Consider the following 42263-nt stretch of genomic DNA (forward strand, 5'->3'; position numbering starts at 1 on the left):
CGCCCAGCCCCCTCGCCCGGCCGCCGGTCATGGCACGCGGGTCCCCGGCGACGGGCACGTCTGTCAACGCGGGTAACCGCTCCCAGCGGGGAGCAAACAATCGTGCGAAGGACGGGGAGTCGCTTGTGCCGGGGCGGGATGTGCTCCGGGGACGGGACTGTCAGAAGTTGCCGCACGTCGGGCTCATGAAACGCTGGCAGGGTGAGCAAGACAGCTTTGATCGTCATCGACATGATCAACACGTACGACCACGAGGACGCCGAACTGCTGATTCCCTCGGTGGAGCCTGTGGTGCCCGTCGTGGCCGACCTGTTGGAGCGCGCACGGCGCCACGACGTAACCGTCATCTACGTCAATGACAACTTCGGCGAGTGGCGCTCACACCATGGCGAGCTTCTGGACCACGCCCTCAGCGGACCTCACGCACGGCTGGTGGACCCGTTGAAGCCGGACCCGGACTCCTTGTTCGTGCTCAAGGCCCGCCATTCGATCTTCTACGAGACTCCCCTGACCTATCTGCTCCACCAGCAGGGCATCGAGCGGCTCGTGCTGTGCGGCCAGGTCACCGAGCAGTGCGTGCTCTACTCCGCCCTGGACGCCCACATCCGGCACTTCGACGTCGTCGTCCTCAAGGACGCCGTGGCCCACATCCACGAGGACCTCGCGGCAGCGGCGCTCCGCATGATGGAGCGGAACATGGGCGCGCGGATCTGCGAGAGCCGGGAGATCTGGACCTGAGTTCCGAGCACCGATGAGTTCCGGAGCCCGCCGGAGTCTGCCTCTTCGTAAGGGAACGGCTGTGGAACGAATGCTGTGAGGTACCCATGACCAACGACGCACTGCCGCCCGTCGTCGACGCGGCGACCTGGGAGCACCGGCTCGCCGCGCTGCGGACCCGGGAGAAGGCCGCGACGCGGGAGCTCGACGCCATCGCCGCCGAGCGGCGTCACCTGCCGATGGTGCGGATGCCGGACTACGTCCTGGAGGGCGAGGACGGCCCCGTTCGGCTGGCGGACGTCTTCGAAGGCAAGAGGCAACTGATCGTCTACAACCACATGTGGTTCGCCGGCAAGGAATGGCAGTGCTCCGGCTGTACGGGGTTCACCTCGCAGTACACCCGCCTGGACTTCCTGGACAACTACGACGCGCGGTTCGTCATCGTCACCCAGGGGCCGATCAAGGAGGCGCTGGCCTACAAGGAGCGGGTCGGCAACCGGATGACCTGGTACTCGACCGCCAACAGTCCGTTCGGAGCCGACGTCGGCGCACCGCCCGACGGGGGCTTCGCCGTCAACGTCTTCCTGCGTGACGGCGACACCGTCTACCGCACGTGGCACACGGACGGCCGGGGTACGGAGCAGCTCAGTCACTCCTTCGCCCTGATCGACGTCCTCCCGTACGGACGTCAGGAAGAGTGGCAGGACTCCCCCGAGGGCTGGCCGCAGTCGCCCACCTACAGCCGGTGGTCGTCGTCCGAGGACATCGCCGCGCTGTACGGGCCGGAGTCCGGGGGCCGCTGAGGCGGGGACGGCCTGCCGGGGGGCGGGCGGGCCGTGCAGAGCGGGCCCGTGCGGGACGGGTCCGTGCGGGGCGGGCCCGCTCGGAGGCTGCTCGCGGGCGAGCCGTGCGGAGGCGGGCGGCTCGCGGGCGAGCCGTGCGGAGGCGGGCCGACTCTGAGGCGAGCCGTACGCAGGCGTGCCCACGCCGAGGCGGCCCGTGCGGGGCAGCTCGCGCGGGGGGCGGGCCGATGCCGAGGCGGGCCGTGCGAAGGCGGGTGACGAAGGCTGGCGTAACCTTCCTGCGGGTCGGGCGTTGTGCAGGGCACGCGCGCGGACGGTCCCCCTCCGTCGACGCGTGCGGAGACGAGGGGCCCGAACCCCGCCCGGCATCGGGCCCCTCCCACCGCCCGCCGAACTTCACCCGCCTCAGTCCTGGGCCTCGCAGAGTTCCCGGGTGCGGCGCAGCAGGGCCTCCCGTACGGATTCCGGGCCGAGGACGCGCAGCGGGGTGCCCAGGCCGAGGAGATAGCGGGCGAGGCCGTCCGGGTCAGGGCCGCCTATGTCGACCAGGGTCGATTCGGGGCCGTCGAAGCGGTGGGTGCCCACGGTCGCGGGGACGAGTCGTAGCGCCGCTTCCATGGGCAGGGGCAGGCGGACGGTCGCGGAGAGGGGGTAGGGGCCGTTGGCGGTGTTGCGGGAGACCAGCCATGCGGCGTCGGGCGGGTCGGTGAGGTCGGCCGGCCGGCCGGTGGGCCGGAGGTGGTCGACGCGGTCCGCGCGGAAGGTCCGCCACTGGTCCCGGGACACGTCGCGCGCGACGAAGTACCAGCGGCGGCCGGTGCGGACGAGACGGTAGGGGTCGACGTCCCGGAGCGTGGCCCGTCCCTCGGCGTCGACGTAGGACAGCCGGGCGCGCTCGCCCTTCCGGCAGGCGAGGGCGAGTTCGAGCAACAGGCCGGTTCTGATCCGCGGCCCGTCGGCCGCGGGGAGGCTGACGAAGGCGTCGTCGAGGTCGCCCAGCCGCTCGGCGATCCGCGCGGGCAGCACTTGGCGCAACTTGAGCAGGGCCGACAGCGCGGCCTGGTCGCTCCCCAGCGCGTCGCTCAGCGCCGCCTCCCGCAGTCCGACCGCGACGGCGAGCGCCTCCTCGTCGTCGAGGATCAGCGGTGGCACCCGTGAGCCGGCGCGCAGCCGGTAACCGCCCCAGGGGCCGGGGTCGGAATCCACGCTGTAGCCGAGTTCCCGCAGGCGGGAGACGTCCCGGCGCACTGTTCGGTCCGTGACCTGGATGCGCTCGGCGAGTTCGGCGCAGGTCCACGACGGCCGGGAGGACAGCAGCGACAGCAGCCGCAGGAGGCGGGCGGAGGAGCTGATCACAGGGGAAGTTTTCCACACCGCGCCATGACCAGGACCGAATCTGTCCGGGTCGCGGCCTAGCGTTCCCTCCATGAGCACTGACACCGGTTCCGCACCTGAATTCCGCTATGCCGCCGTCACCTTCGACTGCGCCGACACGGCCGAGATGGCACGCTTCTACGGCGAGCTGCTCGGCATGTCGGCCCTGTTCACCAGCGACGACTTCACCCTGATCGGCAAGGAGGGAGCGACCCCCCTCGGCTTCAACCGCCTGACCGACTACCGCCCGCCCACCTGGCCCGACCCCGCCCAGGAGAAGCAGGCGCACATCGAGCTCGGCGTCGATGACCTGGACATCGCCGAGAAGCGCCTCTTCGAACTCGGTGCGACCAAACCCGAGTTCCAGCCCCAGCCCGAGCGCTGGCGCGTTCTGCTGGACCCCGCGGGCCACCCGTTCTGCATCACGACCTTGGTCTGAGGGGGCAGTCCAGAGGCCCGGGAATCCAGTCGGATGCTCGGGCTGCTCGGGCCAGGTGGGGCACCGGTTGCTGCGGGCTCCACTAGCAGGCTCCCGGGGCCCTCGCGACGACTGCTCGGCGAGCCAGTCTCCCTCGGGCCGGGCTCCCAGAGCCGTCGTGAGCCCGTCCCGCTCGCTGACCTGGAGCGGCAACGCACGCCCGGCTGGGACCGTCCCGTGACGCGCACGATGCAGCGATTCCCCTCCGGATCGGCGAGGTGGATCCAATCCATTGGTACCGCCGACTCACCAACAGGCGCGTTGCTCAGTAGCATCGCCCTTCATGATCGCACTGGTCGTCACCATCGGACTTGCGTTCGTCGGCTATGTCGCCACCTATCTCAACGGCCTTCGCCTGGCACAGCGCCAAGAACGTCTGGCACGCCTGAACCGCCAGCTCAGCGACTTCTACGGACCCCTGTTGGCCCTCACGGAGGCCAACAGCCGCAGCTTCCAGGCGTTCAAGGAACGCAACGCTCGTCCTGACGGCAGGTCACCGTTCGTTCATGAGACACCGCCCACGGAGGAGGAACTGGCCGAGTGGAGGCTGTGGGTCATGACCGTGTTCCTCCCGAACATCCAGGCCATGCGCGATCTCGTCGTCAGGCATGCAGATCTCTTGATGGAGCCTGAGATGCCGCCGATGTTGCTTCAGCTGTGTGCCCATGTCTCCGGCTACGAGATCACAGCGGTCAGATGGACACAGGGGAGCTACGACGAGCACCTTTCGGTGGTGCCGTTCCCCAGCGAGGATCTCGCCGCGTACGCACGGCAGGGATTCGCCGATCTGAAGAGGGAACAGACTCGTCTGTTGGGGCAACGCGGCGTCCAATGACCGAATGCGAGGACGGCTGAGCGCGCTCGGGGGTCGCGCGCGCTTGCGGGGGTGCCGCCATGGGGAGGCGCAGTTCGAAGAGGGCGCCTCCGGACTGTGCTTCCCGCGCGGTGAGCGTGCCGCCGGGCGCCGTGCCACGTCGCGGGCGATGGCCAGGCCGAGACCGGCGCCGCCGTCGTCGTGGGCGCGGGCGTCGTCCAGTCGTACGAACCGCTCGAAGATCCTGTCGCGTTCGGCGGACGGCACACCGTTGCCGTCGTCCGCGACCGTGAGGACCATCCGGTCGCCCTGGCGCTGTACGCGCGCGACGACTTCGGCGGGCGCGTGCCGTTGGGTTTTGTCCAGGAGGTTGGCGATCAATCGACTCAACTGGTCTCGTGAGTCTGTCACTTGTCGTCCTTCGCCGATGTAAAGGAAAACGGGTGTGCGGTCGGCGGGGCGGCGCGTCTGCCCTCCTCGCGGACCAACTCCGCCAGGTCGACCCGCCTCTGCCCGTGGCGGAGGCGATAGGGCTGCGGAGTTCGTGGGAGGCGTCGGCGACGAACCGGCGTTGCCGGTCGACGGCGGCTTTCAGCGCGGTGGGCGTCTCGGGCCTCAGCGTCGGGCCAGCGCCAGCACGCTCAGGCCGAACATCAGGACTCCCAGGGGGAGGTGGACCGACGGGACGTGTGCGATGCCGAGGACGACCTGGACCGAGGCGAGTACGAGGAAGCCGAAGGCGTGCCAGACGGGTCGGGGTGAGCCGCCGCCAGGCTTCCAGGCCAGCACGGCCGCGAGGACGTACAGCATGGATGCCCCGTACATCACTCGCGCTCCGACGCTGTGCAGCGTCTCTCCGTAGGACGCGGTCAGCAGCAGCCCGGCGGAGACCGCCTGGAGGAAGATGGTCAGGGTCTGCAGGGCGATCGCTATGCGCAGGAACGAGGTGGTGTGCCGTGCGTTCGCCGTCGTCGCCTGGGTGGCCATGTGACAGTCCCCTTTTCCGCCCCTCGGGCAGTTGATCGATAAGGTCTCACCAGTCCGACGACGCGGGACTGCGAAAGGTAAGGCGAGGGGCGGCCGGAAGCATGGGCAGTGGCGGGACCCGCACCGACGGGATTGCCGGCGAGCGCCGGCAACTGATCAATGTCGCCTACCGGTTGCTCGGTTCGGTGAGCGAGGCCGAGGACGCGGTGCAGGACGCCTACACGCGCTGGTACGGGCTGTCGCAGAGCCGGCGGAAGGAGATCTGCTCCCCCGGTGCCTGGCTGACGACGGTGACCAGCCGCATCTGTCTGGACCTGCTGGGTTCGGCGCGCGCTCGCCGTGAACGCTATGTCGGCGCGTGGCTGCCCGAGCCGCTGCCCGACCGTACCGAGTGGGGCCCCACGGGCGGCGCTGGTGCCACGGGGTCCGCGGATCCCGCGGACCAGATAGTTCTGGACGAGTCGGTGTCCATGGCCTTCCTCGTCGTCCTGGAGTCGATGACACCCGCCGAGCGGGTGGCGTTCGTCCTGCACGACGTCTTCCGGTACCCGTTCGCCGAGATCGCCGACGTCGTGGGCCGGACCCCCGGCGCGTGCAAGCAGCTGGCGGCCTCCGCCCGACGCCGGGTGGACGTCTCGCAGGCTCCGGTGACGGCGATCGGCCGGGCTGCCCTGGTCAGGCGCATCAAGGAGGCGTGGGAGACCAAGGACATCGCGACCCTCGTCGGTCTCCTCGACCCGGCGGCCGTGATGACCGCCGACGGCGGCGGCGTGGTCGGCGCGGTCCTGCGTCCGGTCGAGGGCGGCGCGCGCATCGCCCAGTACATGGTCGCCATCGCCGACAGGGCGCCGGGGCTCGAACTCCTGGAGCGGTCGGTCAACGGCGTGCCGGGGCTGGTGGCCCAGCGGGACGGCGTCGTGATGACCGTGGCGTCGTTCGATGTCTCGGACGGGCGTGTCACCCGGGTCTGGGCGGTCCGCAATCCGGAGAAGCTGCGGCCGTGGGCGGGACGGCGGTACTGAGGACCGGCAGAGCCGTCAGAGTGGGTCGATGCGGGCCTTGAGCAGGCAGAACACATTGCCCTCGGGGTCGGTGAGAACGTGCCAGGGCTCCTCGCCGGTCTGACCGATGTCGGTCGGTCGCGCCCCGAGCCTCAGGAGGCGTTCCAGCTCGGCGTGCTGATCGCGGTCGGTGGCGTTGAGGTCGATGTGCAGCCGGGGCTTTCCCTCCTCCGGTTCTTCCCTGCGGCTGAGGAAGATCGTCGGCTGCGGGCCGCCGGCCCCTTCGCGCGGCCCGATCTCGACGCTGCCGTCCTCCTCGCCATCGAGCACGACGAAGTCGAGGACCTCGCACCAGAAGTGCGCCAGCGCCTCGGGGTCGCGGCAGCCGAGCACGAGTTCACTGATTCGAGAGGCCATGGAGAAAACCTACTTCGAGCGCGGGGCCTGAGTGGAGGGCCGGCCGGCCGTGGTCCATCCAGTGGTGGCTGATGGAGCACGGCCGGCCGGTCGGCCGGGTCGGCCGGGGTGAGTCCGTCAGCGGACCCGGATGAACAGCACGTCGTAGCCGCTGTTCGTGCTGCGGGTCTTGACGTAGACACCGTCCGACCCGCCATTGGGATTGCCCGTGTTGCCTTCGACGGTGGTGAAGCTCGAACCGCCGCTCACGGTTCGCACGATGCCTATGTGCTCGTGGCCGCCGGTGTAGTCGTTGCCGCCGTTCCAGTCGAAGGCCACGATGTCGCCGGGCTGCGGGTTCGTCGTCACCGAGAGGTGGTAGTTGCCGGCCCGCGCCTGCTTCACCCAGCCCGAGACGTAGGTGTTGCGGTAGGAGCTGGCACCGGTCTGCTTGGCCACCCAGCTCACGAAGGTCGCGCACCAGGCGTAGTTGCTGGTGGACAGTGACAGGCCCACCGCCGATCCGTAGCTGTTGGCCCGGGCGCTGCCCTCGACCGTGCCGACCTCGGCCGCGGCCACATCGAGGATCTTGCCGTAGCCGCCGCCGGGCGGGGGCGAGGACGGCGGGGTGACCGCGCCGTACAGGGCGGCCTTGGTGTTCGGACCCACCTGGCCGTCGACCGACAGGCCCTTCTCGGCCTGGAAGTCCCGCACCGCGCTGTCGGTCGCCGGTCCGAAGTCGCCGTCGACGGCGAGGTCGGCTCCGTGATGGTTGAGCAGGCTCTGGAGCTCGGTGACACAACCGCTGCGCTGGCCCTTGACGATGTTGCTGGGGCACGAGCCGGAGTTCAGGTTGATCGGTGCGGGTGCGCCGTTGCCGCCGCCCGTGCTGATGTTCGAGTACAGGGCGGTCTTGGTGTTCGGGCCGACTTCCCCGTCGACGGACAGACCGGCCGACGACTGGAACGATTTCACGGCCGTCAGGGTCAGCGGACCGAACTGGCCGTCCACGTCGAGGTGTTGTCCCTTGCCGTTGAGCAGGGCCTGCAGCGTCGCGACGCAACCGCCGCTCTGCCCCTCCACGATGTTCGCCGGGCAGGACGCCGATCGCAGGTCCAGGGCGGTGGACGGCGACTCGTCGGTGTTGTACAGCTCGCGCTTGGTGTTCGTTCCGACCTGGCCGTCCACCGATAGGCCGTGGCCGGACTGGAAGTTGCGGACCGCGCTCTCCGTCGCCGGTCCGAAGTCACCGTCCACGTCGACCGGGTAGCCGAAGTGGCGCAGCAGTCGCTGGAGTTCGGTGACGCAGCCGCCCTTGTTGCCCTGGACGAGGTTCGCCGGGCACGAGGAGGACGTGAGATTGATCGGCGCCGGGGCCGAACCGCCGGTCGCGTACAGCTTCGCCTTGGTCTGGGGGCCCACTTGTCCGTCCACGGCGATCGCGACGGAGGACTGGTACTCGCGCACCGCGTAGAGCGTGTTCGCCCCGAAGTCGCCGTCCACCACGAGGCCGGCGCCGTGGGCGTTGAGCAGCTTCTGCAACTCCGTGACACAACCGCTCGTCTGGCCCTGCTGGATCACGTCGGGGCAGGACGAGGAGGTCAGCTTGATCGCCGCGGGTGCGGCCGCCGCCGGGCTCGCGCCGAGCAGTGTGCCCGCCGAGAGGAGCGCGGCCGTGGCGGCGAAGACGCCGGTTCTGACTCTCCACCCCGGTCTCGTGCTCATGGCGCCCCGCCGCCGGGGTCTCTCTTTGTCAGCGTGAAAGCTAAATGGAATCTTTCCCATGATGACGAAATGTCTCCTTTGCTGGAACTTCGGATCGCGGTCGAAGAGCGGAGAAGCGGAGAAATCGAGATGCTGGCCAGGTCGGCACGGGCTACAGACAACTCGCATACGCAGCAAGCAAGTTGAGCGGAGAATTACCCGTGCAAGACGGTGACAGTTCAACCTCTCGCACACAATGTCGAGCGACATAACTGGCTTGTTTGAATCGCTACTCATGGCCAGAAAAACGCCCCTATAGCAGCCTTTTCTCTATTGGCTCTATTCGGTGCTCTGTCTCATCGCGCACCGGTCCGGGGCGGGCGCGGGCCGCGGGCCACGCACCCACCGCCGAGGCACGGCTGGACCGCCCGGGGACATGACCGTCGGCGCGACGACAGGCCGATCAGCGCGTGTCGTTCGGCTCCGACTGGCGTAGCGCAGGACGAGAGGGTATGCCTACCAGGAGAGTTGATCCGGTGAAAGGTGGGACATTGGCCCCGGTCATGAGGCGGCGGCCGTACGTTTCAAAGGGTTTGCGGCAGCCGCACGGCCCGGACTCACGTCGGTCACGGCAACAGCGGTCCCCGTCCGAGCTGCGCGCCCAGGGGCGGTACGGGCCCGAACTGCGGGACGTCCTGCCCGCCTTCGTCGGCCTGGGCCTGTGCGTGGTCGGCGCCGTGCTGCTGCTCGCGTGGTTCCACCGCGCCCTCGGCGTCGGCGGGCTGGTGCTCGGTGTCCTGCTGCTCACCGTGGTCGGCGCTGTGGTCCGTGTACTGCGGCGGCCGATCGTCCGCCGGCGGAACGGTCGCTACACCCCGGCCGAGATCGCCGTGCTCGACGACCGGGCGCTGAAGCTGGCGACCTCGCGCATGCTGCGGCGTGACGGTTGGCAGGTGACCGACGTCAGCATGCGGGACCGGCCGCGGCTGTATGCGCGGGACGCCCGTGGCCGCCGGCTGGACGTGGCCTTCCGGCCTGTGGCCACGGCGGCCGAGGAGCAGAACACCCCGGCACCCACACTGCGCTGGGAGGCGGTCCGTTCCGGTACCGAGCGTGTCATCCGGGTCGTGATCCACCCCGGCGCCCTCAGCCGCGCGGACCTGCACCGGGCGTCCCACCACGGCGACGTCCACCTCGTCGACGGCCGTCTGCTGCGCCGCTGGGCGAACGGCGCCACGCTGGAGCAGCTCGGTCTGCTGTAGCGGTGGTCCGTCCGGGCGGTACACCGCCCCGGACGGAAGAGTCACGGACCGGGCGGAATTGCGATCATGACGTCGCCATGAATCACTCATCGCATGATCAGAAATGCGATGCGCACGCTGTGCGCCGCCACCCTCGTGGCCGTTCCCCTCGCCCTGACCGCGACGCCCGCACAGGCCCTGACGTCCTGTACGGTCAACGGCCGGCCCGTGTCCGGTAGCACCGTCAACGGTACTGCCGGCTCCGACTACATCAGCTGCGGCGCCCTCGCCCAGGGCGACAGCGTCAACGGCTTGGGCGGGAGCGACTACATCGTCATCAACGGCATCGTCGCCGGCACCGTCGACGGCGGCGCCGGCAACGACTTCATCATGGCCAACGCCGGTACCACGGTGACCGGCAGGATCCTCGGCGGCCCCGACGGCGACTCGATTTTCGTCGGACCCAACGCCGGCACCGTCGACGGCGGAAGCGGGTCGGACTTCTGCCGAGTCGCTTCCGGAAATCCCCCCGTCAACTGCTGACCAGCGGTCCGGTCCGTGCTCTGCAGGCCGGTCGCGCGTGGTGGGTCCCCGTGAACCGGCACACCGCGTCACTCAGGAGAGACGCGGAACTCGAATTCGGGACGGTCCCACGGCACGGCGGGCGGATTCGCGAACGCGGTTCCGGTCCGCACCGCACCGACGCGGTGGTAGAAGCCCTCGGCGGGAACATGCGACACGACCTTGAGACGGTCGAGCCCGGCGGCACGGGCCTCGGATTTCATGTGCGCGACGAGCAGCCGTCCGATACCCCGTCCTTGCACTTCGTCGGCGACGAACAGCAGGTCGAGCTCCGGCGGAGCGAGGACGAGCGAGTAGAACCCGAGAATCCGGCCCACGGGCTCATCGGCGCCGACGGCCACGAAGGCGCGGTGGGCCTCGATGTAGTCAGCACCGACCCGGTAGCCCGCGACCGCGGACGCGTACTCACCCTCATAGGCGCTTGAGCCACGCACGAGCCGTGTGAGCCGTTTGGCATCCCTTGCGACCGCTCGCCGTATCGTGATCGGCCGACTGGTCGGTGAGGTGCGGGAACTCATCGGGAGAGTATGTCGCACCGGGAAACGCCTTCGTGCGGCGGGTCGGCCACCCGCCGCACGGCAGGGTTCCCGCACCGCTCCCGGGAGCCACCGGCCCCGGCGGGTCAGTCCGTGCGGCCGGGATCGTTGGGGTGTGATTGCAGCGGGGTGACCACCGCGGTCATCCAGGGCCAGAGAGGCAGGCTCCCGAGGACCTCCTCACGCAGCCGCGACTCGTCCTCGGCGCGCCACACCCCGATGCTGCGCTGCTCCCCCACCGGACGCCACAGCCGGAACAGGTGCCCCTGGGCGGCGAGCTCCCGGGCTCTCCCGGCCTCGGCCGCGCGGCGCCTGTCGACTTCCCCCGGGTCGGTGCCCTCGGGCACGGTGGTGGTCAGCTCGACCAGGTATTCCTTCATGTCTCTTCCTCCTCGGACGCTCCTCGGACGTTCCCGGGACGACCTGAGAGGCCGGCGGTGGCCGGTCCTCCGGGGCCGCTCAGAGTCCGAGGTCGAGGGCCAGGCAGGAGAAGTGGTTCCAGGAGGCCTCGGGGTCGTGGGAGCCGGCCGCCGAGGCGTTCGACGTGGCTTGCTTCTCCTCGGTCATCTCGTGGAAGCGGATGCGCTCCGGCAGCTTGCCGAACCGCGCGCGCCGGGCCGCCACTGCCGCTGCCGCTGCCGACGCGGACTCGGTTTCCATGGTGACTCCCGCTTCGTCGTGGTGTCTCGCGGCGAGCCCGCCGACGGGGCTCGACGGCTACCAGCCTGCACCCCTCCGCGTCACCTGTCAAGGCGGTGACGAGCGAGTACGGGTCGCCTGTCACCTGGGGCTTCGCCCCCTCACACCAGGGGAACCCGGGGGCAGACATCTCCGGGATCGACGGGAGTCAGGCGATGACGGGCTCGGACGACACGCGGGAAGCGCTTGCCAGGGTCATCGGCGCCCTCGGCACAGGCGCCCTCCTGGCCGATGAGCGGGGCTTCATCGTCACCGTCAACGCGCAGGGCGAGCGGCTCCTGGGCCGCCCCGCGTCCGACCTGGTCGGCCGGGACGCCCACGACCTGCTGCACCGCACCAGTCGCGGGGAGACCGTGCCGAGGGACCGGTGCCGGATGCGGGAGAGCGTCCTCGGCGGGCGCACGGAGCAGGGCGGGGAGGAGTGGTTTCAACGCGGGGACGGCACGCTGCTGCCGGTGGGGTGGCTGGCCACCCCCTTCGACACGGGTGTCCGCTCGCCCGCCACGCTCGTCCTCTTCCACTCCACGGAACCGCCCGGGCGGCCCGGCGCGCAGTCGCAGGGCGGTGGGCGGCTCTCCGAGCTGGAGCGGCTGACCCTGCTCGCCGAGACGACCACGCTGCTGACCTCCACCCTCGACATCCACGAGGCGCTGCGCCGCCTGATCACCCTCGTCGTGCCCCGTATCGCCGACTGGGCCGTCATCGACCTGCTCAGCGAGCGGGACGAAGTGTCGCGCTTCGCCGTCGCCCACGCGGAAGGGGGTTCCGTGGAGTTCCGGGATGAACTCCAGGGGCCCATGCCGCCGGTGCCGCAGGAGTCACCGATGCCCCTGTCCCGGGCGCTGCGCGGGGTCGCGTCCTCGTTCGCCGGCCCTGAGACCTATCAGGGAGCGCCGGACTCCGGCATCGCGGTGGAGCAGCAGCGGCTGTTCGAGGCGACCGGCATGCACTCGGCCGTCGTGGTTCCCCTGCGCAGCCTGCACGACGTCATGGGTGCCCTCACCCTCGGGCGCGCCGACCAGCCCGACCGGTTCACCGCGGCCGACATCGCCCTGCTGGAGGACATCGCCCGACGCGCCAGCCTCGCTCTGGAGAACGCCCGCCTCTACCAGCGCCAGCGCAAGGTCGCCGAGACCATGCAGCGTCATCTGCTGCCGAAGCTCCCGCGCACCCCGGGCCGCAGCATGACCGCCCGGTACCTGCCCGCGCCGGACGCCTCGGAGGTCGGCGGCGACTGGTACGACGCGTTCACCCTGATGGACGGTGCCACGGCCCTGGCCATCGGCGACGTCGTCGGTCATGATCTGGACGCGGCGGCCGGCATGGCCCAGCTGCGCAACATGCTGCGGGCGTACGCCCTGTCCCAGCAGAAGCCACCGAGCAAGATCGTGGAATGGCTCGACCAGGCGACGCTCGATGTCGCGGAAGTGTCCATGGCCACGCTGGTCTTCGCGCGGATGAGCGAGGACGACGCCGGCCGGTGCGAGTTGTCGTGGACCAACGCGGGCCATCCTCCCCCGCTGCTGGTCACCCAGGACGGTGTGGCCCGCTATCTGACGGACGGCCACGGGATCCTGCTGGGTGTCACCCCCGAGCAGGTCCGCCCCGACGCGGTGGCGGAACTGCCGCCCCGGGCGACCCTGGTGCTCTACACCGACGGACTGATCGAGTCACCGGGCCACGTCCTGGACGAGGGTCTGGAGCGGCTGCGACGCCATGCCGCGTCCTTGGCCCATCGCCCGCTGGAGTCCTTCGCGGACCAGTTGCTGGCGCGAGCGCGCCCACCGGACAACGACGACGACGTGGCGCTGCTGGCCGTACGGTACGAGCCCGACGCCTTCCCCTGAGGGACCACATCGCCGTGGGTCCGCAAGCGGGGCGCGGTGGCAGCTCCGAAAATCGGGGTCAGGCGGGCTGCCACAGCTCGATCCGGTTGCCCTCGGGATCGGTGACCCAGCCGAAGCGGCCGACACCGTCCATCTCCTGCGTCTCCGGGGCCACGTCCGCTCCCTTGGCGCGCAGTTGCGCGAGCATCGCGTCCAGGTCCCGTACGCGGAAGTTCAGCATGGTCCGCTGGGCGCGGGACCCGAAGTAGTCGGTGTCGGACTCGAACGCCGCGAACACGGTCGGCCCGGTCCGCTGCGTCCACAGGCCGTTCTCGTCGGCGTCCAGGCCCAGGCAGTCGCGGTACCACGCGCTCAGAGCCGCGGGGTCGGTGGCCCGCATGAAGTATCCGCCGATCCCGAGTACACGTTCCATGCGGCCATCCTGCCAGGACGGCGGCCGCAGGGGCAGGTACCGCGCCCGTGGCGGAAGGTGCGCCGAGGCCCCTGGCCGGCGGTGCGGCCGGCCAGGGGACCTCGGGACGATCGGCCGCGTCAGCCGTCGGACTCCGGCGACGGCAGGTAGGCGCCCGGCACGTCGTTCGGAGCGTAGATCTTGCTCTCACCGGGGTACGGCTTGGCCCAGTTGTGCGTCTGGTACCACGTGAGGTGGTTCAGCTGCGCGGGGTTGGCGTAGTCGGGCACGGCGTGGGGTCCGGTCAGCCGCTGCTTGGACTTCCAGGTGTCCCAGGTCGCGGCGAGCTGCCGCTTGTCCGCGGGGACCTTGGACGACGGGACGGGCGCCGCCTTGGGGTCCTGCGCGGCGGGGGTGTCGACACCGCAGGCGGGCGGGGTCTTCAGGCCGTCGGTCAGCGAGGTGCGGTTGGGCAGCGCCGTGAACGGCGTGAAGTCCGGCTTCCGGGTGAAGGCCCCGGCCATCGGGCTGGCCGCGCTGTCCTTCTGGTTCATCGGGTGGATCCCGAGGATCTGCTCGATGGTGCGGATCGCCGTGATCTGCGAGTAGTAGTGGCTGTCGACGGTGCCGTGCTGCGCCCAGGGACTGATGATCTGGATCGGGGCACGATGGCCGTCGACGTGGTCGAGGCCGGCCTGGGAGTCGTCCTCGACGACGAAGACGGCCGAGTCCTTCCAGTACTTGCTGTGCGAGATCTCGGCGACCATCCTGCCGACCGCGAGGTCGTTGTCCGCCACCTGGGCCGCCGGGCTCGCCGGACCACCGGTGTGGTCGTTGGAGAGCCAGAACATGTTCAGGTTCGCCGGACCGTTCTTCTCGAAGTCCTGCTTCCAGATCTCGTACTTGTAGACGTCCGGGACGCTCGTGTCGAACATCGGGAAGCCGGGCACGGACACGTCGTTGAGCGACGGGATCGCCGAGCCCGTCTTGATCGGGTAGGCGGTGCTCTGCCCGGTCGCGGCCATGTTCTTGGCGTCGCAGTACAGGTTCTGCCAGGACGCGTCGGCCGGCTTGCTCTCGATCGACTGGAACTCGCCGAAGTCCCGTACGGTCTTGTCCGCCGCCTGCGCGCCGGTCCACAGGAAGCCGGACCTCTGGTGGCCGAGCGCGTCGTCCTCGGTGTCGTAGCTGCGGGCGTACTCGCCGGCGGAGGACTCGGTGTACTCCGGGTCGTCGGCCTGCATCAGCCAGTTGTGGCCCTCGGCGGAGTTCGTGCCGATGTCGTAGGTGTTGTCGTACAGCCCGAACTGGTCGGCCAGGGCGTGCTGGTTCGGCGTCACGTTCTCGCCGAACTGGGTCACCGAGGGGTCGCCGTTGCCCTGGGGGATGTCGCCGAAGACCTGGTCGTAGGTGCGGTTCTCCTTGACGATCAGGAAGACGTGCTTGATCGTCGAGGGGTCGCCGAGCCGCTGCGGGACCGGGACCGGCCTGGCGTGGCTCTTGCCCTTGGCGACCTTGACGGAGCCGGGGGCCCAGCCGTTCTGCCTGAACACCTTGACCGTCTGGGACCTGATGACGCTGTCGTCCGGCAGCGTGAAGCGCTGGAGGCTCGACGTGGTGTCGTGGGTGCCGTGTCCGGCGCTGGTGGTGGGCCTGCGGGCGTCTATGCCACGGGTGTTGGAGACCAGCACCTGGTCGCCGACGGTGGTGATCTCCGCGGGGAAGTAGTCGGTCGGGAGCAGTCCGACGTAACCGACCGGCTCCTGCGGGCCCTTGTAGCGGTAGACGGCGACGGCGTTGGCCCGGCCGAGCGTCACCAGCAGGCGGCCGTCGTCGGTGAGCGTCACGGCGTCGGGTTCGTAGCCGACCGACGCCTCGGGCCACGGCCGGGTGTCGATGGTCTGGACGACCTTGTCCTTGCCGGTGTCGATGACCGACACGTCGTTGGAGGCGGTGTCGGTGACGAACAGCGCCCCACCCTTGGCGTACAGCGCCGTCGGGTGCAGGCCGACGTCGATGCTCGACGGGACGGCGTCGGGGTTCGCCAGGTCGATGACGCTGACCGAACCGGTGGTGGTGGCACCGGTCTTCGGGTTCGCGGGGACCTGGGTGCCGTACGAGTTCATGGTGGTGTCGCCGGGCTTGGCCGGGCGCCCGCCCTCGTTGCTGACGTAGAGCTTGTCACCGACCTGGACCATGTCGCGCGGGGCGTTGCCCACGGTCCAGCTCCGCTTGACGGCGCCGGTCGCCGCGTCGAGGGCCACCACCCGGTTCTGGCCGTTGACCGCCGCGTAGACGGTGGAGCCGTCGGCGGAGAAGACCGCCTCGCCGACCAGCGCGTGCTTGGTCCCGTCCGCCGGGATCTTGATCGACGTCGGGTCGCTGACGGTGCCGTCCGGGTTCACCGTGAACCGGGTGTAGCCGTCGGTCTGCCCGAGCCAGAGCTGCTTGCCGTCGGGCGAGTACGTGGGGCCTTCCTGGCCCACGCTGTTGCTGCTGATGCGCGGCACCGACGACGCGGCGGTGCCGACGACCTGCTGGACCTTCCAGCCGTGCACGTCGACGATGGCCAACGCGCTCCCGCCGTCGGTGACGGCGGCCGCGAGGTGGGTGCCGTCCGGGCTGACGGAGGACGACATGATCTTGCCGTTGTTGATGACGAGGCGGTCGCCGTAGGGGGCGATGTACTGGTCGCTGGAGATGACCTGGCCCCGGTCGGTGGTCTGGCCGACCTGATCGGTGCCGAACTGGTGTGTCTGGGCGTAACCGACACCGGCGGTGACGGCCAGGACGACCGCGGTCGCGGCTGCCGTGAGGGTGCTCCGACGACCGACGCGTCTACCGAGAAGGCTTGTCTCGACGGTCCGGCGGTTGCGAGTTACCTGCATGGAGTCATTCCTTCGAGGCGCGGAGAAGCTCGACGTTGCCGTCGAACTGCCAAAGGGGGTTCGGTGCGTCGCCGCTCGGGGTCCGCACCAGGAAGTAGCCGTTCACTTCCTTCGGTCCATCGCCGTCGGCCATGAACCGCCCGTCCGGGGTGACGTCGAGTTGGTAGACGGCCGTGCCCGCGGCCTCGACGCCGGGGAGGTGCCAGGAGACGACGCAACGCCAGTCGTTGCCCGGGCCTTCGGCGGCCACCCTGACGCTGCCCTTGTCGCAGGTGGCCGTGGCCTTCAGCTGGGCTTCGGTGACGCGGGGCCGGTTGAGCTGCTCGGTCTGCATGCGGTAGAGGTGGGCGAAGGCGGTGGCGAGCGAGCGCTGCACCTTGGCCTGTTCGATCCCGGATCCCGTGGCCCCCGTCGTCGCGGCGACCACGGCGACGGTCACGGCGACCAGTGCGGCCGGCGGCAGGACTCCGGCGGTGACCGCGCGACGTCCCGAACCGTCGTAGCCCGCGCTGGTGAAGTCGCGCCGTACGAACAGCAGACGGGCCGCCGCCGTCGCGACCACCGCCCACACCAGGCTCACCACGGTGCCGATGAGGAGCGGGCCCAGCTGTACCGGGCTGGTGAACAGGCCGTTCCAGGCGATGAAGGCGTAGCCGGGCAGGGCGAGTCGTACGTCGGCGGGGAGCGGCAGCATCTGGGCGAGCTGCATCGCGAGCGCGACGACCGCGGGCACCAGCAGCCCCATCGGGGAGCGCCCCAGGATGACCGATCCGAGCAGACCGATCGCGGCGAGCGCCAGGGTCGGGGCCAGGACGCAGGCCCAGGCGAGCAGGACCTTCGCCGCGGCGTCCCCGGGGGCCAGCAGATGGCCGTCGAGGCCGACCAGCGGCTGGTTGCCGACCGCCAGAAGACCCCCGACGACACTGGAACAGGCGAGCCCGGCCACGAGCAGCAGCAGAACGGTGAGACTGGCCAGCGCCTTCGCCGCGAAGATCCGTCCGGGCGACCGGACCACCACGAGCAGGTGGCGCCAGGTGCCGAGCCGGTCCTCGGAGGCGAAGACGTCGCCGGCGACCACCGAGGTGAGCAGCGGGAGTGCCCAGGTGCCGGCGAAGCCGAGGGTCACCAGCGGTCCGGCCCAGCCGGTGGCGTGCATCCAGCGGCCGAAGAGCGTGTCGACGGGCAGGGTGCTCTGTCCACTGACGGCGGCGACGAAGAGTCCCGGCGTGATCCAGCAGGCGAGGACCAGCAGGCGGATCCGCCACTGCGCGACCAGCTTGAACATCTCGAAGCGGTAGCCGCGGGAGACCGAGACGGGGTGGGCGGTGGCAACGTTGCCGTCGGTGACGGTCGCGGTCATCGGCCGGCCTCCTGGGACTCGGTGAGGGCGAGGAACGCGGCTTCGAGTGGCGAGATCACGGGGGCGAGCTCGCGCAGCGCGACGCCCGCGCGCACGAGCCGGGCCACGAACTCGTCCAGGGCGGGCACCAGCGCGCGCAGGATCAGCGCGTCGGCGTCGTGGCGTGCCCCGGTGTCGTCGACGATCCGGACCCCGGCCGCGTCGGCGGCCAGCAGCCGGGCGGCGTGCGGGTCCGAGGTCAGCAGCCGGTAGTCGAGTTCGCGGTTCTCGGCGGCCAGTTTGCTGAGCGGGCCGGAGAAGACGACCCGTCCGGTGGCGATGATGGTGACTTCGGAGCACAGGGCCTGGAGGTCGTCCATGCGGTGGCTGGAGAGCACGACGCCGGTCCCGTCCGCGGCGAGCCGGGTGAGGACCCCGTGCACGTGCCTCTTCCCGGCCGGATCCAGGCCGTTGGACGGCTCGTCCAGCACGAGCAGCCGGGGCCTGGTGAGCAGGGCCGCGGCGAGGCCGAGCCGCTGGCGCATGCCGAGGGAGAAGCCACGGACCTGGTCGTCGGCGACATCGGTGAGCCCGACCTGGTCGAGGACGTCGTCGACCCCGGCCGTCCTCGCGTCCTGTCCGCGCAGAGCGGCCAGGGCGGTGAGGTTCTGCCGGGCGGTGAGCGAAGGGTAGAGGCCGGGCCCGTCCACGAATCCGGCCACGCCGTCGGGAGCGGTGAGCGCCCGCCGGACCGGCGTGTCAAGGATCTCGAGGGTGCCGGCGTCCGCGACGGACAGACCGAGCAGGAGGCCGAGCAGCGTCGTCTTGCCGGCTCCGTTCGGTCCGACCAGGCCGTGGATCTGGCCCCGCGCCACATCCAGATCGATGCCGTCGAGCGCGACGACGTCGCCGAAACACTTGGTGATCCCACGAGCCCGGACCGCGAGAGGTGAGTCCATGAGTCCCTTCTTCCGCAACCTTCAGGGACCTTAGGGACGGCACACGACGCGCGCACGGACGGCCAATTGAACGCTCATGGAACGGATCGTCAAGGGGTTGTAAGTCCGGGGCGGCGCAAAACAGTCGGCATCGAGCCAGACCGGGTCGGCGCCGGGGAACACCCGCGCGGGGTGGGCGGCGGCGGTCAGAGGGCGAACAGGCGGGCCCCGTTGTCGTGGCAGACCGCCCGCAGCCAGTCCTGGCCGAGTCCCAGCCGCTCCAGGGCCTGGAGTTGGTGCAGATAGGGGTAGGGGATGTTGGGGAAGTCGGAACCGAGCAGGATGCGGTCGCCCAGCGCGGCGAGCCGTGGCAGGGCCCGGCGCGGGAACGGCATGAATCCCTCGCTGAAGTCGGTGAACACCATCGTCGTGTCGAGGCGCACCTGCGCGTACCGTTCGGCGAGGTCGAGGAACTCCTCGTACTCGGGCATGCCCATGTGCGCGACGATCAGACGCAGTTCGGGGTTACGTGCCAGGACCCGCGCGATGGGCTCGGGGCCGGTGTGCTTGCCGGGCGCGGGGCCCGAGCCGCAGTGCACCACCACGGGGACGCGGGCCTCGGCCAGCAGGCCCCAGGCCCGCTGGAGACGTTCGTCGGCCGGGTCGTAGGCCCCCACCTGTACGTGTGCCTTGAACACCCGCGCGCCGGCTTCGACGGCCTCGCGGACGTAGGACTCGACGTCCGGCTCGGGATAGAGGGTGGCGGTGTGGAGGCAGTCGGGAGTGCGGCGGGCGAAGTCGGCCGCCCATCCGTTCAGCCATCGGGCCATGCCGGGCTTGTGCGGGTAGAGCATCGAGGTGAAGGCCCGGACCCCGAACCGCCGTAGCACGGCCGTACGTTCCTCCTCCTGCGCCCGGTAGGTGATGGGCCACTCCAGGCCGCCGATCAGCGGCCCGTTGGTGTCGAAGTAGTCCCATACCTTGTGCAGGACCCGCTCGGGCATGAAGTGGGTGTGGACGTCGACGAGTCCGGGGAGGCCGAGCCCGGTCCAGAAGCGGCGGACCTCTCCGGCTTCCTCTTCCGTCGCCGTGCGGGGGGAACTCACCAGGTACCGCCTTCTCTCAGCCGGTGTGAAGGATCCGGAAGCGGGCGGGTTCCGCCGGATCCCGGTCGACGACCTGGACGGGCGGCCATGCCCACTGCCACACGCCGATGCCCGGCGCGCGGGAGAACCGGATCTTCCCACGGGTGCCTTCGACGGCGACATGCGGCCAGGACGCGGCGACAGCCGCCCGGTCCGCGCCGTGGACACGCAGCGCTTCGGCGAGGACGGTGACCGTGTCGTAGCCCTCGAAGGCGACGAAGGAGGGTGCTTGGCCCAGCCGTTCGCGAAGGGCCGTCCCGACGCGTGCCCCGAGCGGGCCGAGGCGCTCGGGCAGATAACGCAGGAACGGGACGCCGGTGCCGTCGGCACCCAGCGCCTCGGTCCATCCGGCGAACTCGGGCTGCCCGGCCGGAGCACCGATCATGACCCCGGCCAGGCGCTGGTCGTGGCGGACCGACCTGACGATCGACACCGCCGGTTCGGGGTGGCCGACCAGAAGGAGGAGGGCCGTCGCGCGGTGGCCGACGAGAGCGTCGCACACCGCTGTGGCGGCGGCCTGCGCGCTCATGTCGCTTTCAGCCTGCGCGCTCGGGTCGAGTTCGACCACGGTGGCGCCGCGAGCGGTGAGGTGGTCCCGCAGGATGCGGGTGCCGGAGGACCAGTAGACGCTGGGCTGGGCCGCTAGGGCGATCCGGCTGTGGCCCGCGCCGAGGAGGAAGTCCGCGTAGATCCGCCAGCCGTGGGACTGGGCCGCGGCGAGCCGCGCGACCCACCGCGTGGGCTGTTCGGTGAGCGCGTCGAGAACGGCCGACGAGCACAGGAACGGAAGACCGAGGGTGTCGGCCCGGGCGGCTGCGGTGCGGGCGACGACGCTGTGGTACTCCCCCGCGAGGGCCGCCACACCCAGACGGGCCAGTTCGTCCACCGCCGCTGCCGCCCGCCGCGGGTCGGCCGCCGTGTCCCGGACCACCAGCTCGAGTGGGCTCCCGCCGATGCCACCGGCGTCGTTGACCTCGTCAACCGCCAGTTCGAGTCCGGCCAGCAGGTGCCGGCCCGCCTCGGCCCAGCCGGGCCGGGTCAGCGGCACGAGGGCGCCGATCTTGACGGATGTGCCGTCGGCGCGCGCCGTCCCGTCCCGCTGTGGCGGGTGTACGCGGGTGACCATGGCGGACATTGCATCCACCGCCGTCGCCGGCCCGCAACCGATTATGTGTTCGCCGCGCTGCCGGGCCCCGGGAAGCAGCGCGCGGGCCGGCGCCTGGAGTGACCGGCCCTCTCCGGGCGGGCGGGTACGCCGTCACTGGGTGAAGCTGGAGGGGTGAACGTCATCAGTGAGCACCCGGTGAGCGCCGACCAGATCCGCGCGGCGCTGGCCGCCCTGGCGGCAGAACCAGGGGCGGATGCGGGGCAGCGGGCCGAGGAGGCGCGGGACCAGGACCGCCTGCGCCTGCTCGGCAGTCTGCTGGCGAAGACGGAGCTCGAGATCACCGCCGCGACCCGGCTGACCGAGGACGGGGAGGTCGAGGACGTCTTCGAGACGCTGCTCGGCTGGGGGGAGCAACTGGGCGAGGACCCCGGCGTCGCGGTGAACGTGGTGACGAACCGGCTGCAGCGCACCGCGCTGCAGGTCTCCGAGCCCGAGGCTGAGGAGCTGCCGCCGGGCCGGGAGGCGGCCTTCGCCGCCGTCATGACGGCGGTGTACACGCTGAGCGCCCAGCTGCACGCCGAGCGCGGGGATGCGGAGGGCACCCGGCACGCTCTGAGCGGCGCCGAAGAGGCGCTCATCGACATCCTGCAGGGCATGCACGACCTGCGCGTGGCCATCGGTGACGCGCCCGGCCCTGAACCGGAGGACCAGGCCGGCGAATGACCCGGACTTCTCACCCGGAGACCGGCTGACCCCGTAGACACCGACGGCTCCCGTCCCGCGAGCGGGAGGGAGCCGTCCGGCGTGAGCGACCGGAGCGGGTCACGCGTGGCGGTGCGAGTGCCGGTTGCCGGTGAAGACGCGGTACAGGGCGAGCAGGATGAGGGAGCCGACTATCGCGGCGATCCAGGTCGAGAGGTCGAAGAAGCCGTCGATGGAGTCGACACCGAAGATGACCTTGCCCAGCCAGCCACCGAGCAGACCGCCCGCGACCCCGATGAGCATGGTGATGATGATGCCGCCGGGGTCCTTGCCCGGCATCAGGGCCTTGGCGATGGCGCCGGCCAGCAGCCCGATGATGATCCACGCGAGAATTCCCATGGTGCCCCTCCAGGTGCTCGGATAAAGATTTTGTTAGCTCACTTGTGCACCGGATTCCCTCGCACAAACGTCCCCTCCGTCAGTTCCCTGTCCGCGAGCGGATGCACGGACGGCCGCGTACCCCGGGCACCGGGGCCGAAGCCTTCCCGGATGCCGGGCCGCTGCCCTGATCAGGTGGCCGGCGACGGGCCCCGACCGGGCTCGGGGAGGGTGTGGGCGATCGTGGTGAGAAGTTCGATGACGGGTGCCGTCTCCCGGATCCGCACGCGGACCGTGGTGTCACCGCCGCGCTCGGTGGCCAGCTCCTGGCGGCGCCTGGTGTGCAGGTCCTCGAGGTAGAGGGACATCTCCTCGACCGCCTGGGCCAGCGCGTCGGTGTGCACGGCGGTGTCCTCGCCCCTCGGCGGGTCGAGGGCCGGCGCCGCGTGGCCGGCGTAGAGGGCGAGCGCGGGAACGTGCGCCGCGCGGGCGGTGCGGTGCGTCATCAGGGCGGCGATCAGCGCGACGAGCGTGTCCAGGGCCGCGACGGTGGCGGATTCCTGGTCGAGGGCGGCCCGGTCGTGGCCGGGTTCGCGGTGGGCGTGATGGGCCGTGCTCTGGGCCCTCGCCACGGCCTTCTCGGCCGCCGCCCGGGCATGGGCCAGGTCTCCGTCCGGGGCCGGGCCGGCGAGGGAACGCAGCGCGGTGTCCAGGTAGGCGGCGGTGGCCCGGCGTGCGTGGTCCGTCTCGGCGGCCAGGCGCGGGTGCTCCCAACTGGGCCACAGCAGACGGCTGCCGAGCAGCGCCGCGGTCGTGCCGAGGAAGGTCATGGCGATGCGGATGAGGGCGTCGTGCCAGTCACCGGGGTGGGAGACGTCGCCGATCAGCAGGACGACGGGGGTGCCGAAGATCACCCAGAAGGCGTAGTTGACCGGTCGCAGGGTGAAGCCCGCCGTAATGATCACGAACAGGATGAGGCAGATGGCCGACTGGGTGTGCACGGCCGCGATGAGCAAGGCGGCGCAGGACCCGCCGACGAGGTTGCCGATCACGCGCTGGACGACCCGTTCGCGGGTGGCGGCGTACTGGGGGCGCAGCACCCGCAGGACCGCCAGGGTCGCCCACTCGCCGTGCGGCAGCGCGGTGGCCTGGGCGAGCGCGAAGACCGCGGTGCTCACGGTGGTGGCGCGCAGGGCGTGGCGGAACGTGGCCGAGGTGAGGGTCATGGTGCCGCGCAGGCGGGCCGCCGTGGGGCGTGGCGCCCGGGTGGCGGGTGAGGGCAGCGGAGTCCGGGCGAGCTGGGCGAGCCGGTGGGCGTCGGTCCGTGCGGCGGTGAGGACGGCGTCGATACGGCCCAGGATGCGGCGCTGGCGGCCGGCGCGTGCGGTGTCGGGGTAGCTCTGGGTGCCCGCGGCGCTCTGGGCGCGCATCCGGTCGCAGGCGGCCTCCAGCGGGGCCACGGAGGTCTCCGCCGCGCTGCCGGAGGCGGGGGCGGGCCGCCGCCGGGTGAGGTGGTCGGCCAGCCGTGCCACCTGCTGCGCGGCCCGGGCGGTGGCTGCGGTGTAGGGGATGGCCACGGCGGCGGGCGGCGGGCCGGTGGCGGCCAGTGCGGCGGTGAGGTCGGCGAGGGTGGCGGCCTTGCGCACGAGCGGGTCGGTCAGGTCGGCGAGGTGCTCGTCCCCCCGGGGGCCGCGCAGCGCGCGGGTGGCCTCCTCGGCCCTGCGCAGCGCGTCCGCCGTGAGGGCCGGGGCGGGGCGCGGGGCGGAGGGGCCGGCGAGGCCGCTCAGCGTGCGGCCGACGGCGCGGTAGGGCTGCGCGAGGGTGCGCAGGACGTCGCGCAGGCGTGGGGCGGGTGTCAGGACGGCGGTGGCGGCGGCGTACCACAGGCCCCCGGCCAGCACGAGCAGTGCCGCGGGCCGTAGCTGCGCAGGTGTTTGCGTGGTGCCGACCGCTCCCGCGGCGACGAGCAGCGCGGTGGCGGGCATCGTGCCGAGCCGTTCCAGCGTGGGGTGGACGGTCGTGCCCATGCCGGCGAGGAACACCAGGGCGGCGAGGACGACCAGCGTCACGGGGAACAGCCCGGCCGCCCGCGCGCCGATCCAGAAGACGGCGGCGTCCACCACGGCGGCCACCAGCAGGGCGCGCGTGCGCGGCCCGCGGGCGCCGCCCTTGTTGGTGAACGCCGCCAGGTAGGCGCCCAGGGTCGCCCAGGCCGCCGCCTGCGGGTTGCCCACGGCGAGGCCCGCCGGCAGCGGCGCACTGATCACGATCCCGTTGCCGAGGCCGGCCAGGACGGCCGGGCGGCTGCCGGGTGCGGGGCTGAACAGCCCGGTGGTGCGCCGGCCGGCGAGGTGCCGGGTCACTCCCGCTGGAAGCGGCCCATCAGTACCGCCGTCTCCAGCACATGGCCCTCCATCGCGGCTTCCAGCTCCCCGCGGCCGGCCTCTCCGGGCAGGTCGAATGCGGTGTCCAGGGCGTAGAGCGTGAAGAAGTAGCGGTGTGCCTTGTCCCCGGGCGGGGGCGCGGGACCGATCCAGGCGCGGATGTTGCTGGTGCCGGCGCCCACCACTCCGACCTGGATGTCGTCGGGGTACATCCGCCGTTGCCCGGCCGGGATGTTCCACACCACCCAGTGGTCGAAGTTCCCGTCCGGCCGCAGTTCCCGCGGTACGTCCGGGTCGTGCACCACCAGGGCCAGGCTCGCCGCGTCGACGGGCACCGCGTCGAACTCGAGCGGCACCGGTACCTCGGCGCCGTCGGCCGAGTGCTCGACGGGGATGAAGTCCCCGTCCTGGAAGGACGGACTCTTGATCTTCATGTCTTCATCGTCCCCCACACCGGGCCGCCCGGCCCGGTCAAACGGTGCGAGCGGGGCGCGTGGCGCGGTTGCGGCGGCGGCCTGGGCGCTGTCCGCGGTACACCGATCCGGGCGCGGGGTAGCGGCCTCGGTGCTCCCCGTGGGGCACCGATCCGGGCGTCCGCCCCGGCGTCCGCGGGGCGGTCCCCCTTCGTACGGCCTCCGCCCCTCGCCTACAACGGGGCCCACCGCACGGTCCCCCGGTCGGCCGACACGACGGGCGTGGCCGGCTGCCCACACTGATGAGCAGTCCCACGAACGGGCTCCCCTGGATGGCCCCCACGCCTTGTCGAGAAGGATGCGAGATCATGATCGCTCAGGACGCCATGAACGCTCCGGCCGCCGGCCGGGACGGATTCCGGATCCACCAGATAGCCGACCGGTTCGAGGTCCACAGCCGCAGCGGGCAGTTCCTCGGTGAGTACCTGGTGCGCGCTTCGGCGGAGAAGCAGGTGTCCGTCCTCATGCGGCGGGCGGAGCGCGTCGTGCCGGGCGTGGTCAGCTGACGTCGGCCGCGGCCAGCGCTGTCAGTGCCTTGCGGTCGGCCTTGCCGTTGGCGCTCAGGGGCAGCTCGTCGAGGAAGAGGAACCTCTTGGGGATCATGTACGAGGGCATGGACCGCCGGCACAGCTCGGCCAGCTCCGCCGGGGTGGCCCCGGCCGCGGGTGCCACGACGAAGGCCGTGAGGGCCGCTTCCCCGTCCGCACCGTCGAGGGCAAGGACCAGTGCGGCGCTCACGCCGGGGTGCTCGGCCAACCGGCGCTCCACCTCGCCGAGTTCGATCCTGTTGCCGCGTATCTTCACCATGGAGTCGGCACGGCCGCGGAAGTACAGCTCGCCCGAGGCATCACGGTACGCCAAGTCGCCTGACCGATATACCAGTTGGCCGGAGCGTGGTTCGAGCGGATCCGGGACGAGGGCTGCCCGGGTCGCCTCCGGGTCGTCCCAGTACCCGGAGAAGAGGGACGGGCAGCGGATGTACATCTCCCCCGTGACCCCGGGCTCGTCGACGGGCAGGCCCGCCTCGTCGAGGAGCAGGATCTCGGCGCCCGGGTAGCCGCGCCCGATGGACAGGGCCTCGGCGGTCTCGGGCAGGGGGTCGGGCACCTCGGAGAACGAGCAGGCGACGGTCTCGGTGGCGCCGAACGCGTTGACGACCCGCAGGTGCGGCAGCAGGGTACGCAGCCGGCGCAGCTCGGCGAGGGGGAAGTTCTCGCCGGCGAACAGGATGCCGCGCAGCCGCTCGCCGAGGGCCGCGACGCCGTCGGGTTCGTGGCGCAGCAGTGGGCGCCACAGCGACGGCACGCCGTGTACGACGGTGGCCCCGGTGTCCCGCAGGTGGCCGAGCAGGCGGCGCGGGAAGCTGAGGTGGGCGCGGGGTACGGCGATCAGGGTGGCGCCCGTGCCCAAGGTCACGCAGATGTCGAACAGCGCCACGTCGAAGGCCAGCGGGGAGGTGCTGGCCACCCGGTCGTCGGGCGACACCGCGCCGAAGCGCTGGGTGCCGCGGTAGAAGGCCAGGGCCGCGTGGTGGCTCATGACCACGCCCTTGGGTCGGCCGGTGGTGCCCGAGGTGAAGATGATGTACGCCGGGTCGCCGCCCACCACCGTGCGACGGGCGGGCCGCCCGGCGCTCCGCACCCCGCCGAAGGCGACGCCGCCCTCGGCGTCGAAGGTGCCGAGCGCGATGTCGCCCGAGGGGGTACGGGCGGGGACGCCGACGGGGTGCAGGAGGAGCGCGGGGCCGGTCGCCTCGACGATGGAGTCGAGCCGCAGCGCCGGTATGTCGGGGTCCACGGGGATGAAGACGGCCCCCACGCGCGCGCAGGCGAGCAGGACCGCGATCGCCGACGCCGAGGTGTGGGAGGCGACCACCACCCGGTCGCCGATCCGCACGCCGGCCGCCGTGAGCTGCTTGGCGTACTCCTCGACGCGCTGGGCGAGTTCGCGGTACGACACCGACGTCACTCCCCCGGCGGCGGCCTCCACCACGGCGGGCTTGTCCGGCGTACGGGACACCGGCGCCAGCGCGAACGCGTCGAGCGTGTCGGCGGGGAACCGGGGAACGAACCGCTCATCGGCCATGCTCTCGTCCTTCTGCTTCCTGGCCGCACACCTAGCCGAAGGCCACGGCCTTCACGTACTCGGTCATGACGTCGAGGAACCGCTCCGGCTCCTCCAGGTGCGGCACGTGGCTGGAGTTCTCGAAGATCTCCCAGCGCACGTCCGGGATCAGTTCCGCGTAGGGCCGGACCGTCTCGGGCGTGGCCTCGTCGTGGCGGCCGGAGACCAGCAGTGTCGGCACCGTGATGCCGGACACGCAGTCCGTCACGCCCCAGTCGCGCAGGGAGCCGATCACGTGGAACTCGCTGGGGCCGTTCATCGTGAAGTAGACCGTCGGGTCGTTGTACATCTCGAAGAACGACGCCTGGTAGGCGCGGGGCCACGGGTCGAGGCGGCACAGGTGCCGGTCGTAGAAGACACGGGTGGCGGCGTGGTATTCGTCGCTGTCGGTCGTGCGGGCGGCCTCGTGGCGCAGCAGGATCTCGTTGACGCCGGCGGGCAGTCGGCCGCGCAGGACGTCCATCTGTTCCAGCCACAGCGGGTACGAGGCGGGGGCGTCGGCGATGACCAGGCCGCGCAGCCCGGCCGGGGCGCCCGCGGCGTGCTTGGCGACGAGCAGGCCGCCCCAGGAGTGCCCGAAGAGCAGGTAGTTGTCCGCGATGCCGAGATGGCGCAACAGGTTGTCCAGCTCGGCGAGGAACAGGTCCACGGTCCAGAAGTCGGCCGGTACGTCCGGCAGATGGCTGGAACCGCCGTTGCCGATCTGGTCGTAGTGCACGACCGGGACGCCCAGTTCGGACAGGGCGGCCAGGCTCACCAGGTAGTCGTGTGTGCTGCCGGGTCCACCGTGCGCCACCACGAGCGCCGTCCGGTGAGGCGACAGTTCGCCGGTGACCCGGTACCAGGTCTTGAACTCACCGAACGGCGCCACGCCTTTGGCAGTGGGGCGGAACACTAGACCCGCTTGCCGCTGACCGGGAAGGTGCCGAACATGCCGGGCTTCGCCTTGCCGGTCATGCTGTCGCCGTTGCGGGTCAGGGTCAGTGTCATCTTCAGCGGGACCGGCTTGTGCGACTTCACCTTGAAGGAGATCAGGTCGCCGTCGATCTTGCCGTCGATGATGTTCGGGTCGATGACCTGGCCGTTGGCCCGGCACGTGCCGACCAGCTTGCCGTCCTCCGCCTTCATGTCCACCCACAGACTCTGCTTGCCGATGGGGCTGTCGATCGTGAACTCCCAGCTGCCGTCAGCGCTCATTCCAGCTCCCGTTTTGTCGATCACCCGATTTCACCCATGACGATAGGAAGGGCTCGGCCCGGCAAGAACCCCTAGTCACCCCTAGGGCCGGCTGCGAAAGTGGTCCTCTGCCGTGCGACGCGGGCAATCCACTCCTCGACCAGCGCGCCCGCCTCGGCCGCATGGTCCTCGATCATGGAGAAGTGGGTGGCCCGCACGGTGGCGTGGTGGTGAGCCGGGTCCCAGGGCTTGGCCTGCCAGTCGTCGCCGTCCCCGGCCGCCCCGGACGGCATGAAGGACTCGGTGGCCCCGACGAACAGCACGGGCGCCTCCAGCGGCTCCAGGGTGAACCTCGGCACGAGGTCGAAGTAGCGGTTCATCGCGGACAGGGCGCTGCTGTGGAACAGGCCGAACGCCTGGTCCTTCCGCACCAGTCCGACGGTGAGCTGTTCCATGAGCCGGCCCTGGTCGCGGTCCTCCAGGTCGACCCGGTAGGTGTCCATCAGGACGACACCGGCGGGCCGGACCCCGCGCACGCGTTCCAGGTGGCCGGCCGTGGCGTGCGCGAGGGTGCCACCCGACGAGTAGCCGAGCAGGACGAACGGCCGCCCCGCGGCGGCCCGCAGCACGCCTTCGGCGAGGTAGTCGATCACCGCGTCCGTGGAGTCCGGCAGGGGCTCCCCGGCCGTGAACCCCGGGTTGGACAGGGTGACCATGGGACGTCTACCGCGGAACGCGGCGGCGAGCCGCGCGTGTTGGTGCGGGCCACCGGTCGCCATCGGGGTGCTGATGCCGATCAGCACGGGCTCCTCGGGCCCGTCCGCGAGCCGGACACCGTCGGGCAGGGGCCCGAAGTCGGCGGCACAGGTGAACCGCGGCCGCAGGTCGGACACGGCACGCAGGAGATCGAACCCCTTGATCACCTGGTCGGACAGCACGGCAGCCCGGAACAGGTCGGCGAGAGTGTCCGGTGTCCCCCCAGGTGCCGTCGCGGCGGCGGGCGGCAGCGACAGGTCGGTGTGCAGCCGCCGGGCGAGGGCGGTGGGGTTCTTGTTGTCGAACACCGCCATCGGGGGCAGCCGCAGACCGGTCGCGGCCGTCAGCCGGTTGCGCAGTTCGACTGCCGCGAGGGAGTCAAACCCGAGCTCGAGGAAGTCCCGTTCTGGATCGACGGCCCGTGCGCTCTCGTGCCCCAGTACGGCGGCGGCGTGCGCACGCACCAACTGGGTGAGCTCCCGCTCCTGCTCCGCGTCGGAGAGCCCCGCGAGACGCCGGGCCAGATCCTCGGCGTCCGCCGGTCCCGTGGCAGCTCGACGCCTCGCAGGAGGCATGAAGCCACGCAACAGCGCCGGGAGTTCGTCGGCTCGTGACCGCAGCGCGGCAGCCTCAAGTCGGACGGGGACGAGCGTCGGCCGGTCGGTGACCAGCCCGGCGTCGAAGGCCGCCAGCCCCTCCTCGACGGTGAGGAGCGGGAAGCCCTGCCGGGCGAGCCGGCCCCGGTCGGCCTCGGTCAACCACTGGCCGAGGCCCGCCTCGATGCCCCACAAGCCGTACGCCAGCGAGGTCGCGGGCAGCCCGTTGGCCGTCCGGTACCGGGCGAGCGCGTCGAGGAAGACGTTGCCCGCGGCGTAAGCGCCCTGCCCGGCCGCGAGCACCAGCCCTCCGGCCGAGGACAGCAGCACGAACGCGGCGAGCGGCAGCCCGGCGGTGAGTTCGTGCAGATGCCACGCTCCGTCGACCTTCGGACGCAGGGTCGTCTCGACGCGCTGGGGGGTCAGCGAACCGACCACACCGTCGTCGACTGCGCCCGCCGCGTGCACGACGGCCGTGAGCGGCGCTGCCGGGTCGACCTCGGCGAGCACGGCGGCCATTGCCTCGCGGTCACCGACGTCGCAGGCCACTATGCGGACATCGGCGCCGAGCCCGGTCAGCACGTCGCGCAGACGGTCCGCACCCGGCGCGTCCGGTCCGCTCCGACTGGTGAGGACCAGCCGTCGGATGCCGTGACGGCTGACGAGGTGCCGGGCCAGCAGAGCGCCGAGGCCGCCGGTCCCCCCGGTGACGAGGACGGTGCCGGCGGGATCCAGGGGCATGGGAGCGGCCACGGTGGGCAGCCGCTGCTCGCGAACCAGGCGGGGAACGTGGAACTTGCCGTCGCGGAGCATCAGTTCGGGCTCACCGGTGGCCGGCGCGGCGAGGAGGGCGGTGTCGGGGTGGTCGGCGTGGCTGAGGTGGTCGATGTCGACGAGGGTGAACCGGCCGGGGTTCTCGGCCTGCGCCGCGCGGACCAGACCCCAGACGGGCGCCTGGTGCAGGCGGACCTCCGAGCCGTCTTCGGCCATCGCGCCCTTCGTCACGATCACCAGCTCGGAGGCGGCGAAACGGTCCTCGGCCAGCCAGAGTCGTACCGCCCCGAGCGCATCGGCGAGAGTCGCGCGGACATCGGCCTGCGGGGCGTCGGTCCGCATCGGCGTGCTGTGCCAGAACACCACGTGAGGCACGCCGACCGAGCCCAAGTCGATGGCCTCGACCAGGGCGGGGAGATCGGCGTACGGACAACCCCCACCGACCTTGACCCAATGGACGTCGGAGGTGTCGGGCGGGACCAGGGCGACCGGCTGCCAGTCGATCCGGTACAGCGAGTCGCCGCCCTGCCGCAGTACGGCTAGCTGCTCGGCGGTGATCTCCCGCAGGCTCAGCGCGCCGACCGAGGCCACGGGACTGCCGGAGAGGTCTGCCAGATCCAGGGCCACGGCCCGGTCACCGGCCGGCGTGATCCTGACCCGCAGGCCGCGCGCACCGTGGGCGTGCACGGCGACACCGCTCCAGGAGAACGGCAGCATGGTGGAGCCGTCCGCCGCTTCGCCGGTCAGGCCCAGGGCGTGCAACGAGGCGTCCAGCAGGGCTGGATGGAGGACGTACCGGGCGGCGTCCTTGTGCGCCTGCTCCGGCAGCGCGATCTCCGCGAACATCTCGTCGCCGCGCTGCCACGCACCCCTCAGCCCCTGGAACACCGGCCCGTAGTCGTAGCCGCGCGCGAACATCGTCTCGTAGGCGTCGGCGACCGGCACCGGCACGGCCCCGGTCGGCGGCCACTGGGTGAGCCCGGTGGCGTCCGACGGCGCTGCCGGGCGCAGGACTCCGTCCGCGTGACGGACCCACGGTTCGGTGTCCTCCGTGCGGGCGTGGACGGAGACGGTACGGCCGCCCTCCTCGTCCGGCGCGCCCACGGACACTTGGATCGACGTCCCGCCCTGCTCGGGCAGGGCGAGCGGCGCTGCCAGCACCAGCTCCTCAAGGAACGCGCAGCCGACCTGACCACCCGCCGCGATCGCCAGCTCGACGAATCCGGTACCCGGGAACAGAAGCGAGTCGCCCACTGCATGGTCGGCCAGCCAGGGCACGGTCTGCGTCGACAGACGGCCGGTGAACACCACGGCCTCGGAACCGGCGAGCGGAACGGCCGCCCCGAGCAGCGGATGCTCGGCCGGGGTCAGCCCCAGCGCCGCCGGACCGGCCCCGGCCGCGCGCTCGGGCTGCCAGTAGCGGTGGTGCTGGAAGGGGTAGGTGGGGAGGTCGTCGAGGTGTTGTCCGGTGGCGTGGAGGGCGGTGAAGTCGACATTCGTGCCGCTGGTGTGGAGGGTGCCGAGGGCGGTGAGGAGGGTGTGGGATTCGGGGCGGTCGCGGCGCTGGGTGGCGATGGTGTGGGTGGTGTCGGCGGGGAGGGTGTCCTCGGCCATGGCGGCCAGGACGGTGTCCGGGCCGAGTTCGAGGAACTTGGTCGCGCCTTGAGCGGAGAGGGTGGTGAGGGCGTNTCAGCGGGGAGTGGAACGCGTGGCTGACACGCAGACGCGTGACCTTGTGGTCCTGAAGACGCTCGATCGTCTCCACCACCGCGTCATCGACGCCCGAAACCACCACCGAGCGAGAACCGTTGACGGCGGCGATCTCGACACCGTCCACGAGGGCCGCCCGCACGACGGACTCCTCGGCGCGGACGGACGCCATCGCACCGCCGGTCGGCAGCGCCTGCATCAAGCTCGCGCGCGCCGCGACCAGTCGAGCCGCATCCGNCGGACGGACGCCATCGCACCGCCGGTCGGCAGCGCCTGCATCAAGCTCGCGCGCGCCGCGACCAGTCGAGCCGCATCCGACAGCGACAGCACACCGGACACATGTGCTGCGGCCAGCTCACCGATGGAATGCCCGGCCACGAAGTCGGGCCTCAGACCCCCCGACTCCAGCAGCCGGAACAGCGCCACCTCGAAGGCGAAAAGACCAGGCTGCGCCCAACCCGTCCGCTGCACCGCGTCCGCGTCCTCACCCCAGACGACCTCGCGCAGCGGCCGNCACGACCCGCCAGCGTCCACGCCACATCCACCGGACGCAGCGACTCGTGCCCGGCAAGATACGACCTGAGCTGATCGGCGTAAGCCGTCACCGCCTCGGGCGTCTTACCCGACACCACCAAAGCGACCGGCCGCACATCATCCAAGACAGGCTCAGGCCCAGCCGCGACGGCCGGGGCCTCCTCCACGATCACATGGGCGTTCGTTCCCGTGAGGCCGAACGACGAGACGCCGGCGCGACGTGGGCCGTCCTCGCCGCCTGTCCACTCGCGGGACTCGGTGAGCAGTCGCACCGCGCCCGCGGACCAGTCCACCTGTGCCGACGGCTCGTCCACGTGCAACGTCCGCGGCAACACACCATGCCGCATCGCCAGAACCATCTTCATGNGGCCTGCGTATGACCGATGTTCGACTTGATCGACCCCAACCACAACGGCCGACCCTCCGGCCGGTCCTGCCCATACGTCGCCAGCAGCGCCTGGGCCTCGATGGGGTCTCCGAGGGTCGTCCCGGTCCCGTGTCCCTCCACCGCGTCGACGTCGGCGGGCGACAGGCCCGCCGATGCCAGGGCCTGCCGGATCACACGCTGCTGCGACGGGCCGTTCGGTGCGAAGAAGCCGTTGGACGCGCCGTCCTGGTTCACGGCCGTGCCCCGGATCAGGGCGAGGACCGGGTGGTCGTTGCGTCGGGCGTCCGAGAGTCGTTCCACGATGAGGATTCCGGCGCCCTCGGCCCATCCGGTGCCGTCGGCGCCGGACGCGTACGAACGGCATCTGCCGTCGGCGGACAGTCCTCGCTGGCGGCTGAACTCGACCAGGATCTCGGGCGAGGCCATGACCGCGACGCCCCCGGCCAGGGCAAGTGAGCACTCGCCGTTGCGCAGGGCCTGGACGGCGGAGTGGAGGGCGACGAGCGAGGAGGAGCACGCCGTGTCGACGGCGACGGCGGGGCCTTCGAGGCCCAGTGCGTATGACACGCGGCCGGCGACGGCGCTGCCTCCGCTGGAGCTGCCGTAGCCGTAGTCGTGGTACATGACGCCCGTGAAGACGCCGGTGGCGCTGCCGCGCAGCGTGGCGGGGTCGATGCCGGCCCGTTCGAACGCCTCCCAGGAGGTCTCCAGGAGCAACCGCTGTTGCGGGTCCATGGCCAGCGCCTCGTTGGGGCCGATGCCGAAGAAGCCGGGGTCGAACTCACCGGCCTCGCGGAGGAATCCGCCGCCCTGCGCGTAGCACTTGCCGGGCTTTCCGGGCTCGGGGTCGTAGAGGGTCTCGTCCCAGCCTCGGTCGGTGGGCAGCGGTTCGATGGCCTCGGCGCCGGTCGCGAGCAGGCGCCACAGGTCCTCGGGCGAGGACACGCCGCCGGGGAAGCGGCAGGCCATGCCGACGACGGCGATCGGCTCGTCGGGCGTGCGGTGGATCGTGGTGCGAGGGGTGGGTGTGTCCGCTGTGGTTCCGCCGAGGGTTTCGTCGAGGTGTTCGGCGACCGCGTCGGCCGTGGGGTGGTCGAAGACGAGTGTGGCGGGCAGGCGCAGGCCGGTGGCCGTGGCGAGCCTGTTGCGGAGCTCGACGGCGGTCAGCGAGTCGAAGCCCAGTTCGGAGAAGGCGCGGTCCGGCTCGACGGCCTGGGCGGACGCGTGGCCGAGCACATTGGCGATCTCCGTGCGGACCAGGTCGAGCAGGGTGGTCAGGCGTGCGTCGCCGGTGAGGCCGGCGAGGCGGCCGGCCCAGGCGGAGCCGGCGGCGGTTCGCATGGTGCGCGGCACGCGTACGAGGCCGCGCAGCAGGGCGGGGACGTCGCCGTTCGCCCGGACGCGGGCGGCGTGGACCTTGAGGGGCACCAGGGTGGGCGGGCCGGGCAGCGCGGAGTCGAGCGCGTCCAGGCCCTCGGCTGCCGTGAGGGCGGGGAATCCCTGCTGGGCCATCCGTTCCAGGTCGTCCTCGGTGAGGGCGGCGCCGAAACCGGTGTCGAGGCCCCAGAGGCCGTAGGCGAGCGATGTGGCGGGCAGGCCCGTGGCCGAGCGGTGTTCGGCCAGCGCGTCGAGGAACACGTTGGCTGCCGCGTAGCCGCCCTGGCCCGCCGCGAGCACCAGCCCGCCCGCGGAGGAGAACAGGACGAACGCGGACAGGGGCAGGTCGCGGGTGAGTTCGTGCAGGTGCCACGCCCCGTCGACCTTGGGGCGCAGGACGGTTTCGAGCCGGTCCGGGTCGAGCGTGGTGACCAGACCGTTGTCGACGACACCGGCGGCGTGCACGACGGCGGTGAGCGGGTGTTCGGCGGGGATCGCGGCCAGGACCGCGGCGAGGGCGTCGCGGTCGGCCGCGTCGCAGGCGACGACCGTCACCTCGGCACCGAGCCCGGTCAGTTCGGCCGTGAGTTCGGCGGCGCCCGGGGTGTCGGGACCGCGTCGGCTGGTCAGGACGAGTCTTTCGGCCCCGTGCGCGGTGACGAGGTAGCGGGCGACCAGTGCGCCGAGTCCGCCCGTGCCGCCGGTGACCAGGACCGTACCGCCCAGGCGTGCCGGCCGGGACAGGGGGGCGGCGGCGACGAGTCTCGGCACCGTCAACCTGCCCAATCGGAGCGCGAATTCGGGTTCGTCGCGATCCAGCGCCGCGGGCAGGGCGGTGCGGGACTCGGCGGTTTCGTCGGTGTCGGCGAGCACGAACCGGCCGGGGTTCTCCGCCTGTGCCGCCCGTACCAGGCCCCATACGGGGGCGGCGGCGAGGTCGGCGCGCTCGCCGTCGCGTGCGGTCACCGCCTGCCGGGTCAGGATCACCAGGCGGGAGGCGGTGAAGCGCTCGTCGGCCAGCCATGCCTGGAGCGCGGCCAGGACGGTGGAGGTGCTGGTGCGTACGGCCGTGGGGATGTCGCCTGTGCTCGGCTCGAGTGGCAGCAGGACGACGTCGGGCACGTCGGCGTCACCGGTTTCGACCGCCTCGGAGAGTGCGGTGAGGTCGGGGAACACCGGCAGTCCGGGGACGGGCGTTCCCGAGCCGACGACAGCCCAGCGGGAGCGGTCGGACGGTGCGACGGCAGGAGCGAGGGCGGCGAGGTCGACGGGCTGCCAGCGGACCCGGTACGACGTCGTGTTCCCGGCGCCCCGCACACGGTCGAGCTGCCGCGCGGACACCGGCCGGGACACCAGCGACGTCACGGACAGTACGGCGCGTCCCGCCTCGTCGGCGAGGTCCAGGGCCACGCTGTCGGGCCCGGCGGGGCGCATACGGACGCGCAGGCTGGTGGCGCCCGCGCCCGTGGAATGCAGGGAGACACCGTTCCAGGAGAACGGGATCAGGGTGGTCCCCGCGCCGTCCAGGTCCTCCAGCAGCGAGGCGTGCAGGGCCGCGTCGAGCAGGGCCGGATGCACCGCGCAGCGCCGGGCGTCGCCGTGNCGCCGTCCAGGTCCTCCAGCAGCGAGGCGTGCAGGGCCGCGTCGAGCAGGGCCGGATGCACCGCGCAGCGCCGGGCGTCGCCGTGCGCGGCCTCGGGGAGCGTGACCTCGGCGAAGAGTTCGTCCCCACGCTCCCAGGCCGCGCGCAGGCCCTGGAACACCGGGCCGTACCCGTACCCCCGGCCGAGCAGCAGCTCGTACGCGCCGTCCGTGGGACGTACGGTGGCGCCGGGCGGTGGCCAGGCCCCGGACGTGTCCGCCGCGGGCGTCGTACCGGAGGTCAGCAGGCCCTCGGCGTGCAGGGTCCAGGAGGCCGTCGAGGCGTCCGCCGGCCGCCGCTCCGGGGCGGAGTACACGGCGACGGTACGGCGGCGGGACTCGTCCGGGCCGCCCACCAGCACCCGCACGGCCAGACCGTCCTCCTCCGGCAGGACCAAGGGGCTGGTGAGCGTCAGTTCCTCGATCCGGTCGCAATCGGTTTCCCGGGCGGCACGCAACGCCAGCTCGACCAGGCCGGTGCCGGGCAGCAGAACGCTTCCCAGCACGTCGTGGTCGCCCAGCCAGGGCTGGTCCCGCACCGACAGCCGCCCGGTGAGGACCACGGCACCGCTGTCGGGGACGGTGACGGCCGCACCGAGCAGCGGATGGTCGAGGGCGCTCACGCCCAGACTCGCCGGATCACTGCCCAGGGCATCGCCGAGCCAGGACTCGGCCAGGTAGTCCGTCACGTCCAGCCAGTAGCGCTGCCGCTGGAAGGGGTAGGTGGGGAGGTCGTCGAGGTGGCGTCCCGGGTGCAGGGCGGCGAAGTCGACATCCCTGCCCCGGGTGTGTAGGGCGCCGAGGGCGGTGAGGAGGGTGTGGGCCTCGGGCAGGTCCCGGCGCTGGCTCGCGACGGCGTAGGTGTCGGCGGGGAGCGTGTCCTCCGCCATGGTCGCGAGGACGGTGTCCGGGCCCACCTCGAAGAACGTGGTCGCGCCCTGCGTGGAAAGGGTGGTGAGGGCGTCGGCGAAGCGGACCGGGTCGCGGGCCTGGCGGACCCAGTACTGGGGGTCGCACAGGTCGTCGGAGGCCGGCCGTCCGGTGAGGGTCGAGACCAGGGGGATGCGCGGGGTTTCGTAGGTCAGTCGGGAGGCCACCTCGGCGAAGCCGGTCAGCATCGGTTCCATCAGCGGGGAGTGGAACGCGTGGCTGACGCGGAGGCGCGTGACCTTGTATTCCTGAAGCCTCTCCATCGCTTCGGTCACCGCGTCCTCGGCGCCGGAGATCACCACGGAGCGCGGGCCGTTGACGGCCGCGATCTCCACTCCGGCCACGAGCGCGGCTCGTACGTCGTCCTCGGCCGCCCGTACGGATGCCATCGCCCCGCCCATGGGCAGTGCCTGCATCAACCGGGCGCGTGCCGACACCAGTTGAGCGGCATCCGTGAGGGACAGAACGCCTGCCACATGTGCCGCGGCCAGCTCGCCGACGGAGTGCCCCGCGACGAAGTCGGGCTTCGGGCCCGCCGACTCCAGCAGCCGGAACAGCGCGACCTCGACCGCGAACAGTCCTGGCTGCGCCCATCCGGTCTGCTCCAGGACGGCCGGGTCCGCGCCCCACAGCACCTCGCGGAGCGGCCGTTCGAGATGGACGTCCAGTGCAGCGGCCACCTCGTCGAAGGCCGCCGCGAACGCCGGGAAGCGAGCGGCCAGTTCACGGCCCATGCCCAGACGCTGGGCCCCCTGTCCGGTGAACAGGAAGGCCAGCTTGCCCGGCACCGGCGACACCGCGGCCACGCCGGTCAGCCCGCGCAGCAACTCCTCGCGGTCCGACCCGACGACCACGGCCCGGTGTTCGAACCGTGCCCGGCCGGCCAGCGTCCGGGCCACGTCCACCGGACGAAGCGCCTCCGCCCCGACCCCGGCCTCGGCTCGGGCTCCGTCCTCTGCTCCGGCTCCGGCTCCGGCTCCGGCTCCGGCCGCATGGGCCCTCAGCCGGTCTGCGTACGCGGTCAGGGCCTGGGGCGTCTTCCCCGACAGCACCCATGCCACCGGCTCCACGTCGCCGGGTGCGGCGACCGTCTCGGCCGCGGGCGGCTCCTCCACGATCACGTGCGCATTGGTGCCGCTGATGCCGAACGACGACACGGCGGCCCGGCGTGGCCGAGCGCCGGTCCCGGGCCACCGGCGGGCCGCCCTCAGCAGTTCGACCGCGCCGGAGGACCAGTCGACCTTTCCCGACGGCTCGTCCACGTGCAGCGTGCGCGGCAGCGTGCCGTGCCGCATCGCCAGGACCATCTTCATGATCCCCGCGACACCTGCGGCGGCCTGTGTGTGTCCCAGATTCGACTTGATGGAGCCGAGCCAGAGGGGCGTGCCCTCCGGCCGGTCCCGCCCGTACGTGGCCAGCAGCGCCTGCGCCTCGATGGGGTCGCCGAGCGTCGTTCCCGTCCCGTGCCCCTCCACCACGTCCACTTCGGCGGCCGACAGCCCGGCCGAGGCCAGCGCCTGCCGGATCACCCGCTGTTGCGCGGGGCCGTTCGGGGCGAAGAGTCCGTTGCTCGCGCCGTCGGAGTTGACCGCCGAGCCGCGCACCACAGCAAGAACCGGATGACCGTTGCGCCGGGCGTCCGAGAGCCGTTCCACCAGGAGGACACCCGCGCCCTCGGCCCAGGCGGCGCCGTCGGCGGAGGCGGCGTAGGAGCGGCAGCGGCCGTCGGGTGACAGTCCCTTCTGCCTGCTGAACTCGACGAACGCCTCGGGTGTCGCCATCACGGCGACGCCGCCGACGAGGGCGAGGGTGCACTCCCCCGCCCGCAGCGCCTGCCCGGCGGAGTGCAGGGCGACGAGTGAGGAGGAGCAGGCGGTGTCGACCGTGACCGTCGGGCCTTCGAGTCCGAGGGTGTAGGCGACCCGACCGGAGGCGACGGCGCCGGTGTTCGCGTTGGCGGGGTAGTCGTGGTACATCATGCCGGCGAAGACGCCGGTACGGCTTCCGTGCAGGGACGCGGGGTCGATGCCCGCCCGCTCGATCGCCTCCCAGGAACATTCGAGCAGCAGCCGCTGCTGCGGGTCCATGAGCAGCGCTTCGTTGGGGCTGATACCGAAGAAGGCGGGGTCGAACTGGTCGGCGCTGTGCAGGAATCCGCCCTGCCGGACGTAGGTGGTCCCAGGACGTTCGCCGGTGGGGTCGTACAACTCGTCAATCGGCCAACCGCGGTTGGCGGGGAAGTCGGAGACGGCGTCGACCTCGTCGGCGACGAGTCGCCACAGGTCCTCGGGGGACGTGACGCCGCCCGGGTAGCGGCAGGCCATGCCGATGATCGCGATGGGCTCGGAGATCGACGCGCTGAGCTTCGCGTTCTGCGCGCGCAGGAACTCGGCCTCCTTGAGCGAGCTGCGCAACGCGGCGACGAGCTTGTTGTCGGGCCCGGTCATCGGAGGTCTCCACTCATTCCGGTCGAGTCGAAATCGTCGCGGCCGCCCAGAGCCATGTTGATCAGCGCGTCGGTGTCCATGTCGTCGATCGAGCCGACCTCGCCGTCGACGGGGGCGACCGTCTGCGGGGCGGCTCCGCCGAGCTCCAGGAGGCGTTCCAGGAGGCCCGCGTCACGCAGTCGGCTGAGCGGTATGGCGTGCAGCACCTCCCTGATCCGGCGCTCGGTGTCGGGCTCGCCCCCGTCCGTGTCGGGGGCCAGTTGCGAGGTGAGTTCGGCGGCGAGGACTGCGGCGTTCGGGTGGTCGAAGACGAGGGTGGGCGGCAGGCGCAGGCCGGTGGCGGTGTTGAGCAGGTTGCGGAACTCGACCGCGCTCAGCGAGTCGAAGCCCAGCTCTTTGAAAGGCCGGGAGGCCGGGACGTCCTCGGGTCCGGCGTGACCGAGGATGGCGGCCGCGTGGGTCCTGACGACTTCGAGCAGCTCGGCCTCCCACGCATCGACGGGCAGATCCGCCAGCCGGCGCCTCAGCGCGTCGGCCGTGTCGGCCGTGTCGGTCGGGGCCGGTCGCGCCGCGGGGCGCCGTACGAGCGTGCCGAACAGCGGCGGTAGTTCGGCTTGTGCCGCAAGGGAGGTGAGGTCGAGGCGGATCGGGACCAGGGCCGGTGCGTCGGTGCCGAGCGCCGCGTCGAGGAGCGTGAGGCCGTCCGTCTCGGACAGCGGCCGCACGCCGGTGCGCGCCATCCGGCGGCGGTCGCCGTCCACCAGGTCGGACGCCATGCCGTCGGCGCCGTCCCACAGGCCCCAGGCCAGGGAGTGTGCCGGTAGACCGAGGGCGTGCCGGTGGGCGGCCAGGGCGTCGAGGAAGGCGTTGGCGGCGGCGTAGCCGCCCTGACCGGGGTTGCCGAAGACGCCCGCGGCGGACGAGAACAGGACGAACGCCGAGAGCTTGGCCATCTCGGTGAGTTCATGCAGGTTGAGCGCGGCGTCGACCTTGGGACGGAGCACGGCGTCGACACGTTCGGGGGTGAGTGAGCCGATCACACCGTCGTCCAGCACACCCGCCGCGTGCACCACCCCGGTGAGCGGGTGGTCGGCGGGTACCGCCGCCAGGACACCGGCGAGGGCGTCCCGGTCGGCGACGTCACACGCCACGACGTCAGCCTGAGCACCCGACGCGGCCAGCTCCGCGACCAGTTCGGCGCTGCCCTCGGCAGCGGGGCCACGCCTGCCGAGCAGCAGCAGCCGCCGTACGCCGTGTGCGGTCACCAGGTGGCGGGCCACCAGCCTGCCCAGCATGCCGGTGGCGCCGGTCAGCAGCACTGTGCCTTCGGGGGCGAAGGCCGGCGGCCGGGCGGTGACGTCGAGCGCGAGGGCAGGCGTGTCGGACGAGGCAGAGGTGGCGGGTGCGGGGGTGAGGGGTGCGGAGGGCCGGGTCAGTCGGGCCACCCGCACCTCGCCGTCCCGTACGGCCACTTGGGGCTCTCCGGTGGCCAGGGCCGTCCCGAGCGCGCTGAGGTCGTCGAGGTCGGCCAGCACGATACGGCCGGGGTTTTCAGACTGGGCCGATCGCACCAGGCCCCACACCGCCGCACCGGCCAGGTCCGTGACCTGGTCCACGGCGACCGCGTTCCTGGTGACGACCACCAGCGTGGAACGGGCGTATCGGTCGTCAGCGAGCCACCTCTGCAGTACGCCGAGCACGCGGTGGACCTCGCGGTGCACAGCATCGCTGCCCTGGCTCGCTTGGCTGGAGCTGTCCAGTACGACCGTCTCCGGCACGGTGCCGTCCGCGCCGAGCCGGTCCCAGTGCTCCCAGGTCAGTGGCGCCGGCACCGGAGTGGGCACGGTGGTCCAGGTGAGTTCGAACAGCGCGTCACGCCCGACGGCGCCGGCGGCGGCAAGTTCGGCCGTGTCGACGTCGCGCAGCACCAGCGACTCGACCGAGGCGACCGGCCGGCCCTCTCCGTCACTGATCTCCAGGGCCACCCCGCCCTCGGGCGCCGGGGATGTTCGTACCCGCAGCCGAGTGGCGCCCGGCGCGGACACCGCCACGCCCGTCCAGGTGAACGGAAGCCGAGCGGACTCTGGTATCCCCGTGCCCAGACCGATGGCCTGGAGGCACGCGTCGAGCAGGGCGGGGTGCAGACGGAAGCCCTCACCCAGCGGCACCGTCGGGGGCAGGGCCACTTCGGCGTACACCTCGTCGCCGTGCCGCCAGACCGCCCTCAGCCCCTGGAAGGCGGCGCCGTACGTCAGCCCTTCGGAGGCGAGACGGTCGTAGCGACCCGTGAGGTCGACCGGCACGGCGTCCTGCGGCGGCCACGCTACGGCTGCGGCCACGGGGGCGGCGGACGCCGCGACGAGCTCGGCGGCGCGTACGGCGCCGACGGCGTGCCGGACCCACGGGCGGCCGGGGTCGTCGCCGCGCGAGTGGACGCTGACGGGACGGACACCCGAGTCGTCCGGGGCCCCGACGAGCACCTGGACCGCCACCCCGCCGTGCTCCGGTATCACCAGCGGCGATTCGAGCACCAACTCGTCGAGCAGGTCGCAGCCGCTCTCCTCGGCCGCGGTGATCGCCAATTCGAGGAAGCCGGTGCCCGGGAAGAGGATCGAGCCGCCGACGACATGGTCGGCCAGCCACGGCTGCCTCCCCGCCGACAGGCGGCCGGTGAACATCACCGTGTCCGAATCGGCCACGGTCACCGCTGCGCCGAGCAGGGGGTGCACGGCCCGGGTCAGGCCGATGGACTCGGGGTCGCCACCGTTGCCGCCTGCGTTGATCCAGTACGGGCGCTGTTGGAAGGGGTAGGTGGGGAGGTCGTCGAGGTGTTGTCCGGTGGCGTGGAGGGCGGTGAAGTCGACATTCGTGCCGCTGGTGTGGAG

The 42263-nt window shown here is 71.8% G+C and carries 31 protein-coding genes and 3 pseudogenes; 10 read left to right on the plus strand and 24 right to left on the minus strand.

Features of this window, described 5'->3' with window-relative positions; translation table 11 throughout:
* Positions 1-201: 201 nt before the first annotated feature.
* Together V7E45_RS18330 and V7E45_RS18335 are read left to right on the plus strand one after the other, a co-directional pair.
* The gene (locus tag V7E45_RS18330; protein ID WP_333775254.1) at positions 202-738 is read left to right on the plus strand and encodes a cysteine hydrolase family protein; all 537 of its coding nucleotides are present in this window, start codon (positions 202-204) and stop codon (positions 736-738) included.
* 86 nt (positions 739-824) lie between these two features.
* Positions 825-1520, plus strand: coding sequence for a DUF899 domain-containing protein (locus tag V7E45_RS18335; RefSeq protein ID WP_333775255.1), 696 nt, complete (start codon positions 825-827; stop codon positions 1518-1520).
* Between the two features lie 405 nt (positions 1521-1925).
* Here the strand turns inward: V7E45_RS18335 and V7E45_RS18340 are convergent, their stop codons facing one another.
* Positions 1926-2876 (minus strand): helix-turn-helix transcriptional regulator, encoded by a 951-nt coding sequence (locus tag V7E45_RS18340; RefSeq protein ID WP_333775256.1) that lies wholly within the window; start codon positions 2874-2876, stop codon positions 1926-1928.
* Positions 2877-2946: 70 nt separating this feature from the next.
* Here V7E45_RS18340 and V7E45_RS18345 point away from each other — a divergent pair, with 70 nt between their 5' ends.
* Both V7E45_RS18345 and V7E45_RS18350 read left to right on the plus strand, forming a co-directional pair.
* On the plus strand, positions 2947-3333 hold the full coding sequence (locus V7E45_RS18345; RefSeq protein WP_333775257.1) for a VOC family protein: 387 nt from the start codon (positions 2947-2949) through the stop codon (positions 3331-3333).
* 322 nt (positions 3334-3655) lie between these two features.
* Positions 3656-4207 (plus strand): hypothetical protein, encoded by a 552-nt coding sequence (locus V7E45_RS18350; protein ID WP_333775258.1) that lies wholly within the window; start codon positions 3656-3658, stop codon positions 4205-4207.
* 135 nt (positions 4208-4342) lie between these two features.
* Here V7E45_RS18350 and V7E45_RS40630 read toward each other — a convergent pair.
* Positions 4343-4597, minus strand: a pseudogene (locus V7E45_RS40630) (ATP-binding protein); the annotation flags it as partial.
* 204 nt (positions 4598-4801) lie between these two features.
* Entirely contained in the window at positions 4802-5173 is a 372-nt protein-coding gene (locus tag V7E45_RS18360; RefSeq protein WP_333775259.1) for a hypothetical protein, read from the minus strand.
* Positions 5174-5274: 101 nt separating this feature from the next.
* On the opposite strand from V7E45_RS18360, the gene sigJ reads away from it, so the two are divergent.
* On the plus strand, positions 5275-6195 hold the full coding sequence (sigJ, locus tag V7E45_RS18365; RefSeq protein WP_333775260.1) for an RNA polymerase sigma factor SigJ: 921 nt from the start codon (positions 5275-5277) through the stop codon (positions 6193-6195).
* A gap of 15 nt (positions 6196-6210) precedes the next feature.
* Here the strand turns inward: sigJ and V7E45_RS18370 are convergent, their stop codons facing one another.
* Both V7E45_RS18370 and V7E45_RS18375 read right to left on the minus strand, forming a co-directional pair.
* Positions 6211-6591 carry a VOC family protein gene (locus tag V7E45_RS18370; RefSeq protein ID WP_333775261.1) on the minus strand — a complete coding sequence of 127 codons (381 nt, stop codon included), beginning with the start codon at positions 6589-6591 and terminating at the stop codon, positions 6211-6213.
* 117 nt (positions 6592-6708) lie between these two features.
* Positions 6709-8295 carry a peptidoglycan-binding protein gene (locus V7E45_RS18375; protein ID WP_333775262.1) on the minus strand — a complete coding sequence of 529 codons (1587 nt, stop codon included), beginning with the start codon at positions 8293-8295 and terminating at the stop codon, positions 6709-6711.
* A gap of 572 nt (positions 8296-8867) precedes the next feature.
* Here V7E45_RS18375 and V7E45_RS18380 point away from each other — a divergent pair.
* Positions 8868-9536, plus strand: a complete 669-nt coding sequence (locus tag V7E45_RS18380; protein WP_333775263.1) for a hypothetical protein — start codon at positions 8868-8870, stop codon at positions 9534-9536.
* A 93-nt stretch (positions 9537-9629) separates the two neighbouring features.
* A complete protein-coding gene (locus tag V7E45_RS18385) occupies positions 9630-10058 on the plus strand; it encodes a hypothetical protein (RefSeq protein WP_333775264.1) in 429 nt (142 codons plus the stop codon).
* 68 nt (positions 10059-10126) lie between these two features.
* Here V7E45_RS18385 and V7E45_RS18390 read toward each other — a convergent pair whose 3' ends face one another.
* The 3 genes from V7E45_RS18390 to V7E45_RS18400 all read right to left on the minus strand — a co-directional run bounded on the left by V7E45_RS18390 (position 10127) and on the right by V7E45_RS18400 (position 11293).
* On the minus strand, positions 10127-10615 hold the full coding sequence (locus V7E45_RS18390) for a GNAT family N-acetyltransferase (protein WP_333775265.1): 489 nt from the start codon (positions 10613-10615) through the stop codon (positions 10127-10129).
* 104 nt (positions 10616-10719) lie between these two features.
* Positions 10720-11013 (minus strand): muconolactone Delta-isomerase family protein, encoded by a 294-nt coding sequence (locus V7E45_RS18395; RefSeq protein WP_333775266.1) that lies wholly within the window; start codon positions 11011-11013, stop codon positions 10720-10722.
* A gap of 79 nt (positions 11014-11092) precedes the next feature.
* A complete protein-coding gene (locus tag V7E45_RS18400) occupies positions 11093-11293 on the minus strand; it encodes a hypothetical protein (RefSeq protein WP_333775267.1) in 201 nt (66 codons plus the stop codon).
* Between the two features lie 194 nt (positions 11294-11487).
* On the opposite strand from V7E45_RS18400, the gene V7E45_RS18405 reads away from it, so the two are divergent.
* Positions 11488-13179: a SpoIIE family protein phosphatase gene (locus tag V7E45_RS18405; RefSeq protein WP_333775268.1), complete on the plus strand. Its 1692-nt coding sequence runs from the start codon at positions 11488-11490 to the stop codon at positions 13177-13179.
* A gap of 58 nt (positions 13180-13237) precedes the next feature.
* Here V7E45_RS18405 and V7E45_RS18410 read toward each other — a convergent pair whose 3' ends face one another.
* The 6 genes from V7E45_RS18410 to V7E45_RS18435 form a co-directional block, all read right to left on the minus strand.
* Positions 13238-13591: a VOC family protein gene (locus tag V7E45_RS18410; protein WP_333775269.1), complete on the minus strand. Its 354-nt coding sequence runs from the start codon at positions 13589-13591 to the stop codon at positions 13238-13240.
* A 119-nt stretch (positions 13592-13710) separates the two neighbouring features.
* On the minus strand, positions 13711-16458 hold the full coding sequence (locus V7E45_RS18415) for a bifunctional YncE family protein/alkaline phosphatase family protein (RefSeq protein WP_333775270.1): 2748 nt from the start codon (positions 16456-16458) through the stop codon (positions 13711-13713).
* 4 nt (positions 16459-16462) lie between these two features.
* Positions 16463-17818, minus strand: a complete 1356-nt coding sequence (locus tag V7E45_RS18420) for an ABC transporter permease (RefSeq protein ID WP_333775271.1) — start codon at positions 17816-17818, stop codon at positions 16463-16465.
* Positions 17815-18756, minus strand: coding sequence for an ABC transporter ATP-binding protein (locus V7E45_RS18425; RefSeq protein WP_333775272.1), 942 nt, complete (start codon positions 18754-18756; stop codon positions 17815-17817). The genes V7E45_RS18420 and V7E45_RS18425 overlap by 4 nt, the downstream gene beginning before the upstream one ends.
* A 185-nt stretch (positions 18757-18941) precedes the next feature.
* Positions 18942-19841, minus strand: a complete 900-nt coding sequence (locus V7E45_RS18430) for an amidohydrolase family protein (protein WP_333775273.1) — start codon at positions 19839-19841, stop codon at positions 18942-18944.
* A 16-nt stretch (positions 19842-19857) separates the two neighbouring features.
* Positions 19858-21015, minus strand: coding sequence for an ABC transporter substrate-binding protein (locus V7E45_RS18435; RefSeq protein ID WP_333775274.1), 1158 nt, complete (start codon positions 21013-21015; stop codon positions 19858-19860).
* 144 nt (positions 21016-21159) lie between these two features.
* On the opposite strand from V7E45_RS18435, the gene V7E45_RS18440 reads away from it, so the two are divergent.
* On the plus strand, positions 21160-21711 hold the full coding sequence (locus V7E45_RS18440; protein WP_333775275.1) for a hypothetical protein: 552 nt from the start codon (positions 21160-21162) through the stop codon (positions 21709-21711).
* A gap of 99 nt (positions 21712-21810) precedes the next feature.
* Here the strand turns inward: V7E45_RS18440 and V7E45_RS18445 are convergent, their stop codons facing one another.
* The 3 genes from V7E45_RS18445 to V7E45_RS18455 all read right to left on the minus strand — a co-directional run bounded on the left by V7E45_RS18445 (position 21811) and on the right by V7E45_RS18455 (position 24886).
* Complete coding sequence (locus tag V7E45_RS18445; RefSeq protein ID WP_133923181.1) at positions 21811-22089, minus strand: GlsB/YeaQ/YmgE family stress response membrane protein; 279 nt, start codon at positions 22087-22089, stop codon at positions 21811-21813.
* A 170-nt stretch (positions 22090-22259) separates the two neighbouring features.
* On the minus strand, positions 22260-24431 hold the full coding sequence (locus V7E45_RS18450; RefSeq protein ID WP_333775276.1) for an FUSC family protein: 2172 nt from the start codon (positions 24429-24431) through the stop codon (positions 22260-22262).
* Positions 24428-24886 carry a YbhB/YbcL family Raf kinase inhibitor-like protein gene (locus V7E45_RS18455; RefSeq protein ID WP_333775277.1) on the minus strand — a complete coding sequence of 153 codons (459 nt, stop codon included), beginning with the start codon at positions 24884-24886 and terminating at the stop codon, positions 24428-24430. The genes V7E45_RS18450 and V7E45_RS18455 overlap by 4 nt, the downstream gene beginning before the upstream one ends.
* A gap of 347 nt (positions 24887-25233) precedes the next feature.
* Here V7E45_RS18455 and V7E45_RS18460 point away from each other — a divergent pair, with 347 nt between their 5' ends.
* Entirely contained in the window at positions 25234-25431 is a 198-nt protein-coding gene (locus V7E45_RS18460; protein WP_333775278.1) for a hypothetical protein, read from the plus strand.
* Here the strand turns inward: V7E45_RS18460 and V7E45_RS18465 are convergent.
* From V7E45_RS18465 to V7E45_RS18490, 7 genes and pseudogenes are all read right to left on the minus strand, one after another.
* Entirely contained in the window at positions 25424-27010 is a 1587-nt protein-coding gene (locus V7E45_RS18465) for an amino acid adenylation domain-containing protein (protein ID WP_333775279.1), read from the minus strand. The two genes, V7E45_RS18460 and V7E45_RS18465, sit on opposite strands and share 8 nt — an antisense overlap.
* A gap of 31 nt (positions 27011-27041) precedes the next feature.
* Positions 27042-27920, minus strand: coding sequence for a proline iminopeptidase-family hydrolase (locus V7E45_RS18470; protein WP_333775280.1), 879 nt, complete (start codon positions 27918-27920; stop codon positions 27042-27044).
* A gap of 23 nt (positions 27921-27943) precedes the next feature.
* Entirely contained in the window at positions 27944-28246 is a 303-nt protein-coding gene (locus tag V7E45_RS18475; protein ID WP_333775281.1) for a hypothetical protein, read from the minus strand.
* 71 nt (positions 28247-28317) lie between these two features.
* Positions 28318-31965: a type I polyketide synthase gene (locus V7E45_RS18480; protein WP_443056090.1), complete on the minus strand. Its 3648-nt coding sequence runs from the start codon at positions 31963-31965 to the stop codon at positions 28318-28320.
* Positions 31966-32089: 124 nt separating this feature from the next.
* A pseudogene (locus V7E45_RS40635) lies at positions 32090-32260 on the minus strand (hypothetical protein); the annotation flags it as partial.
* Positions 32261-32301: 41 nt separating this feature from the next.
* A pseudogene (locus V7E45_RS18485) lies at positions 32302-39345 on the minus strand (SDR family NAD(P)-dependent oxidoreductase); the annotation flags it as partial.
* A 29-nt stretch (positions 39346-39374) separates the two neighbouring features.
* On the minus strand, positions 39375-42263 hold a 2889-nt coding region (locus V7E45_RS18490; protein ID WP_333775282.1), incomplete at its 5' end, for a type I polyketide synthase.

Origin of the sequence: Streptomyces sp. IBSBF 3136, assembly GCF_036815105.1 — a bacterium.
In the GTDB taxonomy this organism is placed as follows: domain Bacteria; phylum Actinomycetota; class Actinomycetes; order Streptomycetales; family Streptomycetaceae; genus Streptomyces.

Bases quoted from the DNA above. Each gene is read 5' to 3' on its own strand.
- V7E45_RS18335 (WP_333775255.1), top strand. From the start codon at position 825: ATGACCAACGACGCACTGCCGCCCGTCGTCGACGCGGCGACCTGGGAG.
- V7E45_RS18465 (WP_333775279.1), bottom strand. From the start codon at position 27,010: ATGGCCGATGAGCGGTTCGTTCCCCGGTTCCCCGCCGACACGCTCGAC.
- sigJ (WP_333775260.1), top strand. From the start codon at position 5,275: ATGGGCAGTGGCGGGACCCGCACCGACGGGATTGCCGGCGAGCGCCGG.
- V7E45_RS18425 (WP_333775272.1), bottom strand. From the start codon at position 18,756: ATGGACTCACCTCTCGCGGTCCGGGCTCGTGGGATCACCAAGTGTTTC.
- V7E45_RS18480 (WP_443056090.1), bottom strand. From the start codon at position 31,965: ATGGCCGAGGACACCCTCCCCGCCGACACCACCCACACCATCGCCACC.
- V7E45_RS18345 (WP_333775257.1), top strand. From the start codon at position 2,947: ATGAGCACTGACACCGGTTCCGCACCTGAATTCCGCTATGCCGCCGTC.
- V7E45_RS18375 (WP_333775262.1), bottom strand. From the start codon at position 8,295: ATGAGCACGAGACCGGGGTGGAGAGTCAGAACCGGCGTCTTCGCCGCC.
- V7E45_RS18385 (WP_333775264.1), top strand. From the start codon at position 9,630: ATGATCAGAAATGCGATGCGCACGCTGTGCGCCGCCACCCTCGTGGCC.
- V7E45_RS18455 (WP_333775277.1), bottom strand. From the start codon at position 24,886: ATGAAGATCAAGAGTCCGTCCTTCCAGGACGGGGACTTCATCCCCGTC.
- V7E45_RS18395 (WP_333775266.1), bottom strand. From the start codon at position 11,013: ATGAAGGAATACCTGGTCGAGCTGACCACCACCGTGCCCGAGGGCACC.
- V7E45_RS18415 (WP_333775270.1), bottom strand. From the start codon at position 16,458: ATGCAGGTAACTCGCAACCGCCGGACCGTCGAGACAAGCCTTCTCGGT.
- V7E45_RS18460 (WP_333775278.1), top strand. From the start codon at position 25,234: ATGATCGCTCAGGACGCCATGAACGCTCCGGCCGCCGGCCGGGACGGA.
- V7E45_RS18405 (WP_333775268.1), top strand. From the start codon at position 11,488: ATGACGGGCTCGGACGACACGCGGGAAGCGCTTGCCAGGGTCATCGGC.
- V7E45_RS18400 (WP_333775267.1), bottom strand. From the start codon at position 11,293: ATGGAAACCGAGTCCGCGTCGGCAGCGGCAGCGGCAGTGGCGGCCCGG.
- V7E45_RS18350 (WP_333775258.1), top strand. From the start codon at position 3,656: ATGATCGCACTGGTCGTCACCATCGGACTTGCGTTCGTCGGCTATGTC.
- V7E45_RS18360 (WP_333775259.1), bottom strand. From the start codon at position 5,173: ATGGCCACCCAGGCGACGACGGCGAACGCACGGCACACCACCTCGTTC.
- V7E45_RS18445 (WP_133923181.1), bottom strand. From the start codon at position 22,089: ATGGGAATTCTCGCGTGGATCATCATCGGGCTGCTGGCCGGCGCCATC.
- V7E45_RS18420 (WP_333775271.1), bottom strand. From the start codon at position 17,818: ATGACCGCGACCGTCACCGACGGCAACGTTGCCACCGCCCACCCCGTC.
- V7E45_RS18410 (WP_333775269.1), bottom strand. From the start codon at position 13,591: ATGGAACGTGTACTCGGGATCGGCGGATACTTCATGCGGGCCACCGAC.
- V7E45_RS18475 (WP_333775281.1), bottom strand. From the start codon at position 28,246: ATGAGCGCTGACGGCAGCTGGGAGTTCACGATCGACAGCCCCATCGGC.
- V7E45_RS18370 (WP_333775261.1), bottom strand. From the start codon at position 6,591: ATGGCCTCTCGAATCAGTGAACTCGTGCTCGGCTGCCGCGACCCCGAG.
- V7E45_RS18435 (WP_333775274.1), bottom strand. From the start codon at position 21,015: ATGTCCGCCATGGTCACCCGCGTACACCCGCCACAGCGGGACGGGACG.
- V7E45_RS18390 (WP_333775265.1), bottom strand. From the start codon at position 10,615: ATGAGTTCCCGCACCTCACCGACCAGTCGGCCGATCACGATACGGCGA.